The sequence below is a fragment of the Pseudoalteromonas sp. AWH4_217 genome (assembly GCF_056161105.1).
The window spans coordinates 57672-110719 of record NZ_JBSWYM010000016.1; the positions used below are offsets into that span (position 1 = coordinate 57672).

Sequence of the window (53048 nt, forward strand, 5' to 3'; positions counted from 1 at the left end):
CTTAGCCCGCAGAACATCACCAGTAAAACAGTCTGTATTAAGCTGTTTTGATGGGTCATCAAAAGCCGCCGGACTAACATGCGAACCTATGCCGGGCCGCACACAGGTTTATTTAACACTTGCATACTGTCCAGGCACGCTCAGCGCAATCGCGCATCCAGCTCGTCTATTACTTCACTCCAGTCAGCATCTTCTTGAAGTGACTCTTCAATAAAATGTTTTTGCCCTTCATTCCAAAATGGGGCTTCGGCTAGCAACATATCACTGGGTAGACTGTGTTGACTGAAAAAGGCCTCAATTTTGGCATCGCTGTTATCCAACCCGAGTTGTGCAAACAAGTTTTTCAGATTATGTACACTAGTATCCATACGCCCCTCTTTTTGTTTAAAAAGTACGCTATAACTATAGTAGATTTACGACACCGACCAAGTAAATTATCGTCGGATAATCAAAACAAAAAACAAGGACACTCCATGACTAACCCAGCATCCGTTACACAATTGACAATTAAACACTTACACCCGGAAGACAGTACTGTTGCAGCTAGTCTGTTGTATCGAGCCTACCATGATGACAAGTTGTTTAAAGGTGTTCTGGGTGGATCCGATGAGCAAAGCTATGAATCGCGCTTACGTGCATTGATCCGCGAGGAACTGTCTTGCTTTGGCCAATCAGCCCAGCCACTGATTGGACTATATCAGGGACAATCTTTGCTTGCGATTGCCTGCGTGTTTGAAGCGCAAACCGAATTGCAAGCGTCGCGGCGCTGGGACTGGCGGTTGCGACTCATGATGAGTGCCGGCTATCTTCAAACGCAGCAGCTGATTGATAAAGAGAAAACCATCCGTGAAGCACTGTCTGAACAGGGGCATTACTATTTTCTGTCTTTTATTGCGGTAGAGCCGCAATATCAGGGGCAAGGTCTGGGGCACCATTTGCTTAGCGCGCTGGACGAATTGGTGAAAGAGAACCCACTTGCCACAGGCCTTGGGGTGTTTGTCTCAGAACCTAACCAACATGCGTTTTTTCAAGAGCATGGATATGAAAAGCATCAGGTTTTAACTTTCAGATCAGTACAGGGGGAATTGCTGTTTAAAACTCGAGCGGCCATTATGGAAAAAACGCTGTGAGACTTTTCTCACATGGATGTAGGTCAAGGCGTTTTAGACCTGCTGATTTAACCCCTCACTTGACACTAAGTTAATGATTTATATTTATTTTGTTTTTATTTCAACTTGATGACTTAAAAAACTATCAGAAAAAGCGCCTTTTCTGACGGCCAGGATTGCGTAAACTTAATCGTGTTCAAGGACGGAAGGACATCAGCGCCAGGAAGAGGTGAAGTGGACAGAGCCAGGATGGTTCAGGAAACATCAGGACGATGTTGAACAAAGGATGTTAGGAGCGCTTAGGATAAGCGAAGTGGACAGAGCCAGGATGATTCAGGAAACATCAGGACGATGTTGAACAAAGGATGTTTGGAGCGCTTAGGATAAGCGAAGTGGACAGAGCCAGGATGGTTCAGGAAACATCAGGACGATGTTGAACAAAGGGTGTTAGGAGCGCTTAGGATAAGCGAAGTGGACAGAGTCAGGATGGTTCAGGAAACATCAGGACGATGTTGAACAAAGGATGTTAGGAGCGCTTAGGATAAGCGAAGTGGACAGAGTCAGGATGGCTCAGGATACATCAGGACGATGTTGAACAAAGGATGTTAGGAGCGCTTAGGATAAGCGAAGTGGACAGAGTCAGGATGGCTCAGGAAACATCAGGACGATGTTGAACAAAGGATGTTAGGAGCGCTTAGGATAAGCGAAGTGGACAGAGTCAGGATGACTCAGGAAACATCAGGACGATGTTGAACAAAGGATGTTAGGAGCGCTTAGGATAAGCGAAGTGGATAGAGTCAGGATGACTCAGGACACAACAGGATGTTGTTTATAAAAGGAATAGGGAAGAAGAGTCGAACGGTGTGAACAAAGTCATACTGTAAGACAAAGGATGTGCTTGGATGCGGTAAGGATATCTACAGGACGTAACCTATCGGATGAAGTCAGGGAAGAAGATCGGGTGTGTCAGGATGTATACCCGTTCAGGGGATGATGAAGCTTGGCGGCTTGCTAGTTTGTTGTAAGCAGAGGTATCGGATACCTCCCAGGAAATTCGTCAGATTGGGGCGTAGCGCAAGGGTTACGCCTTGGTTTTTTTATGCTTGTCTGTTAGCCTGACTGTGCAGTTAGCTAATACGTTAACCTGATACCTGATTGAACAGGTACGTTTTCCAAAATCGAAAGATCTATCTAATCAGCTACTCACCAATTCACGGTGCATCTACTACATCATGCGATGAGGTGGGATGTCCATTTTCTTCAGGCGCAGGTTTTCCAGGTACATAGTGCCGGTGTAGGCACTTTGCTGATCTGAACTGAACTCAAAAGCAAATTGACTTTTTATTCCCAGTTTTCCATTGCTCAGCACTGCGAGCCTGCGTTTAACACAGGCGACACTAAGTAGCTGTACGTTCAGTTTTTCAGCCTGACCAATTGCATGCTGCTGCGCCGCTTCTGCTATCTGGCGGCCAAACCAAAAGAACGCAATGATTGCGCCGATAAGAATAAAAAGCCAAAGAGTGATCATCGTTTAAATAGCCTGCCTATCGCTTTTGACAGTGTTTCACTGCGATTTTCTGTTCTAAGTAGAGCTAAGACATGTGGGCGCAAAACCGGAATTGCAACCAAGTCGGCGAAAATGCTTTCAAATAGCCCCTCTACATCGGTGTTGTGGGCTGCCTGGTCCATCAGCTTGATTAACCTGTGTGTCTCGGTCAATGTTTCCCAGCAACGTCCGGTTATGGTCAGTTGCAGGTCGGCGTGTGCTGCCAAAGGCGAATCCAGAATAGTATCTACGGCTTCGGCGATAAGCCCCAGGCTGTGGCTGCCGGACAAAGCTCTAAGATGGTTAACACAGGCTGTCAGATCATTTTTAGCCACAGCTGTTTTCAGGCCACTGAGTAAGTGTTCTGTCAGCTCAACACCAATGGCTACATGCTCTAACATCGCTGCTAAAGGTGATTGAACCGTTTGAGGAAGTTGTGACCAGCTGGCTTTTAAATTGTCCCGATTGCTGCCGTGATCCAGACGCATCGCAAAATCTGCCAGGCCCTGTACCGCCAGGTTTTGCCACTGATCTAACCCCAGCTTCTGAGCAAAGTAGAGCTCAGCGTACTCATAGTATTGCGATGCAGGCCGCTTTAATTCCGTTTTCAATAACGCATTAAATGCGGCGAGCTTATTTGCGTTGGGCGCATAGACATACGGATTATTATCCAGTTTACCCTGCGCATCTTCACCGGTCAGTTGAGTGCCTATTGCATCAATCACCATAGAGGCAAAGTGATCGCGGCTGGCGGCAACCAGCTTACTTTGTTCATCCAACGGAAGTTTTAAAAACCACACATAAGGGTCCTGGGTTGCCTGGTTATCCCAAAACTGGATTGCCAGCAATGCATGACCTGCAAGCGGATAGGGGTAAGGAACCTGAGTGGTTTCGATCTGCGCAAACTGCTTTTTATCGATTTTGGTTATGCGACGGCCAATATCATAGGCGCGCCATTGCGTGCCAGCTGAAGTCAGTAGTTCACCTAAAGTCGTAATTTGCGCTGTCATTATCATCTCACTTAATTGCGTTGAAGCGCGATTATAGCTTTATTCTCAGTGACTGATAAGAGCAGCCATAAAGATACAAACGTTGGGGGTTGATGAGGTATAATATCGCTTTTATATTTGTGTGAGGAAGCACTATGGATCACCCTGTATGGCGCCTGCTGGACGAATTGGAGCATACGCTGCGTCAGGCTGAACTTTGGCAGGCAACGCCTGTTCCGGTTGAGGCGTTACGCTCTACTCAACCATTTTGCTGCGATACGCTACGTTTCGAACAATGGTTACAGTTTGTCTTTGTCGTCAAGATGCGTGCGCTATTGCAAAGCGGATCAGCATTACCCGCCAATATGGCTATTGCTCCGATGGCAGAAGTCAGCCTCGCACAGCATCCTAAATTGGCAGTGTTACTGAGTGTATTGCAACGACTAGATTTGGCCGTTTCGGAGTAGTCGCAGTATGCTAGAAATCATTTATCAGGATGAGCACTATGTGGCTATCAACAAGCCTTCAGGATTGCTGGTTCACCGCTCGTTTCTCGACAAACGTGAAACCCAATTTGCAATGCAGATGCTGCGCGATCAGCTTGGGCAGCATGTGTTTCCTGTTCATAGACTCGACCGGCCTACCTCGGGCGTTCTGTTGTTTGCGTTAAGTTCCGAAGCGGCACGGGATATGAATCAGGTATTCATCGATGGCACAGTGCAAAAGCGTTATCTGGCTTTAGTACGTGGCTTTGCTCCTGAAGACGTGTATGTCGATAAACCGCTGAAAGAGCAGTTAGATAAAATTGCCGACAAGTTTGCCGATCAGGATAAAGCACCTCAGGAAGCACAGACCCAGTTCAACTGCTTACATCAGGCAACGCTGGATATTCCTCTGGGTAAATACCCCAGTATTCGCTACTCCCTGGTTGAGTGTTTTCCAAAAACGGGTCGCAAACATCAGATCCGTCGCCACCTCAACCATCTTAATCACCCCATTATTGGCGATGTAAATCATGGGGATAACAAGCAGAACCACTTTTTTCAGGATCATTTTGGCATTCGCCGCCTGATGTTATTTGCAACTGAACTGAAGTTTTTGCATCCTTATAGTCAACAACCCATCATCATTCGCGCCAGTCTGGGAGAGGAAATGTTGAATTTATGCAGGCAACTGGGCTGGCCGAGTACAGAAAAGGACTACCTATAATGGCATCCATTACACTTTTTGTCGGTTCAGTATTTGGCAATGCAGAAAATCTGGCGGTTGAGGTTAAAAATGACATTGAACAGCTAGGTCATACTGCAACAATTGCCGAAGTACCCACTTTGCAACAAGTTCAGTCAGCAGAAAACCTGCTGTTTATTTCTTCGACAACCGGACAAGGCGATATTCCGGATAACCTGTTACCTTTGATACTGCAAATGCAAAGTCAGTTTCCTATGCTGACGGGCAAGACAGTCGGAGTTATTGCCCTGGGTGACAGTAGCTATGGGGACACCTTTTGTGGCGCCGGACGTCAGATCGATGCACTAATTCAAGAGCTGAATGCGACTGTGGCTGAGCCTCGTCTGGATGTCGATGCATGTGAGCATTTTGAACCTTATGAAGCGGTTTCACCTTGGCTACAGAAGTGGCTGCAACACTTTTGATTTGACGAACCGACAAAAAGGCCGCTGTTGTCAGCGGCTTTTTACGTTATGAGCTTTTGACATCAACGGTCAGTTTCAGCTTTTGGCCAGGGTAGAGATATTTCTGACCCGCAAGCTTATTCCACTTCACGATTTCACTGACAGTCAGGTTAAACTTAGCCGCGATCCGTGCCAGAGAATCTCCTTTACGAACCTTATAGGTAATGGTGCGCTCAGTTGTGTTCGCAACGGGCTGAGTGGCTGTTTGAGTCTGATAAATGGTGAGCTTTTGGCCAAGCTTAAGGACTGCATTGGCCTTTAGTTTATTCCACTTAGCAAGCTGTGCCACAGTAACGTCATATTCGCGGCTAATGTCCCATAAGGTATCACCACTGGTGACCGTGTGGGTTTTTTTATTACGTGTTGCTTTGTTCGCAGCGCTGCGCACGGCATCTGGTAAGTGCTCACTTTGTAACTCGCCGTCGCTCAGCGGGACCAACAGTTTCTGACCAACCCGGATCATGTGTGAATCCAGCTTGTTCAGGGAGCGAATCGCACTGGTGCTGGTTGAAAACTTCTTGGCTATGACTGACAGGCTGTCACCCCGGGCGACCGTATAATATTGCCAGCGCAAGCGGTCTTTGATCGGGGTATTGGCCAGGCGAGTCTGGAAAGCTTCGATTTTATCTGCCGGCAGCAACAAGGTATGTGGCCCGTTCGGATCGGTTGCCCAGCGGTTAAACCCCGGGTTCAAACGATACAGTTCAGTGAGTGACATATCGGCCATTTCGGCAGCCAGTGCTAAATCGATTTGTGAACCCACTTCGACTGTATCAACGACCTGTGCGTTGATTATCTTGTTCCATTTAACATTGAACTCATCCTGGCGTTTTAACAAGTCAGACAGAGCAAGCAACTTAGGTACGTAGGCTGTGGTTTCGCGTGGCAGATCCAAGGACCAGAAATCGGTTGGCAGGTGCTTTTTGCGATTTTTACGGATCGCCTTGAGCAGACGGCCTTCGCCTGAGTTATAGGCCGCAATGGCATTGAGCCAGTCTCCTTCCAGGGTTTTATGCAGGTAAGTGAGATAATCCAGAGCGGCTCGTGTTGACTGGACGATGTCGCGACGACCGTCATACCACCAGTTCTGTTTAAGGTCGAAGCGCTCGCCGGTTTGTGGCATAAACTGCCAAATCCCGGATGCGCTGCGATGAGAATACCCGAATGGATCGAAGGCACTTTCCACAATTGGTAACAGTGCGATTTCAATCGGCATTTCGCGTTTTTCTACTTCCTCAACGATATAATAAAGGTACGGCTCAGCGCGTTTTGAAATACGATCCAGATAAGCCTGATGGCGCTGATAATAGTTACGCTCTGCGACTACGGGGCGATTTTGCGGCACATCAATAGACAACTGATAGCGGATCCGCTCCCAGACGTCGTCGAACACCGGTGGTGGCTCATCAGCTTCCACAGGTTCCTGGATGGCACTCATCAGAGTGTCGCTGATCTCGGCCGGACTGGCATGATCCAGTTGTTCGGCTTGTTCAATTGTCGGGCTGTCGAACGTAGTTTGACAACCGCTCAGCAGTGCTGATACTACCAGCAGCAAGAGAGGCTTTTTCATAAAACTCGGTCATTGATCCATTGTCAGGGTACGGCGCCGCAGAAAAATCCACAGCTAAAACCCGTCAATGTTAACTGTTTAGTTGTAAAAATTAAAGCAGTGGCTAAAAATTATCCTTCCATCGCCTGAGCACGGCAAACCTTTGCCAGTCTTCACTACACTCTGTCTGCATGTCAGCGGGCAAAGTATTTAGCATGTGTGGCAGGTTTGCCCTTATAAAAGGATTGATGCTCAACTCGCGCGCGATTGTGGTGGGCAATGTCGGCTGTGCTTGTGCGCGTTGCTGCTCACCCCATTGTTGCCACTGAATAATCTCTTCATTCTCTGGTTCGACCGCTGCTGCAAATGCCAGGTTAGCCTGGGTGTATTCATGTGTGCAATAAATCTTACAGTGAGGCGGAAGCTGCGCCAGGGTTTGCAATGACTGCCACATTTGCCGCGGGCTGCCCTCAAATAAACGACCACATCCTGCACTGAACAAGGTATCGCCAGTAAACGCCAGCTCTGGTGTCAGGTAGCAGATATGGTCCAGTGTGTGTCCGGGTGTGTGAGTAATGGTAAAGTTGAGTCCAGCAATTTTTATTTTATCGCCGTCATTCAAATGGTGTGTGATGCCATTAAAAGGCGTATTTTTTGGGCCATATACCGGCAGCTCACCATAGTGCGTGCGCAACGGAGCAATACCATCGGTGTGATCCCAGTGATGGTGCGTCACTAATATACCTGCCAGCTGTTTTTGTCGGGTCGTTGCAAACTCAATGACAGGTTCGCTTTGTCCGGGGTCAACAACCCACATCAGATTGCTATCAGACGGACATATTGCCCAGATATAATTATCGTTAAAGGCCTTGATGGGGTGGATCTGCACCGCGACTTGCGCCATAACTCATTGCTCTATAAAGTGAAGGTGTAACTAGTATAGCGAGTGCGAATAATGAAACCAGCTCTAAGTTTTCAGCAGGGGCCTAAACCCTACCAGTGGCAGGATTTTCCGCATGGGGATTATGTGCGTGCAGGGATCGAGCGGCGGATGGCGCACTGGCTACCTCGCATGTTTGGCTATCATATGCTTAAGCTAGGTTGCCTGAGTGGTCAGCTGGATACATCACAAAGCCCGATCAGTCATCAAATCTGTGTTGCGCCAGAAGGAGAGCACGTGGGAGTTTTTGCTGAGATTGATGAGCTGCCTTTTTATGAACACAGTGTCGACTCGTGTATTCTGAGTCAGTGTCTGGAATATCATTCCGATCCGCATCATATCTTGCGAGAGGCGCACCGAACGCTGATCCCGGGCGGGTATATTGTGATCAGTGGGTTTAACCCATTCAGCTTATGTGGTTTGGCGCACCTGTTACCTTTTAGCAAAGAAAAACTGCCCTGGTCGGGGCGCTTTTTTACGCCATCGCGGGTTAAAGACTGGCTGGATCTATTGGGGTTTGAAATCCTTGCTGATGAGCGCTTTGTCCATGCCTCATTGGCAAGAGGCTCGCGACTTTCACGTTTTGCACCCTGGCGGCGCTTTTGCCGACATTATATGAAGCCTATGGGCAGTGTGTATTTACTGGTGGCTCGCAAGCGGGTTGCTCCTTTAACGCCGATCAAACCAAAGTGGCACGCACGGCCCAAATGGACGCCAGCGGTGAAAGGCGCGCGGCTGAAACACAGCCGAAATCAAAAGCAAGGGTAGGCAGCTACTCGCTCTGGTAGCCGGTATCTTCCAACAGGTTACTCCCGCCAGCGGCTTCCCGGGCTAAATCATCTACCAGCTCGTTGTATTTATTGCCTGCATGGCCCTTAACCCAGCGCCATTCAATCGTATGGCGTTGCACAGCAGTATCCAGGCGTTGCCATAAGTCGACATTTTTAACAGGCTTTTTCGCGGCGGTTTTCCAGTTACGTTTCTTCCAGTTTGCCAGCCAGGACTCTATGCCCTGTTTCACATACTGGCTGTCTGTATACAGAATTACCTGGCAGGGACGCTTTAGCGTTTCGAGTGCAACAATGGCAGCGAGCATCTCCATACGGTTATTAGTGGTGAGCCGGTATCCGGCGTTGAGGGTTTTTTCATGACCTTGGTAACTGAGGTACACACCATAGCCACCAGGCCCGGGGTTACCTAAGCAGGAGCCGTCAGTATAGATCTCTACGGATTTTTGCACGAATTTGCCTGTTTTTATGTAAAATACTCCAATAGACGCTAACCATAGCAAAGTTAGGCAATCGACGATATGCATAAAAGACAAATAGTACTGGATACAGAAACCACGGGCATAGACCCCAAAGAAGGTCACAGGATCATTGAGATCGGCTGTGTGGAGTTAGTGAATCGTCGCCTGACCGGCAATAATTTTCATGTTTATATCAATCCACAGCGTGGTATTGAAGAAGAAGCGATAGACGTTCACGGTATCACCAATGAGTTCCTGCGAGACAAGCCATTTTTCCATCAGGTTGCTCAGGAGTTTTACGACTATATTCAGGGCGCCGAGCTGGTGATCCACAATGCCCCGTTCGACGTCGGTTTTATGGACCACGAGTTTGCCATGCTTAATCAGGGGTTCGCAAAAACCCACGATGTATGTGAAGTCTTAGATACGCTGGTTATGGCGCGGGATTTGCATCCAGGTCAGAAGAATAGCCTTGATGCCTTGTGTCGTCGTTATGATATAGACAACTCAAAACGAACACTGCACGGCGCATTGCTGGATTCCGAGATCTTATCGGATGTTTACCTGGCCATGACCGGGGGACAGAAGAAGTTGAACCTGGCTCAACATAATGAACAGGCACAACAAGGTAGTGGGGGGGGAATACGTCGTCTGAATGCTGACAGGGCCCCGCTAAAAGTGGTGCTGGCGACAGACGAAGAGCTGGATGCCCATGAAGCACGTATGGAGCTGGTTAACAAAGCCAGTGGCCAGAGTTTATGGCAGCAATAATGGCTGTCAGGTATGACATCGATAGTCAAAGAGAAAGATTAACTTTTTATGGGGTAAACGAGCATGCGGATCGGCTTAGCAGGATTGATGTTATTATGTAGCGCGTTATTCAGCGCGATGACGATGGCCGAGACACCGCAAATAACCTTGCTTGAGCGAGACGGTAAAATCAATGAAATCCCGCTGCTGGATAACCGTTTTCGCATTGACCACAATGTGAAGAAAATCACCTTGCTGTTCTTTCGTGCGCCCGGCACGCCAGCCGTGGTGTTGGTTAAACCCGACGGCAGTAAATATTACGCCACACATGCCATTGGTGACGAAAAGCTCGAATGGTATGACGAGATCAGCTATGACCTGGTGATAGTCACAGATCCCATGCCGGGACCCTGGCAGGTGTTAGGTCAGATCCGTCAGGATAGTCGAGTGATGGTGCTAGGTGACATTGAATTGCAAGTCGACCCCTTACCGCCACTGATCTTTCGTGGAGAAATGCTTAAAATTCAGGGGCAAGTCACCAATGATGGCCAGCCTGTCGACATTGGTTATTTCCGCGATGTAGTTACCCTCTATGTGGAGTTTGTCAGTACCAATAACGATCAGTACGCTAATTTTGGCGCGGGCACTCAAAGTGTGGCCGAGTTTAAAGATGATGGCCGTGAATTCGATGAGCGTCCGCTCGATGGCATCTTCACCGGCGAATTTCGACTGAACTTTCCAGCAGGTGAGTGGCAACCTGAGTTTTTTATAGAGACCCCCATTCTTAAACGCCGGGTCGTTAAAGATCCTATCATAATTGCAGAACCGCCATTTTCCTTTGATTTAATGCTGGCCGGGCCGGAAGAGTTTGAACATCAACTGACAGTTCGGCTCGCCTCTGAGGTGGTTAAGCCCGAGACCGTCATTTTTCAGGGCAAGATCTTATACCCCAATGGGGAAGAGCAAATGTTTACTCTCAATGGGGAAGAACGCCTATATCGACAGCTGGCCATCAAGAATTATGATTGGGGTCGATATAGTGTGGAATTGTCTGCCTTTGGCGAAAACATCAATGGCCGTGAATTTATGGCTCGTCTGCCGGATTACAACTTTGAGATAGAACGTCCGATAGAAAAAGTCCCTGAATTGCCTGAGTCTGAGCGGCCAACGCAGCGCGTTGTTGCCCCATCTGAGCCTGAGCCCGGACTTAGTACTGGCGTAATCGTAGCCATTGTCGTCGTGGGAAATGTGTTGATTTTACTTCTGGGCTGGCTGGCAGTGCGCATTTTTGTACAGAAAAAGCCCATCAAACTCAAAATAAGCCTGCCGTTTTTGGGAAAGAAAAAGCAGTTAGATTTAGAAGAGTTAGAGCAAGATAAAGAAAACTCGGGCAAACAGAGTTCAAAAAATGATAAATCAGCTGATATTTTGAACCTTTCGATGTCGGATGACTAAAAATCCCCGATTTTTTCAAAAAAGGTGTTGACTCTTAAGGGGGGCATTCGTATTATTCACGCCGCTGTCAGGGAGCACACCTGAACAGCGAGAGAACAAGATGCTGCGGAGTGGTAGTTCAGTTGGTTAGAATACCGGCCTGTCACGCCGGGGGTCGCGGGTTCGAGTCCCGTCCACTCCGCCACTTACTTTTTCTCTTATAAGCGCACGCTGGAGTGGTAGTTCAGTTGGTTAGAATACCGGCCTGTCACGCCGGGGGTCGCGGGTTCGAGTCCCGTCCACTCCGCCAATCGCTTATTCTGTGTAGTACTTCTTTGGAGTGGTAGTTCAGTTGGTTAGAATACCGGCCTGTCACGCCGGGGGTCGCGGGTTCGAGTCCCGTCCACTCCGCCAACATCTTTAAGAAGTGCACCGAGCTAAACCACCGTGGAGTGGTAGTTCAGTTGGTTAGAATACCGGCCTGTCACGCCGGGGGTCGCGGGTTCGAGTCCCGTCCACTCCGCCATCTAGCCAGGGTTTAGTTTGGATTTTCAGATTTAATGTAATCTGAGTTTATGACAAAACGACGTCACTAACATCGTTATTTACTCGTGGAGTGGTAGTTCAGTTGGTTAGAATACCGGCCTGTCACGCCGGGGGTCGCGGGTTCGAGTCCCGTCCACTCCGCCAACATTTTAACGAGTAAAAAAATTGCATTATATCTCTGCGGAGTGGTAGTTCAGTTGGTTAGAATACCGGCCTGTCACGCCGGGGGTCGCGGGTTCGAGTCCCGTCCACTCCGCCATTTGATATAAGCATAAAAAGTCATACCACTGCGGAGTGGTAGTTCAGTTGGTTAGAATACCGGCCTGTCACGCCGGGGGTCGCGGGTTCGAGTCCCGTCCACTCCGCCATTTCATGTAGTAATACAGTTATAACCTTGTTTAAAAGCCTTCATACCTATCTAAGTCCCGAGTCTCTTTACTAAAGCTCCCAATTAATATTAGGCTCACTACACCTATAATGCGGTTCGCTTGCCAGATTAAACCGATAACGGTGTTTGTTCCTTTTATACCAACTTGCTTAATTAAGTGTTCTATTTTGAGGCGAGAAAATATCGTCGATAACACCGCTCTCGCGTCCTGCTATCGCTGAGGCACCTACATCCATATAGGCGAGGCAAAAATTTCGCTATTTAGTTGCTCTAAATGAGAAATTTTTAACACCGTTAGCGGCATATTTGCTCCTTCAAATTGAACAGGTATTAAGTGAAATTGGTATTATGTGTTGCCCAAAGACACCAAGCCACTGCGTTGTCCTATTTACTTTATATGTATTCGATGGAATGATGGTTCGGTAAAGTATCGCCTGTATCGTCGGCTGACATTCCGACACTTTGGGCGGTAAGAATTAAGAGGCTGACTTTCGATGAGACTCAAGTTACTAATGGCATGTTTGACTTCCGTGCTTTCAGCGGGTGCGCTTGCGGAGAATTTAGATCCAAAAACGGATTTAGAATATGCGCAAGTTATGATGGAGTGCTACACAGAAAACCTCCCAGCAAATGAAAGATGGGAAGTTTTGAAGTTCACATACGTCAGAGATAAGACGGATAAAGAGGGGAAAAAGGAAGTTAACATATCGGCCAAATACAGCGCTGACAATCGATCCTGGAAAGATGCACCGTCATGCCATCCGCTCGCTCCAATCGTAATTACTGAAAGCTTCCTGAAGAGTACTGGTAAATTCGATGATAAATTTAAAAGTATTGAACTCATAGTTAAGTGGGTCGGTGACTTTAAAGTAAATATAGTTCAGAAATAAGCTTAACTGGTCCCGGTCCTTCGAGTCGGGTTCGCAGTCCTTGGCCCGACCTCGCTTTATGCTTTGAGCTTTAATGCACGCTAATAGGGTGATCATTGACCACCAATGACTGGCCATTTTTCTGAGCGCGAAGAAAACTGGATATCAAAACATCATTAGATAGAGTGTTTATATCATCGACCTCTTCAACCATGCAAAACATGACAGATTCCCAGCCTAAGTCTTTAATGAAAGTCTTGAGCTGACCGATGTTCTCTTGATAATTTTTATCGGTTGTAAGCAGACCGATAGAGTGCTTGTTGCCTAACTTGTACTTGCCCTGTTGAGTGGTCGAGCATTTGGCGTACCCACTCAACACGTAAACTGTATTAGCGCTTTTATTCATATTAGTGACGTTCTTAAATTTGCATTTAATTTTCCGATGCATTTTTCAAACCAAATTTATTAGTCGTCATGATTTTAATCTAAGTCACTGACTTTTAGTGGGTCTTTCTCATTCGCAAGGGAGGCCTTCAACAGGAGTGTCAATTTTTTACAGGCAACTGAAGGGGCGTACTCAACATTGCCTGGATTTGATATAAACGACATCCAGCGCTTTTGGCCCCTGTTATGACGTTTGAATGGGGGCGTGAAAACGTTCAAACAGGCGTCACAGCCGTAACATTCAACAGATTTGCAGTGGTCACTTAAGCAGATTTTTTGCTTGCATGATATTCATACCAAATGTGCTGCGAAAAGTACGGCTAAGGTGTGCGCTATCTGCGAATCCTGCAAGATATGCCGCTTCCGTTGCTGACCTTCCACTAATGAGTGTTTGTAGTGCACAAATCAATCTTCGCCATAACAAAAAAGGGCGCCACGCTATGCCAACCTGCTCTTTAAACAGGTGAAGAAATCGACTTTTTGACAGATTGAGTGTTTGGGCCACGTCGGCTGCGCGCCAGTGCGCTGGTTTAATACAATCAGCAATAAAACACGCATCCAGATCTCTGAGTAAGCTCTGAATACGCTCATCAGTGACAGAGCTTTGATTCAAGTTCAACAATGCTTGCGCAATAGACATTGATTCGAACAGGGGGGTAAGGCGTTTAAATGCGCTTTTTTTGTCAACGGGGCTGTACGCTTTATTGTCAGCACTAAGCTCAAAAGAAACAATGGGCTGACCCTGTAATTTTGCTTCCAGCTGCTCTCCCAGCTGGCTAGTTGGTTCGACCAATAACACCCACCCTTTGGACATCTTAAGGCAATGCCTTTGTCTGGAAGCGATCACTGTTAAACTTTGGACAGACTCTCCATTTAATTCACAGACCGAATCCCTGGATGGCCAAATCACCTGAATCGCAACATGTTCATGATGGTCGGCATCTAATTGTGAGCCGTAAATGAGCACAAGGCCTGTGTCTATCCATATATTGGGCGTTATCACTGAAATGGTCCTGAGGTTGTCTTAACCGCTTTTATCTCTAGGCGCACGGCTTAAAGCGCCTGACAATTTGTTGTGCCCCAAACGGCAAATATGAGGCAACACATTTACTCTATCTTGCCATATTTCCCCACAGACTAAATGGAGTTTCTATCGAAATCTTCATTGTGCATTATGTCTGTTGGTCATTTCATTCGACCTATTTCAAGTATTTTGCTAAATCGTCAGGTATAGGCATTGGCTTAACGGGGCTTACATTGGTTCCGCCCGTATTACCTTTTGGCACCCAAACTCGGGAGAAGATAATTGAGGCAAAGATCCGGGCAACTTGCCCTAATACTTCCCTGAGGTTACTTCTTTTGTAGCCTAATTTGAGCATCCACCAGTGCGACTGCGTGTGAGGGATCGTAAAAGATTGCCCCAGTATGTGTGCCCTTTCGAGGTGATAAAAGCTCTTGCTGTAGTCGGCTTGCTGATAAAGCTTTTTAGCGGCAGCCATTTCGTATTGAAACGCCAGCTTAAGTTCTGATTTCATGGAAAGCTCCTGTTTGATTACATGGTTAGGCCGTTACCAGCATAAATGTGTTGCTCATAATTTTAAGCGCTGAGGACTAGAATGAATTGAATAAACTGGCTACCGTGATGTGGTTTTTTAGCGTTGGATGGGTCAGTTATTTCTTTCAGCTTTTGGTCGTTCTTAATGAGCCCTTGTGATGTTGTTAGTGACGGTGTGCGTGCAGTTGATACAGCAACATTAAATATCTCAACCTGAGCAGGCTGCCTGTAATCCAGCTGTAATTGCCCCTCCATGAAACCAATAATATCCTTATAAAATAAGTGTGAAGGCGCTTACTGGCTGCGTCTTGAGCTGTGATTATGCATTCATTTTGTTAGTAGTTGAGAGGTTGGCAAATTATCTAAACATCTTTAAGGAAATAAAATGTACCAGCGTTATCAACCTCGATTAAAAGTCATACTGTTGTGTTGCTCATGTGTGTTTCTGAGTGCGTGTTTTAAAGAAAGCGTTGCTCAGGACCACACAATTGGGCCAAAAAAAGTGGGTTTGTTTAAGCAAATACTGGCAGATTACTGTGATACGTCGTTTTTTGGCACTGTCTATGTCACCTCGGGTGATGATGTTGTGTACGAGGCGAATTGTGGGCCAAGAAATCTTTCAAGCTATACGCATTTTATGAGGATTGCGAAGCAGCATAATATTGATCCAGACACCTTAGATCCAGAGTATCAAGTTGGCTTAAATACGTCAGACTCCAAATACCGTATTGGCTCAAATACCAAAGAGTTTGCAGCGGCTCTGCTGCAACAAATGCTTTCTCAGGAAGAGATTGAAACAAAGACCATCGGTGATTATTTATCTTGGTTTCCTAACAATGAATGCAAGGATATAACGCTTCACAATTTACTGACTATGTCGTCAGGCATAAATAACTATAGCAATGACCCCGAAGTATATTTGAACTGGGGGTGGCGGCCATATCTATATGAACCAGGTCTAAATTTGAATGGGCCTGAGGCGTTCAGTAATCGTTTTTGTACCTGTCAAAAACAAGAGGTAATCCCCAGCTTTACACCCGGCTCGAAGTTTGAGTATAGCAACTGCAATTATTATCTCATTGGTAATATTATTGAGCAGCTCAACGCTGGAAAGCAAGGTGACATTCCCTCCGAGTTTTACTTTGGCAACATCTTGAAACAGGACATACTAAGTGAGTTAAAAATGCATGACAGCGGCACATTTAATGCGATTGGTGTCTATGAAAACATGACGACTGGCTATGTTAATAAAGATAATCTGCTCTTGTCTGACACTACAGGTCGTTTACCGGAAACGGGCGTGTCTGATTGCCAAGCTATCACGGGTTTGCCTGATTGCGCAGATATCTTAGAAAGCCCTTATAGCAACCCAATGGTGCTGTATTCTGCGGGCAACATGTATTCCACTGTCAAGGATATGCATCTTTGGGATAAGGGCTTGTATGGCGATTCGATTCTTAATGATGAACAGAAAAAAAGGGCGTTTACGCCTTACCAAAAGGCGGGTAATGAAGCTCAGGATGACAAGGAGCCTCAGGACCAAAATTCTGATAGCGTGTCTCAGTGCGAGTATTTTGGCTATGGCTGGTTTGTTAATTACATCCCTAAAACTTACACAGAGGAACTGGACTGTCCAGATACGCCTATTTCACCTGCTGAGATGGAAAAACTGCAAGGATATGAAAAGTTTGTAAGTTACTCTGGTAATTACCCTTATTCCTGGGTGACGAGTTTTTCAAGACTGCTGGATCGCAAACAGGCCGTGATGGTATTTAGTAATTATAATAAAACGGGGTATGAGACAGATTGCATAGCCCAGGAGATCCGTAATGTTATTTTTTATAACAAGGCGTATCGCTCAAAGCATTGTCAAAACGTTTTGAATGGTGGTGTGCAAAAACAACTTTTTGAATGGTACTAAGCAATTTGCGTGCTTCTCAGTGCTTTTGGGCTGGATCCGGCCTTTATATGCGACAAAGGCTGGGTATATAGCACAACCACAATCGTTGTCTTTGATTGTGCAAAGGCTTAATGCTGAAATGCCTTGCTGAACCTGGTTCTGCAAGGCAATAGCTAAATCAGGACAGATAAACCAGAGATTTGGCTTAGTAATCCTCTGACTCATCGTCAGACGAATTATGTGCTTGTCTGACGGCTGGTTTTGCCAGAATTTCCACATAGAAAGAAGTGAGGTTTTCTTCCTGTGTCTTGTCAATCAACTTGTTCAGTTGTGATACATGTACAGGCTCAGCCTCGGCTTCTGTGTTGCCAAATTGACAGTCAAAGTCCCAATAATCCGCGCCAGCTGGCAACGTTTTGTTGCGCTCGCGCTTGAGATATTTTTTAAGCTCATGCTTTACGGCGTCAACGCGTCGTGCAAGTTTGATTTTTGGGTGAGTTAGTTCAAATGTTTTCTTCATAGTTGCCTTCAAGCAGGAATTACTCAATCGGCAAAAAGCATGCCTGAGTAGGGAGTGTGTACTTATCAAGCAAAAAGCTTATATCCGGATAAATACACAAATGTAATACGCTATTTTACGTTATATTCTGCAAGCTGGCGAGTGAGTAGATGTATGTACTTCTCAGATCCTGATACTTATAGGGGTCTGAGTACAAAGGATGAGTTTAACGCGCTGATTTTTTTGTGTCTTTTGTATTGTTTATATAATCGGTGCTTACATTTTGCTTTTGAACGCTGTTTGTCAAAATGGTACCCTGCCTGTCGAAAAAATCATAAAAGGGAACCTATGCAAGTCTCAGGAAAGCACATATTGAAATACGGTGTAGTCATATTCTCTACGCTTTTTACCACCATTTTATTATTCGTAGCCTATAGTCTGCTGGACTTTTCTGCAGAACAAAAAAATATTCCCGAGCGCGTCAATATAATAAACGACATAACTCAGCTTAACCCAATTGAAGTGTCGGAAGTCGTTGTGCCCACCTCAATTGAGGATATTCAAAAAGCGATAAGTACGACAAAAGGCAAAATATCCATTGGTGGAGGGCGGTACAGTCAGGGTGGTCAGGTCGCGCTTGATGACCATTTGCACCTTGATATGAGGCAGTTTAATCAGGTTGTTTCATTTAGTCCTGAACAAAAAGAAATTACGGTTCAAAGTGGTATGCGCTGGCGTGATATTCAAGACATTATTGACCCTGAAGATCTCTCGATAAAAATCATGCAATCATACTCAAATTTTACTGTTGGGGGCTCGCTGAGTGTGAATGTACATGGTCGTTATATGGGAGAAGGGCCCATTATACGGTCGGTTAAGTCACTCAAACTAGTGCTGGCTGACGGGCGAGTTGTGACCGCTTCTCCTGTACAAGATTCAGAACTCTTTTACGGAGTAATAGGTGGTTATGGTGGACTAGGTGTGATTGTGGAGGCGACGTTGGAGCTTGTACCAAACACTAAAGTGGCCCGGGAAACGGCTTATATGCATATTGACGAGTACAGTGCGTTTTTTCAAAACACCGTCAGGGATAATTCACATATCGTTTTTCATAATGCAGATATTTATCCACCACATTACACTCATGTGAATAGTGTGAACTGGGTCAAAACCGATAAGCCACTCACCGTGACAGAAAGACTTATTCCCAGAGGTACAGAGTACTGGTGGCAACCCAAAGCAACTCAGTTTGTCGCAGATTCAAACTTTGGTAAATGGGTGAGGCAGCATGTGTTTGAACCTATTTTGTATTCATCCGATGCTGTGCAGTGGCGAAATTATGAAGCCAGCTATAGCGTCAGAGAATTAGAACCTAAAAGCAGAACAGAGTCTACGTACGTGCTACGCGAATATTTTGTACCTGTTGAACGATTTGATCATTTTTCCAAGAAAATGGCAGATATATTTAAAAAGCATGAAGTAAATGTGCTCAATGTCTCCATTCGTCATGCACTACCTGATACCGGCTCTTTATTAGCATGGGCCAAAGAGGAAGTGTTTGCATTTGTTGTGTATTACCGCCAGGGTACGTCGGAACAAGACAAGCAAGCTGTCAGGGCGTGGAGCCGAGAAATGATTGACGCGGTTGTTTCTGAAGGTGGCACTTATTATTTGCCATATCAATTACACGCAACCAGTGAGCAATTTCATGCCGCTTACCCAAAAGCAAACGCATTTTTTGCTTTGAAAAAGAAAATAGACCCAGACAATCGCTTCAGTAATAAATTGTGGGAGCAGCACTATACTGATGAGTTATTCAGCTCTGGCTTTCACAAAGATTAGCGGTGCGCATAAAGGAACCTCAAGAGCGGGCACACAGCAACAACGTGCCCGGCCTGCCACAGCAAGTAAAGCCGCAGCCTGAGCGGCTTTAGTACTCACATTCACCACTCTCGCAGCAAAATAGAAAACGCCTGCTATATTTTCTGCCCATAATTGCGATACCAAGCGTACTCGCATGTGTCAAGTTCGTCAGAGTGATAAAATCCATGCAGACCGCTTACATCACATCTGTCAGCCGGTAAATTTATCCCACTACCAGGCGATTATTGGTGTCCCTACTGGATAGGATCTGGCCTGCATCAAATTCAGTTGCGTGTTTTGCCATACGGTCATAAAGCAGCACATTAACCGTCGCGGCGAGATTCATGCAGCCGGTCGTTGGCACATATACCACGGCATCAGCGGCATCCACAATCTCTTGTGGCAGGCTACCATCTTCGGGTCCAAAAACGTATATTGCATTATCGGGGTGAGTAAATTGCGGCAGTGGTGTTGCGCCTTCCACCAGCTCGATACAGATAAGCGAGCGGCCTGGTACTTTTAAGCTAGTTAGATCATCAACCTGTTGAATTGGAATATTATCGGCGATATTTTTGGTGTCAGTATGGTACTTGGCGGCCTTTGCGTAGCGATTACCGTTAAAATAAACTGCTTGTGCATTATAGCAACCCGCAGCTCTTAACACGCCCCCCACGTTAGTTGGCGACTTAGGGTTGACCAGGCCAATCGCGGCAAACGATTCACTCATACTTTTCACTCTCAATATACGGCAGCAAGGCTACCGGGGACGCTTAACACAGGCAGCGTAGCTACCAAAATATCTGGCAGACGATTGTATCATGTGGATGATTTTGTGCCAGCCAGTGTGGGTGGTTAATGTCGCCATTGCATTTTCAGTGACTTAAGTTATCCAGATTAAGCTCATACTTGGCTGATAGCCTATCAATTACGCCTTCTTGTCTGGCTTTATTGAGTGGCGCTTGCATCTTTTCAAAAAAGGTTGGAAGTTGCATTAACAGACTCCAAGAGACCACCATTCTCTGAGTTTAAGCCAGTTTGATGATTGGTGCATTTGGGGATTGAAAGTATATTACTTTGTCTGTATTCTGGAAACTGGTTTTATAAAAGGAAATTAAAAAAATGAAGCTCAATTTAAGCAAAAAAAACATCAAAATGCTGAGTGCGGATAATAAAAAATTGCCAACTCAGGCAACCCCCGCAGTGGCTGGTGGTTATAACAGTACTGTATGCACAAGAGATTGCATAACAGATGATCCACAGTGCAGAACATATAATCCAACACGCCTGACAGGTTGCTGCAGAACAACTATTTGCTAGTTATAAAGCTAAATACACTGTATTTCTGAAAGGCAAGTTTTACTTGCCTTTTTTGGTTTTGCTTGTCTTTTATTACTCTCTGATTCAGTCTTCTGGTCCGTCTAAAGTAAAGGTTAAGTGCTTACGCATATCTTTTAGGATCACTCCTTTTTTTAGCATTGCGGCGCTCAGGCGTTTTTGCCACTTTAATAAGTCTGGTTTGGCAGCATCCAGCGCGGCTTGCTCTTCAAACTGAAAGCACAGCAGCAGTGAACCCGGGAACAAGTGATATTCCACATCAAACCAGCACTGCACCATTCCGGGGATTTGCGCACGCGCCTGTTCTTCGATTGCATCGGCAACGCTGAGCACCAGCGCCTGCTGTTTTTGCTGGACTTTAGAGAGCTTTTTCATGGAGTTTCCAAGTATTATGAATATAAGACAGTTACGTCGAATTATACCCGGTACCTTATAGAGATAGGAAGTGGAAGTAAGCTGAGGACGGATCTACAAGGTTACAGTCTGACTTTTGAGTCATGAAAACATAATGAACTTATCGGCATCTATGCTGCCTGTATTTTTCGAGCTAGCAGCGGGGTTTGTCTATTTTGCCACATTTGGTTTGCGTTGACCGGAGTCAAGGTTTTTTGCCGGTTCCCGGACGTTTGTTGTCCGGGAATGAGTAAGGACCAGAAGGGGAGGTGACTATTATCTGGACTGTTTATCTGAGGAAGCATAACAGTTAATATGAATCATTGTGTGATAAATGTCCGATATCGGTGTGATTAATAACCGGAAGTGTTCGGAGGTATTTAGCCTGTTTCAGCCAGTTTATACACTTCTGCTCTGGTAGGGGCCTGTGCTGTACTATAGCTTGTAAGTTCAACCCCTTCACCAAATACTTCGTGCAACAGGGCTTGATAGTCTTCAGGTGAGCGTTCAGGCGAGTACCTGAATAGCTCTTTAAGTACTTCTCTTTCTATACCTCTTGTATCCGCTACGTTTAGCAGGGGTTGGCCTGCGTCGACAAAGCCTTTTTCATCTCTGCTTGCCACAACCTGGCCATCAACGCTGAACACACTGGTCTGTGGCGTTTGTTCAAACATCAGCTTTCTGCGATAGTGTTCTTCGGCTGCAATTTGGTCCGTCAGATACTGGTCACGATGGCTTTGCACCTGCTCACGCACAAAGTCTTCATAGGTTTCGCCATAGCGTAGCTCAAACACTTCGGCATTGGTTGGTCCTTTGCCCTCGGCGTAAAATTCGAAGCGGGCATCGGGGAAGTGTTGGGCAACGAGTTGTTTTATTTTTTCTGGATCTTGACCGGCCTGTTTGAAAATATCGGCCATAGGACCCTGACCGTATATGGCGCCGTCATAGTTTTGTGACGCGACCGCTTTGCCTTCCACAAAGATAATGGTACCCACATCTCGTTGCAGTCCTTTTTGGATATATTGTTGCTCCAGCTCTTGCGGAGTTTTAGAGGCGGTATGTAAATCGGCCAGAAAATTACGCTCTCCCGAAAACTCGGTAATGTCTTGCGGCTTGAGCAAGTAGACCAGATTGACTTTACCGCGTACATCAAAGCCATTTTGTGGTGTATTTACCTGCTCTGAGTGCTGCCCTGTTTGCTTTTGAACATAGTCGGTGCTTTGTGTCGCTTTAGTGGGTTTCTGATATGCGTTGTTCACCTGATACGGGTTGGATGTAACTTGCATGTTCAGCTCCTTTGATAAAGTTTGAGTTAACGACAAGTGTTCCAGCACTTGTATTATCCGTATCAAGTAACGCAAGTTGCATACCATAAATTAAAGGGGGGCTATAAAGCCGCTGTCGCGCAGTAATAAGAATCTTAGGGGAGCGGATAGAGTTAGATGAGCGTGAAAAGTGGCAATGGTTTGCCGCTAAGGGGGATGTCACCAAAGCGGCAAACTGGCTATATGACTAGTCTTTTTGCTGTTTCAACAGCGCATCTAACTTGGCTTCGACTCGCTCAATGTCTTCGCGAGTAGCCAGAACTTGATCTGGTTTACCTTCTTCTTCATGCATCACTTGCATAGCGTCAACTATGATACCGATAAAGAGGTTCAGTACTGCAAAGCTGGTAATAATGATAAAGGGCACGAAGAACAACCAGGATTGCGGAAACAGCTCCATCGTCGGACGCACTATGCCCATAGACCAGCTCTCTAAAGTCATGACCTGGAACAGGGTATACGCGGATGCGCCGATGCTGCCAAACCATTCTTGCATATTGGGATCCGGGTGCTGGCCAAATAGTTTAGTCGTTAGTACCGCAGAGACGTAAAATACGATCCCCAGAACGCCGATGACCGACGCCATACCCGGTAGTGAGTGGCCCAGTGCACCAATAACCCGACGCATTTGTGGAACAATAGAAAACAACCGCAAAACCCGTAAAATACGGAAAGCACGCAATACCGAGAGCGGACCACTTGAGGGAACCCAGGAAACGGCCACAATAATCAGGTCAAACCAGTTCCAGCCCGACTTGAAAAATTTAAGGCGATATACCACCAGCTTAAGCACAAGTTCTATGGTAAAAATCATCAGAATGACAAAATCGATTTTATGCAGGATGGTGGCGTTGTCTTTACCAAACTGAGTGGTCTCCAGACCTAAAGTCATGGCATTAAATAAAATGACTGCAATCAGAAAGTTTTGAAACCATTGGGCTTCAACGAGTGCCGTCAGTTTCGACATAAAGGGAGTAGAGGTTGTCATGGCTCTTTTTTAGGTAATTTTAAAAGTAAATTATGATGTCGGGAAAAAGCGATTTTTTCAAGGTTTCTGGTTGTGGAGAACACATAAAAATCAAACTAAATCGGTTTAGAGACGATTTTTCCCCACTTGAAACTCAGCTTGAAATCAATGTATTCACTTGTTGACTGGTGTGGTATGAATACCTAGCTATCTGTTTCTTCAACTTGCAAGACATAACAATCCATCGGTAACTCAGTTATTATAAGCCACTTGTACCGCTACGGGTAATTTAAACAGGATGGTTTATTCCATGAACTCACTACTTAAAATAGTTACGCCCATTTTCTTCTGTAGTTTGGCAATGACTTTGGTTGCCTGTGGTGGCGGCTCGGACGCTGGGGCGACACAGTTGGAGTCGCCTGCTCAACCTTTTGTACCCGGCGAGCGACTGCAACTTGAAGCGATTTCCTCGACCTATACAGGGGTGTCGTATCCATTAAAAATTTACCTGCCGCAAAATCGTACCGCGAACAAAACGTATCCTGTGATTTACTCGTTAGACGCTGAATGGCGTTTTGAAACAATTGCCGATAGCCTGGATAAAAACGAGATGGAAGTGATCCTGGTCGGTGTAGAAAATTACGTCGATGAAGGCTATCAGCATCGAGAACGCTACTCACAGTGGCCTCTGGCAGAAGATTACTTTGCTTTTATTAGTAAAGAACTCGCGCCACATATTGAAACCCAATATCCAGTCAACCAATCGGATCGGACTATTATGGGCCACTCTTATACAGGGCTATTCGTGGGTCTGGTTTTGCTGATGGATGATCCACAGCAGCCATTTTTTCAGCGCCATGTGTCATTTGATGGTAGTTTCTGGGCACATACCGAGTTGACCTCACAGCTGGTTGATGACAGGCGGGCGTTAGGTCAGGCATTAAAGAGTCGCACCATTTTGGTTGGCGCTAATGGCAGGGTAGGCAATGTCGTCTATGTGCGTAAATTCGACTACTGGCTTGAACGTGCGAACTTTTCACAACTGGATCTCATTTACCTTGAGTATGAACAAGAGCATATTCCAGTGGTTGCACATTCGGTTGATGACGTACTCACTACTTTATATCGATAATAACTACCTGCGAGGTCAAAGTTGTTGTCAATTCGATGTATCAAGTGAGAACTTGAATGTACCACGTTTTAATTTAGTGTATTGATTTAAAAAGAAATAGATATGAGTATAAGATTAGATAATGCGTTTTGTGAACAATTAATGCGCCAGGCTGATGAAAGCCCCAGAAAACGCAGTCATTATAATTTACACCAGGCTCTGGATGAACCCGTGCAACGGTTGGCAATTGCTCTGAAAAAGGGCACTTATGTCCGCCCACACCACCATCCTAAAAGTAACAAGTGGGAGCTAATGCTTGCGCTCACGGGAAGTGTGATGTTGATAGTGTTCAATGAACAGGGCGCAATATTGGAGAAGCTTGTACTGAGCCCGGGAGATGCCCTCAGTGGGATTGAGCTCCAGCCTAATACATGGCATATGGTATATCCGTTAACTGACCACGCCATCATTCTTGAAGTCAAAGAGGGCCCTTATACGCCGTCGGTAGAAAGTGATTTTGCCCAATGGGCACCTACCGAAGATAGTGAACAGGTCGAGCACTTTTTGGATTGGGTGGATGAAGCTTCTGTAGGCCAATCATACCGGATGGCTCAGTAGTAAATTGGGCTGGTATAACTATATCTGGCAATACAAATTAGTTTCTGTATTTGGTACTCTGACGGTTCAAATAGCAAATATCAGAGGCATAAAGGTAGAGGTGGGATTTCCCCATCGATACACCCAATCAGGGAGATAACTCAAGGAGATAGCATGACGTTGTGGCAGTTACTTTTCTTTATTCCTGCCTGTTTTGCCCTGAATATGGCACCAGGCCCTAACAATTTATTGAGTATGAATAATGCGCGCTGTTACGGGTTCAGAACAGCGGTTATTGCAGGTAGTGGACGGATAGTCGCTTTTACAATCATGATAGCTCTGGTGGCGTCTGGTCTGGCCGTGGTTTTGTATGCTTCTGAAACCCTGTTCTTTACCATTAAAGTGGCGGGTGCCGCTTATTTGCTCTGGCTTGCCATTGCACTTTGGCGATCAGAAGTCAGTCCGTTGGCTGAAGTGAGTCGGGAAAAGAGTCGTTTTGGACTGGCAAGACAAGAGTTCCTGCTGGCGGCGGGTAACCCAAAAGCGATTTTGATTTTTACCGCATTTTTACCTCAATTTGTTGATAATAAAGGAAATGTACGAGAGCAGCTGTTCTCTTTAGGCTGTGTTTTCCTGGTACTTGAGTTATGCGCCATTTCTATCTATGCCCTGTTTGGCTTATATCTGAGGCAATGGTTTTCTAAGCCGCACATGGTGAAACGTTTCAACCGGGCATGCGCGGCATTTCTGGCGGTATCTGGGGTGAACTTGTTGTTTAGCAGGCAAACTTAACTCATCTGAAATTCAGATACCCAAAAAGGCGTCAAGGCGCTTTGATGTGACTGAGCGTTTGGTTATGCCTATGGCCAACTCAGTGGCCCCAACAGCCAACAATGTTGCACTGAATTTAAAAATCATAAATGGGGTAAATGCGAGGATCAGCGCCATATTGATCAGGCAAAGTACGGCAACTAACCACACAATCGCAAGCAGCTGGGTTTGGCTTTTATTTATTCTTTCTGGTATTTGCATTGTTTTTTCCTGTTGATAGGTCATCTGTGATGACTGATTAGTGTTTTTTAATAAGTCGTAGCACATTCCTCACTATGGCCTTTCTGCCCTGTGCCAGAGCCAGACCCATTAATAAGGCACTCAGCCAGATAGCCGCCTCTGTCGCCAACGCAACGCTTGTCACCACTGCGAGCCTGACTGCTTGGGTATCACTGATAAACAGGACCGAAAGCATCACTATCCAGCCCAGAGCAACGCTTGTCCAAATGGTGATTAAGGCACGTTTTTTATTTGCTTTTAATATGGTCAGCATAAGTATCTCCTTAATATTATGTGAGTGAATTTGTGTTTCGTTGGGGTTAGTCGCAGCACGCGGGTCGTTTTTACAAATAATTTTATCTATTCTGCATCTTTTGTTTTATTACTATGATTTTTAAGCGGTTTTAATTTTTCTTCTCGTTTTCCAATGGCTGAGAATGAAAATAGTTCGAATTGTCTGTAATAAAGGTAAACCTGCGCCGACTAACAGAGCATAATCAATATAAGGAATCGTTATGAAAAGTCTTAAAATGCTGTTTTTTGCCTTGTATCTGACTGTGTGCTGGGAACATCTGTTCGCAATCTGGCCCTGTTCAGTAAAGTGATTGGGGTTGATGTTTGCCAGGGTACTGTTTTTAAAAACCGGCTGGTTGTAATAAATGTCAGATCATATCGACTAGTATAGGCAAGTTTATAGTGAGTGGAGCAGTATCAGTGACTGAGCACATCAAGGATCAGGACAGGTCGCACATTGTTGAGACGTTTTGGCCGCAGATCAGGCGTGCGGCGAAGGGTTATGAGCAGCGCTCGGCGTTGTGTGAGGAGTTGTCTCAGGATATGGCCTTTGCGCTTTGGCGGGCGCTGGGTAACTTTGATGGGCAATGTAAGTTAAACACTTATGTGTATCGGGTGATCCACAATGTAGCGGTTGATCATATTCGCAAGTACAGCAGACAAAAGGAAGATGAATGGGCTGAGGAGCAGGCTCACTGCGCTGATTCACCAGAAGTAAACATGCAACAACAGCAACAACAGCAGCGCCTGGAAAGGGCTATTCAGCAGCTGCCTTTGAGTCACAGGCAGGTGATGATGCTAAAACTGGAAGGAATTGATACGGCTGAGATCAGTGATGTGCTGGGGATCAGCGAAGCTAACGTCGGGATCCGGCTGCATCGTGCCAAAGCGCAACTCACAGAGCAATTAATGGAGAAAAACTAATGGATAATCATGATTTTTCGGATTTGGCGCAGCTTTGGCAGTCGACGCCTGCATCCCCACCACCAGCATTGGAAAAGTGCATTCAGCGTCATAAAAAACAGCAGCTTCGACTCTTTTTTGGTATCGCTCTTGAAACACTTATCATGTTGTTAGTGAGCGCTTGGTTTGTACAGGCACTACAGGAGAGTGCACCTTTAGTCACTCAATTTTGGCTTGGTTTTGGCTGCGTTTGGGGCGCGAGCATGTACTTACTGGTGAATAGAAGTCGCATGATCAGTTTACGCATATTAAAAAATCAGCAGCTCTCACAGTCGCTGGAAGCGCATCAGCAGCTGCTCAGACAGGAGCTCTGGCGCTGGGATCTAAGCATAAAAGCCACTTTGCTATTTGCGCTGGTACTTGTGCTTTTGATCCTGGTTCAGTACGCGATGAGCTCGATATTTTTGCCTAATAGCCTGTTAGGCTTGCTGGCAGTGGCTGTCCTGTTACCTGTTTTTAAGGCCAAAAAACGCCGGGCACGGCAGGTATTGAAAACACTGAGTGAGTAATTACTCAGTGTTTTTCTCAATTAAATTGCATGTTCTCTGTTCTAAACTCACTTACAAGCTTGGTGTGGTTACGTGTTGACTAGCCATGCCGCGACTACAAAGCAAGCCGAGGAGATTAAAATACCCGTGAAGGGTACTTTAAACCAATAATTTTTTGCCAACAGGAGGTAACTAACACCTACAACCGATGGCAGAACTGAAAACCAGATAGTGCCCGCGACAACATCAAAGTGGTTGATGCATAGAGGAATGTAAAAGGCTGCAAATAACAACGCACCAAGGCTATGGCTCGCGTTAAACCCGACCCAGGCTTGCCACATATTGGTTTGTTTTGTGATTCTGGGAGAGGTATTAAGCATGGCTTCTTTCACAGCCAGGTTGTAGGGGTCGAACTTTTTAGAGAAGAAGGTATAAACCAGGTGGATCAACCCCAGAAGGCCAAAAATGGAAGCACCTGCAATGAATAATGTTTTTTCCATAATGTGTTGTTTCCCTGTCGCATCGCGCCTCACTCTGAGGCATTCCCAGAAATTAGATTTAAAGTCATGTAATAGACATGCACGGCATTGTTTTAATTTACTGCGCTAAAAGCTAATAATATAACAACACCATGTGTGACTCTGCCATAGTACACGATGTGTTCAGAAAAAATTGTCCCTAAATTAATAGTTGTGCACTTGGGTGATTGAAATCCCCATCAGCACCAATTTAGGGTGGGTGTTTTGCAAAAAAACGTGATGCATTGCTTAAACAAACTAGCTAAGCCACAGCGCGACATCGACAGTTTACTGCCTTGGCATGTTAGCTTTTAGGCGTAGTTAGCCGCACGCTTACGGAGCGAGTGTCCTTAAGCACCTCAGATAAAACTGAAACAATATTTATGAGCTAACCAAGCCCGATCGTCTGGCTTGGCTAGCATGTGGAGACTTGTGACAATAAGTTATAAGGATCTTTGCAATACTTGCTTGAGGTATTAAGACGTTTGATTCTTTTCTAAACGTTCAGTGTCTATACTTGAAACTATTAACAAGGAAAGCACAAGGCCGCAGATTATGGCTCTCAATGGATAGATAAATAGTTCATAGTTGTAGTAAATGAAGGTCCAGTTATAAAACATATCGGCTATTTCTTTGTCTATCCCAAGCTGTGCCAAATTCCGGAGTATATTTTCGGCCAGTGCAAGCCACATTACGATGGTGATAACACGGTAGACGCCCGCGATAATACCTTCAGCATGAGTCAAGTGCACTTCATGTACTTTGTTAACATTGAATTTAGTAAGCCACTTTCTGGAAAGGTAGATTCTTAAAACTAACACTCTGATTGCTATGTAGCAGATCAAAATTTGTGTACCAAAGATAAAAGTGCCCCAGTATACCATAGGTATACCCCCTTTCATTGGGGCGATAAAAACGAGCGCATATTCCAGTAGAGCGGTTGCAAAAACTATCCCACAAACATGCGTCACATTGACGTTATCTTTCTTAATAATCATTACGCCTGCCGTTAAGCAAAGCATAGACAAGACATAGGTGCTTGCACCCAAATACTGTATAGCGGTGAATGCGACAGCTGCTACAATGACAACGAGCAAGTTAAATGCGTTCATTTCTTTACCTTAAAGACTGCATTGTGTAGTTAAAGGCGGAGGGCTTATCTTTGCATAGTGCGGTCCACCTGGCTTAGCTGTTCCGGTACCACCAGCAATAGACTTAGATTGCTCATCAGTTAATTTTTTTAGGCTACGTTTTCTGAGAGTAAGGTTAGGATTTTTCTTCATTATCAATTCCCTTAGTGCGCTGTCTCGCTCTTAAAATACCCTTTGCTTCTACACTAAATTTGCAATCGGTTAACTGTCTAAAAATAGACGTAAAATCAATCTTACATGCCTTGCTCCAGACAATAAAGTACTCAAGTGGGATTTTACTGACTTCTTTCTCATAGTTGATATATGTGTCCCTAGAAATACCCACTAAGTCAGCCATTTGTTGTTGTGTTTTTCCTGCCAGAAGACGCATGTTCTTCAAGTCGTCCCCGGTTATCATGTGCGGCCTGTCCCTCACAGTCACGGTTCCTTATTCCTGTTCAAACGAGTACTTGTCCAGTACCTTTAATTGAGATTGAAAGATACTAACCATTTAATAACTCATTTGCAACATTGGGCCAGCAAGGCGGGAGAGTTCAAAAGTACCTAACACGCAGGCCATAGCACGCACTCGCAGACCAGACATCCACACCAAAACTTGTGTGCTTTGCTCGTGCAGGTTCAACTGGAGTGACATAGAAGTGAGTGTCTATTTTTGTTGTTAGTTAGTCGCTTTTTCGTAAGTTGTAACCACACTAGCAGACATAGAAAGGAGTTTTAGTAAAAGCTTATAGACACAAAGTAAAACAAAGGCTGCAACTGTCATAAAATCCAATACCATAGGCATCACCTCCACAAACATTTTAACGACATCAACATTCAACTCGCATCGGTCCGTAGACAAATTTCTGTCAGTTTATTTCAGTATTTTCTATGCTGTAGTGGGCCGGGTTATGCAACATTAGCATCACATCTTATTCGTTTCAACATCAAAGAAATGTAACTAAGAGTATAGAAATCTGTAGATATTTCTTTCTCTAGTTTTGGTAGTTTATTAAGCAGTTCATCTTCACTAAATTCTTTAAGCAATATTTTGATTGCTACTGTATTTAGTTTTCCTTTTTTGCGATGCAAAACTGACGAACGATTGATGAAAGGGTTATTTCTAAGAGATTCAAATTGTTCTAAAATTGAAGCGCTAAATTCCGTGTCTGGGTAGTAATTATCTATAATATCACAGCCACGAAACCTGTCTTGAGGTAGGCTTTTGATTTTTGGGTTGCCAAGAATAACAGAGGATTCAAAGAAAGTATGCTTTAAAGATGTGCAATCAAAATTTGTTGCTGTGATAATACAATTTACAAATTTAACGTTATCCATCTGACATTTTCTGAAAAGTGCGCCTTGCACTAAGCAATTTTCAAAGGTTACTTCGTTCAAGTTACAAAACTTGAATTTAGCCCCAATTAAAGAGGTATTTCGAAATAGAGCTCCTGTAAAATTAGTCTTACAGCTTTCAGTTTTATTAAAATTTTTATTGAAAAATTTGGCACCACTCGCATCTTTGCAATTATAGCTATAACGCAAAGACTTTTTGTTTCTTGGCATATAATTTCTCCGATGCTTCAGACCTATTTTTGACGGCTAACAATTTATCCGCCCCCCAAATGTCGAACATGAACCGACAAAACGCGCTGTATTACATTACCCTATAGTTCCATGGAATAAACGCATAGTACACAATATGTTGCAACTTAAAAGGCGGGGCTGTGCGAAACTTGGACAAACTGGGTCGCAATAACGTGATTAAACAACTAAGAGGGTACTGTCAAGGTCCGGTGTTGTGTGACTTGGAAAACCTGATTTGGATACGCTCCTAAGTTAGCGAAGCCCTGGGTTGCTCGATAAAACAAGCGGGCAGAGCCTGCCTTGTTACTGTTTTTCTGAGGTGTGGGTTTGCTGTTCTACTAGCTGGTAAATGCGGCTCAGTTCATTGATTAATTGGCTAATTTTGTCACCATCCGTAGAGGCTAAAAGCACATTTTATAATTCAGATAGTAAGGCTCTTGCGTCTGACATCAGCTGCTCCCCTCGCTCAGTAAACAGGATTTCTTTTTGTCGTCCTGTACCCTGAACTTGTTCCAAGTATCCTAGCGGGCATAGCTCTTTGACTGTTTTAGCTACCATCTGTCTTGTAACCCCCAGTTTCCTGGCTATCTCTGAGCCAAAGTTCACGCCACATTCAAGCGTACTCAAAAAAGACAGTAAAGACGGGGTGAGTGAAGTATGCCCTTTAGCGTAGCCGTTCAGAAGACATGCAAGCAGGCCTACTCGGTTTGACATCGCTGGAGCGTCCATCTCATCACCCACCTTCGTTAGTGCCAGTGTAACTCCCACTTAACCTTCCCATGCTGTAATACCTAGCGCCTCGCTTAATTGGTGGAATAAAAGTTCCTTTTCTGGTGGATTGTGACGCGATTTTTATTTCTTCCGTGTTTACAGGTTTGTTAGGTTATTGTCGAGTAGCGCATGTACAGTAACTGTTTTATTTATTGCCTTTCTTACTTTTATTATTTGTCGCATCGAACTTTCGGCCCACACTGAGTGCGCTGTTTCCTCTGACATCTTGTTTTTTGCTAACTCAAGAACTGCACGAGCACGATCCAGCGATCCCTGTTTTGACTCCCGCAGAATGGCTTCCGCTTGTATGGCATAGGCATAAGATGGTATGAACTCTCCTTTTTTAATTAAGTCATCTATTGCTTCAATTAAAGCTGGATATTGTCGCTCGTCCTCTGTAGCGTTCCAAGCTTCTGAAAGAACTATGTTTGGGCTATCTAGCGTTAAATTTCTGACCATATCCATTAACTGTCCATACGCTTGATCAATTTCTTCTTCACTGCCAATATCTATTGCTCCAGACAGCATTCCCGCCTTAATTGCTGCAGAATTTGGCCTTTTCTTATTAGCAGCTTTCATCAATCTATAAGCAAGCTCATCAAGCTGTAACTGATCTGCGGATTGAGCTGCATTAAAGATAAAATCTGAATCGAAATTCTTTTTTTCTTGCAAGGACGACAGTAACTCAAGAAGAGAAATTGCGTTACTACGCCATGGTTCTTCATATATTTTTTCCCATTTTCCACTCTCTTGATCAGCGCGATATCTATCTGTGCTGTCTGAGATAACTTGACCGATTTTTCCTTCAATATCGAAATCAGCTGTCACCTTGTCTAAATTGGAAAAGTTACTTAGTGCTACACTATATTTTCCACTTATTTTTTCGAAGTTTTTATATAGTTCTAGCGTGTCATCTATAAGAGTCTTGTAGTCCAAATATTTTTGTTGTCCCTTAGGGTACTGGCGTGCGACTTCTTCCTGAATAATCGTCCCAATATCAGAAAATTGTTTTAGACCAAACAATCCAAGTACAACTGATATTCCAATGAGGAAGTACATGAGCAGTTTTATTAACTCCGAAACCGGTTTTCGTTCTGCGTTCTCATGCTCCAAAATTCTCAATCTTTCATCGATACCAATTAGTGTTTCTTCATTCATAGCTCACATCCCTAATAGATTCATTGAAATCCAAACAATTTATTCACCCCAAAAGGTCGGAATATAAACCGACAAAACGGGCTGTATTACACCCCCTTATGGTCACACGGAGCAAACTGGAAGTAAACTAGATGTTTGGATTTTGTTATGGGTTGTGTGGGGTTTGGACAAACTGGGGCGCAATAACGTGATTAAACAACTAAGAGGGTACTGTCAAGGTCCGGTGTTGTGTGACTTGGAAAACCTGATTTGGATACGCTCCTAAGTTAGCGAAGCCCTGGGTTGCTCGATAAAACAAGCGGGCAGAGCCTGCCTTGTTACTGTTTTTCTGAGGTGTGGGTTTGCTGTTCTACTAGCTGGTAAATGCAGCTCAGTTCATTGATTAATCGGCTAATTTTGTCACCATCCGTAGAGGCTAAAAGCACATTATCTAATTCAGATAGTAAGGCTCTTGCGTCTGACATCAGCTGCTCCCCTCGCTCAGTAAACAGGATTTCTTTTTGTCGTCCTGTACCCTGAACTTGTTCCAAGTATCCTAGCCGGCATAGCTCTTTGACTGTTTTAGCTACCATCTGTCTTGTAACCCTCAGTTTCCTGGCTATCTCTGAGCCAAAGTTCACGCCACATTCAAGCGTACTCAAAAAAGACAATAAAGAAGGGGTGAGTGAAGTATGTCCTTTAGCAATGAGTCGCTGAGAAATATGCTGTGTCATCGCATCATTGAGTTGCGCTGCATGCTGAATGAGTTGTAAAGATTGAGATTCCACCATAGGAACCTCATTTTTTGTAAACTGAGTTGACATAAATGAATTCTACACATAACCTATGTCAACCAAGTATACATGCGAGTCGTTGCAATGTTAACCCTCACTAAAGTAATGCGAGCAAATGCTACCAGCTGTTTAATGTTTGGCCTTGTGTTTGTCATTAGTCCGGAATTGGCTGCCACCTTTTTGGGCGGAACTGCGCCACCGCCATCATGGGTTGTGCTCGGTTTAGGTATACTGCTTATTTTCAATGGTCTCCATCTGTTATGGGCATCCACCCTCCGACCACCGTCAAATAACCTGATTTACTACTTTTCTGCCGGCGATGTTTTATGGGTGATTGCTTCCATGTCGCTTGTATTTGCAAAGGTCTGGATCACAACAAAAGAGGGTATCATTGCCACAGTGTTGGTTGCTGGGTTAGTGGCTGCATTTGCAATACTGCAATTCTTTCATAGAAGGTCAGCGCGCATGATGAAAGAGAGGCAGACTTTATAAGACACCCAGCCCTGCGCAGATAAGTTGCGGCTTGGCACTTTTAAATTTGTCCGCCCTGTTCACAGGGCCCCTGGCTAAAGAGCCGAGTGCAGAGATTATCGAAAGGCCAAGTGAATTATCACTCGGCGCCTCTTATCTGAAATACAAATTCGCTGCCCTGACCAAGTTGGCTGTTTACCTTGATTTCTGACTTGAGCAGTTTTAATAGTCTGGCGGTTATGGCCAGGCCAAGGCCTGCATGGGTTTTTTTGCAGCCTTTACTGTTACTGGCCTGATAGCGCGCTTCAAAAATATAGGGTAGCTCTTTGGGACTGATCCCAACTCCTGTGTCCTGAACTGCAATATCGTAACCGCCATCCTTGGGATTTATGGCGATAGAGATAATGCCACCAGCCGGGGTGTGACGCAGTGCATTCTCTATTAAGTTACTCAGTACGCGTTCTAGTTTGGCGATGTCTGAGTACACTACATAGTCACATTCTGTGGGGGTGACGCGCAGGGTGATCTCAGCCTGCTGGGCTTTGAGGGCAAACTTGGCGAGCACATCGTATATGAGTTCACCCATATTAAAGACCTCAAAATGCACCTGAGTATGTCCGGATTCCAGATGTGCCAGCTCGAAGATCTGGTCGATGAGGTTTTTCAGTTGCGCACAGTTTTTCAGGGCTATCTCCATGTAACGCTGCATGTCGCCGGTTGCTGCAGATCCTCGCTCAACCAGTTCGAGATAGCCCTGTAAAGAGGCTAATGGCGTGCGCAAGTCATGTGACAGATGCGCCAGCAGCTGACGGCGTTGCTCATCTACCGCTGTTAGCTGGGACATCTGCTTATTGATGGTGTGCAGCATGGTGTTGATACCGTTGCCCAGCTGATGGATTTCGTTATCCTGTTGCTGCCACTCAAGCAGGGGGGCTTGTTTGATATCAAATTTATGCGCCTCAACGGTGCGAATATATTGATTCAAACGCTTCAAAGGTTTGGTCATAAAACGGAACAGCAACAGCAGGGTAATAAATAAAAGCAGCAAAAAGACACCCAGCCATACGGCTTGCTTTACCAGCTGATCAGAGCTGTTGAGCTGCGCCACAATCGAGTCATAAATCGACGAACCTATAATAACGTACAGATATCCCTGCAGCTTTTGTTCGTTATACACAGGTGCAACAGAAAAGATCTTTTGCCCTGTTAATGCGCGTGGATCATCGCCATACACCGGGAGTCTGGCGGGGGCATTGATCAGCTGTACCAGCGGACTTAAATTAATCGATTCGCGTTTTACCTCACCTGGTTTGGCAGAGTAGGTGAGCAGCTTGCCGCTGGGGTCAACAAAATAGAATTCAAATGCCGGGCCCAACACCATCAGGGTATGAAACAGGTTCTCCAGCGCCTTATAGTCGTAGACTCCTTGCTGGAGTAACGGGTTATCTTGTGCCAGATGCTCAGCTAGCCCAATATGCAGTTGTTGCTCTGCCTGTGCACGTGAAACCGATGACAGATTCTGGGTCCACCAGACAAACACCGACACGATAAGCATAAAAACGGCCGTGATTATCAGTGCGAGGCGGTGATAAAGAGAGAGAGTCATTGCATTTCCTGCTGTAGCGGTTTGGCATTAAGTTTGTAGCCCACACCCCACACGGTTTCTATGATCGTATGATCGGTAATTTGCTCAAACTTGTTGCGAATGCGGTTAATATGGGAATTGACAGTGTGTTCATAGCCCAGATGATCATAGCCCCACACCGATTCCAAAAGCTGAGCCCGGGAAAACACCTGGTTGGGGTGGCGGGCAAAAAACAACACTAAATCAAACTCTGTGGCGGTAAGGTCTACGGGGGTTTGCTGCAAAGTCAGTTCATGAAAATGCGGGTCGATATGTAGTTGGCCAATCACCACCGGGCTGGGGCTGGGGGTTGTTGCCGTTTGTTGCTGTGGTTCGCACAGCAGCTTAATGTGTCTGAGCTGAGCCTTAACTCTGGCCTGAAATTCCCTGTAGCTAAAGGGCTTGCAGATATAGTCGTCGGCCCCCATTTCAAGGCCAATAATGCGGTCCATTTCACTGCTTTTCGACGTCATCATGATAACACTGACTTTGGGATAGCGTGTTTTGATCTCCCTGCACAAAGTCAGGCCATCGACTTCGGGCAGCATGATGTCGAGTATGACGATGGCATAATGATGATTGCTCAGATGTGGCATAACCCGATCTCCACTGGCAAGATGTTCTACGTCGAGATCCAACTCGTTCAGGTGAACGCGCAATAGATCGGCAATGTCGGCATCGTCTTCAACGATAAGCACTTTTTGCTGCATAGCAGGTCTCCGCACCGGTGGCTGACACCGGTTGTTCGTGCTCCGCAACCGCAACGGTCACGGAGCGGTTCGGAGACTACTTGGTTCTTGTAATGGTAACCGTCATCAGCGGGTTGTCGAATTTATGACTGCTCGTCAATACAGATGTTGTCAGCCCATCATCCATTCCAACCACACCAGGGTGCATAGCCACCTTGTTTAACGCTTCTCTGTCGGCACTAAATCCAGTGCCACCATCCGCCGGGCCGGGTATGGTGCCCTGAGCTTCTGTGTTGGCCTCTGTGCCCGCGTCGTAGGCATGTGTCGTGAACGTCATGGCTTGACCCACTGTCATTGCAGACACATCCAAAGCATTAAGACCGGTAAAGCCATCATTTGTATTCACCATCATGGAGATCAGAGATAACTTTTGTCCGTCAAGCGAGTCATGGGTCAGAGTCAGCTGGGTTTTTTGTCCTGGTGGTAAGGGGGCAGTTGCGCTCGCTTTACTTTGCACAACACCGAGTGCAAGCAGGTCGCTGTTATCGCCTCCCTCTGCCAGCACTTCCAGTGCATTGCTGGCTGGCTCGCCCACTTGCCAGAATTGTCCTTCCTGGTGCAGTGCAACTGCGATGGGAGACAAGGGCTGTGCATAGGTCAGGTTTGTTGCCGTGATCATTAACTCGACGGTCGTCGGAGTTGGGTCAACCGGGTCAACTGGGTCAACCGGATCTACTGGGTCAACGGGGGCAGGGTCATCGACCATTTGCATATCTTCATCCGGCATCGTAGTCGGCATAGGGTCGTCATTGTCACTGCCACACGCCGCCAATACTAAGCAGGCTGCGGGCAGGGTAAGTCTGAATAGTTTCATAATGGACCCCTTACTTAACTGTTACAGTCACTTTAGCAACTGGGTTTAACCAGCGGTGAACCGTATTGTGCAAATCGCTTTTACCGCCTGTTGTGTCGTCGTCACCTATATTGCCGCGATGAATATGAACAAGCGTGTTACTTTCAGTTTCCGTCACACCGCTGCCCTGAGTACCTGGAGCAGCGCCCGGAGATGCGGGGATCCCTGGGGTGTTAGGTGCGCCAGAGCCATCCACCACCAACTCATTGTTTGCCTCTGTTCCGGCATCATAGGCATTCAGGTAGATATGATATGTGCCAGGTGTGGTTGGAATGGGCCAGCTATTGAGACCAACGAAACCGTCGTTAGTAGGCAGCATCATGGCGACGATAGACAGGCGGTCGTTTCCGGCATCGGTTTCCAGACTGGTCATTGTTGAAGCAACCGGTCCGAGCAGACCTCCAGCCGGGTTTTCCATGGTGTTGGCATTGACACCTGTCAGTATCTCGCTCAGACCGGTTAGTGAACCACCTTCGGCCATCGCCTGAAGTGCTTCAGACGCTTGCTCTCCAGCTTGGAATAACATGGCGTTGCTGGTATGGGCACTCACCAGTAAGGGAGTAAAGTAAATCCCTTGTGTCAGGTTAGTGATCTTAACGTCCAGAGAAGCTGCGCTGGCTGTGCCAGATGCCAGTAAAATACCTGTGATGAGGGGGATGATGCGTGTTTTCATAATTTACTCTTGTTGTTTGGATTTGACCCTGACAAGCATGCAGGCAAATTATGGAGAATCGCTCCCGGAATTATCACAAAACCATCACAATGTTGTGACTTTTCTGTCTGGCCTGGTTTTTCGGCTGATTTTCTAGTGAAATTTGAGCCTTGGTCGGTGGATAAGTAAAAACGGTAAATTAGTGGTATGTATAAGAAACTATGTCAGGCAGATGCACTCAAGCCTGCTGGGTGCATATTCTTACATTAAGTAGAATAAAGTTTGTGGACAGAGGGGAGTGTTTGAATAGGTGCTGGATAAAAAATGTTTAAAATCAACCTGTCTGATAAGCCCGCCTGATAGGTAATTCGTTCAGCGGGCTTAAACTTCACTGGGTGATTAGCACAACCAAGAAGTTTGTGTGCCTGGGCAGCGATGATCTGACCAGCAGTAGTAAGTTTGCTCTACACCACCAGCAACTTGTGGTGTCATGTTTGCAGGTACGCCCGCTTTGTCGTTAGATAGGGCTTTCATTGGTTTCTTTTTTAGTTTTAGTAACATAGTTATCTCCTTTGTTTGTTACGGTAATCAAACTAACATAGGACAAGTGTGAAAACAAAGTAAAATATTTATTTAATTAATCTGTGATAGGCTGTGGTTGGTATTACCTAAAACAACAACAAGGAAACTGTGATGAAACTTAATCTAAATAAAAAACAGCTCAAACGTTTAACCTTCTCCGGCAAAACGCTGGAAGGTCAAACACCGAATGTCGCTGGTGGCGCGGGTTCTTACTACGCTTGCTGGACAGAGCAAAAGTACTATTGCATGACGTGGGACGCAGATTGTCTGACACAACGTCGTTGCCAGACCTGGGAAGGGTGTAACTAACAGGTTTATATAAGAAGGGGTGGCTACTCACCCCTTCTTTGCTGGTTTATACCGCCTGTGCGACTTCGGTCAGTGTCGGGTAATCCGTGTAACCCCTGGCACCACCGCCGTACAGGGTGCTGTCATCCATGTCATTTAAAGGCGCATTCAACCTGGCTCTTTTTACGAGATCCGGATTTGCGACAAATAAAGCGCCCAGACTCACCCCATCGCACAGATCTTGTTGCAGTACTTTGTCAGCAATTGCTGGCGTGACAGGCCCGTCTTCCCAGTGGTTATGTGGGTTCAGGATCAATGCCCCTTTCCATAATCGACGTATTGCATCACTGGTTGCACGGCATGCAGCTTCCATAATGTGTAGATAAGCCAGCTCGGTGGGCAGTGCTTGAATCAGCAGGTTGTATAACTGTTCGCTGTCCGTTTCGGCGATATCGTTGAAGGTATTGTGAGGCGAAATACGCAAGCCGACGCGACCGGCGCCAATGGCGTCTGATACTGCCGCGACTATTTCCAGCGTAAAACGTGTTCGATTTTCAATGCTGCCACCATAGCAGTCTTGTCGCTGATTGGTATTGCTGGCCAGAAACTGGTGCGGCAGAAACCCGTTGCCAGCGTGGATTTCAACCCCATCAAAGCCGCCCTCAATGGCGTATCTGGCCGCTTGTACGTAGTCTGAAATTGTACTTTGGATTTCATCCATTGTGAGCGCCCGGGGTGGGGCAAAGTCTTTCATACCATCCGGCGTATACGTCTTACCTTGCGCTGTAATGGCACTGGGGGCGACAGACTGGTGTGCACTGGGATACAGGCTGGGGTGACCTATGCGACCACAGTGCATGAGCTGTGCAACAATTTTGCCGCCTTGTGCGTGTACCGAATCGGTTACTTGTTGCCAGCTTTTTGCCTGCGGCAGTGTGTGCAGTCCAGGCGAATTCATATAACCCTGGCCAACCTGGCTGGGTTGTATGCCTTCAGAGATGATCAATCCGGCACTCGCGCGCTGACCGTAATAGGTTGCCATCAGCGCCGTTGCATGGCCGTGTTCTGTGGCCCGGTTACGGCTCATTGGTGCCATTACAAATCGGTTAGACGTAGCGATGCTGCCGTACTGAACAGGTTCAAATAAAGTGTGCATAGTATTTTCCTTAAATTTTCCGAAAAGTATTAAGATGGTTTGGTACTTAGTTGACTGTGAACTTTGGCGTGTGAGCACTCAGCCTTCGAGTGTGTAAAAGTGTGTCGCTGAGAGATAACGATGGCCACTACAATGGCGCCGGCGCCGAGCAATTGGCTGGGTGTCAGGGTTTCATCAAGAATGAAATACCCGAGTAATGCCGCACTCAGCGGGCTGGCAAACGACACAAAAGACACGCTGACCACGGGCAATTGTTCAATGGCTTTGAACCATACCAGATAAGCCAGCAGCGCGCCGACCAGGCTCAGATACCCATATCCCAGCAGGTTATTAATGGTGAGTGCGGCAGGTAAGCCTTCCTGAATGAGTCCAAACGGCAGTAAAAAGAGTCCCCCAACAGTCAGTTGCCAGCCTGTGAATGCAGCAATAGACACACCCTCAGGTTTCCCCCATTTTTTGGTCAGCACCAGGCCAGTAGCCATCGACGCTGCACCACCCAGCCCGGCCAATAAGCCCTTTGTAGGTAACACCATACTGGGTTCGAGAACCAAAATTGACAGGCCAGCCATGCCTGTCAGGCAAGCAATAAACTGATGGAGCTTAAGAGATTCTTTGAGAAACAGCACACCCAATATCATAACCAGGATAGGTTGACTCGACATCACCAGTGCTGCCACCCCTCCCGGGAGCAGGTAAGCCGCTACAAACAGGCAATAAAAAAATCCGCCAATGTTTAATATTCCAAGGGTGAGTGTGCGCAGCCACCAGCGCCCCTGAGGTAAGGCACGGGTAAATAACAGCAGTAGCAGGCCCGCGGGTAGTGCCCTGAATACCGCCGCCATTAAAGGTTTATCAGCAGGCAACATCTCTGTGGTGACGACGTACGTACTCCCCCAAATTGCAGGGGCAATCATTGCCACGAGCAACCACCCTATGGTGTGTCCTTCACACCTGTGCTGCCGTGGTATCGCTGATCTGATCAATTCAATGAGTCTGTTCATCGCTTTCTCCGTCTGGAAACTATCTTGCTACAAACAATCTTTATATAAAGATTATTAGCAACGTATCTTCTTGTCAAGTATCTTTGTATGAAGTTACTTGTGTAATATAAGTTCAGTCCAGTAATTTTAAAACTATCAATTATTTAAGCTATGAAGGGTTGCTGATCGATCGTGCCAGCCAAGGACCACAGAGGGGCTGTGTGCGACTATATAAAGGTACGGAACATTGAGGAAACGGCGCTGTGGGGAATGGCAAAATGCTGAGCCCTGTCCAGCTCAGTGACAGGGCTGATGTACAGGCAGTGAAGCCTTAGTCGTGCAGGATAAGCTGTTCTAAATCTCGGTGTAATACATCATCATCACCCAGATTCAGCTCAATCAGTCGCTTCAAATGGGTCACACTGTCGAGATCAATCTGGCTGCAATGTACGCCAAGGTGGCCTTCTTCGATGTGACGGATCTGCACTTCCATTGCAATCTGTATGTCACTTTGTGGTAAGGCAAAGCGCAAGCTGGCTGGTTCGTCTTTGAGGGGCACATACCCCACCGGTAAAGTCAGCAGGGCGCCATTCAGTGACAGGTCGATCACTTCGCACTTATAGTCTCCGCTGGCAGTCATGAGTACGGCCGGGTTAGAAAACAGTACGCGTGAAAATCGTCTACGTTCTTTCATTAGTCTTCTCTTAGCTTGTTTATCTATAGCTTAGCCAGTTTTTTGCCGAGTCTCCACTTCACGGGCTAATTTCTGGTTTAAATCAAATATAAAAAAGCCCTGAAAATCAGGGCTTTTATCTGGTATTACTGGTGATTAACCAATTTTCTTGTACTTGATGCGCTTAGGCTCCGCGGCTTCTGCACCATAGGTCTTTTTCAGCCACTCTTCATATTCGGTGTAGTTACCGTCGAAGAAGTTCACCTGACCTTCGTCGCGGTAATCCAGAATATGTGTCGCAATACGGTCAAGGAACCAACGGTCGTGCGAAATACACATAACGCAGCCCGGGAATTCCAAAATGGCGTTTTCCAGTGCACGCAGCGTTTCTACGTCGAGGTCGTTGGTAGGCTCATCCAGCAGGATCACGTTACCACCGGCTTTGAGTAGCTTAGCCAGGTGTAGTCTGTTGCGCTCACCACCAGAGAGCTCTTTTACGAACTTCTGCTGGTCGTTGCCCTTAAAGTTAAAGCGGCCCACGTAGGCACGGCTGGGTACTTCAAAGTTACCAATTTTCAGGATGTCCTGACCGTCTGACACCTCCTGGAATACGGTGTTATTGCCATCCATATCATCACGGAACTGCTCAACGGTGGCCAGTTCCACGGTTTCACCCAGTACAATTTCACCACTGTCTGGTTGGTGTTGTCCGCTTAACATTCTGAACAGAGTCGACTTACCTGCACCGTTGGCACCAATGATCCCAACGATTGCGCCTTTTGGCACCGAAAAACTTAAGTTGTCTATCAGTACGCGATCGCCAAAGCTCTTGGTGAGGTTGTTCACTTCAATGACCTGATCGCCCAGACGCGGTCCTGGTGGAATAAACAGCTCGTTGGTTTCGTTACGCTTCTGGTAATCCGACTGCTGTAGCTCGCTAAACTGTGCCATACGGGCTTTAGATTTAGCCTGACGACCTTTGGGGTTTGAGCGAACCCACTCAAGTTCTTTCTCAATCGACTTTTGGCGTGCTTTTTCAGACTTTTCTTCTTGCTTCAGACGGGCATCTTTTTGCTCCAGCCATGAAGAGTAGTTACCTTCCCACGGAATACCATGGCCACGGTCCAGCTCGAGGATCCAACCTGCAACGTTATCAAGGAAGTAACGGTCGTGGGTAATGGCAACCACGGTACCTTCGTAATCGTGTAAGAAGCGTTCTAACCAGGCAACCGACTCTGCATCCAGGTGGTTGGTCGGTTCGTCCAGTAGCAGCATGTCTGGCTTTTCAAGTAACAGACGACAAATCGCAACCCGGCGACGCTCACCCCCAGACAGATGCTCAATTTTGGCATCCCACTCAGGCAGGCGCAGTGCATCGGCTGCACGCTCTAATGCGTTGTCCAGATTGTGGCCATCATGTGCCTGGATAATTGCTTCCAGCTCACCTTGTTCTTTGGCCAGTGCATCAAAGTCAGCGTCTTCCATTGCATACTCAGCGTATACCTCATCCAGACGGCTCAGTGCGCGTTTTACTTCACCCACTGCTTCTTCAATGGTTTCACGGACCGTTTTGCTTTCATCCAGTACCGGCTCCTGTGGCAGGTAACCGATTTTTGTACCTGGCTGTGGACGTGCTTCCCCTTCAAACTCGGTATCTACCCCAGCCATAATGCGCAGCAGGGTCGATTTACCTGCACCGTTCAGACCAAGCACACCGATTTTGGCACCCGGAAAAAAGCACAGAGAAATATCTTTTAGGATTGTGCGTTTGGGTGGCACTACTTTGCTCACCCGCGACATTGTATAGATATATTGAGCCATGAATTTTGCTTCTCTTTGTTTAGATGTGGTTATTTTAGTGAATGCCGTGCATTGGGGCAATGTTTGTCTGGTGTACTGCATTAAAGAAGCAATTCATTGTTGTTATATTTACTTTTGTTACTTTGTGTTTCAGCTTGTTTTCGTCTGGTAGCTTTTTTACTCAATCTTGAGTTCAACTCGCTTGAATTGTTTAACTTTCTAATTGTTAGGGCATTATTGACCTGTTTTGAATCGGGGAAATCGGTATTATGTGCCTAAGCTTGATAAAGGTACGACATGGAGTTGTAAACATGTGATGCGATATTTGCACCAGTGCATATCACGTCCAGTGGGTGTACCACTCAATGAATTGGGACAGCAAACCGCCCATTTTTAGCGCACTAACACCTGGTCCGCTCTCGCATCAACCCAATAACCAAAAACAATGATAGTGACGAAAGACGTCTGTGATGACACGGCATGCTGGTGGCTGTCTGTCAGGGATCGTTCTGTTTAACAAATGACTTCACAGTATAAGGAAAACGATGAAGCAATTTATGCACGCACAGTCGCGGCTTACGCCGCAACGAAAAACGCCTTTGGGTGCCGATATTCTTCGCTTTGCCCGGCGTCTTCGAGGTTATACGCAGGCCGAATCGGCTGCGCACTATGGTGTTGAGGAGCGTACATTAAGGCGTTGGGAAAACAAAGAGTACAGCCCCAGATGGAACGATGTAGTCGGTCTGGTGGAAGATGTTTACTCGCTCGATATTTTAGAAGTAATAGGAAAGATCAATGATGATGACACAACCAACCATTAAGCAGCTGCGCACCGCCTTAAAACGCTGGGGTCGATTCTGGCGTGCCAAAGAGCTGGGCAAAGGGTTTAGCCGTCAGGCTGTGACTGAGCGGATAGGGGATTCTGGCGCAGGCTATATTAGCAGTGACATGATGACGGTGCCTGAAGAAATTGAAACGCTGACACAATGTATAGCCAGGCTGCGACCTGAGTGTATTCGGGCGCTGCGGGGCAAATACCTGGTCGAGGGGGATATTGCCCTGGTTGCCAAAACACTGGGGTTTGACTCCAAGCGGTCGATGGAGTTTTGGCTGGTGAAAGCAGAAAGAAGCCTGCTCCAGAGTTTATGTCATCCATAAGGAGCGAATATGACCATTATGAACACGGTTGAACAGTTAAAAAAGCATGAAGGGTTTCGCCGTTTCCCCTATTACTGCACAGCGGGCAAGCTGACTATCGGCTATGGCAGAAACCTGGAACAGAATGGCATTGCTGAGGAAGAAGCGGAACAGTTGCTGGCACAGGATGTGGCCAATGCACAGGCCGGCGTGCGACGCCGCATAGATATTGTGCACTGCAACGAGGCCAGGCAGGCCGTACTGACCAATATGGCGTTTAATTTGGGGATGCAGGGGTTGCTGGGCTTCAAAAAGATGCTGGAAGCTGTGCAAAGTGGCGACTTTGAACGTGCGGCACTGGAAATGCTGGACAGCCGCTGGGCTCGCCAGGTGCCTGAGCGGGCGCAGGAGCTGGCTCAGCAAATGCTCAGTGGCCAGTGGCAGTCCTAAATTGCTGGGGGTAACTATGAATGAGGAGGTGGCCAAACCATGCAAGCCGATCAATGGCAAATGAAAAAGGAGCTGAATCTGGCTCATATCCTGACCACCATTGCACTAGTGGTGTCGGGCATTTTATATCTAAACGATCTGGATAAACGGATCACCACAAACTCACAGGAGCTGGCACATCTAAAGCAGATCCGCAAAGAGGACCAGAAGCGCATCGAAAAGCGTCTGGATTCTATCGATAAAAAACTCGACGCCCTGTTGAGTGCAAAACGCAATAACGGCTAGCTGAAGGCACAGTCGATGCAGCACATCTGCATCAGGTTGCACCGCCGAAGCATTCTGCCTCGTCCTTTAAATGACTGAATTGACCTGAACAATATTGTCCGGGCGGGACGATTTTGCCTGAGGAATTGATCTATGAATACCGCGATTGATCTATCACGCCTGGCCCCCCCGGCGGTGATAGAAACACTGAATTACGACGAAATCCGCCAAGCGCTCATAAGCGCTATCACCGAACGCCTGCCTGAACACACGCTATTGGCGTCTGATCCGGCAGTTAAAGTGCTGGAGGTTGCCGCTTATCGGGAATTACTGTTAAGGCAAAGAGTCAACGACGCTGCCCAGGCAGTGATGCTGGCCTTTGCAGCAGGAAGCAACCTGGATCACCTGGGTGCCCTGTTTGGTGTTGCCCGCTCACAAGGGGAGAGCGATGAACGTTACCGCGCCCGCATTCCACTGTCATTAGAAAGCCACAGCATGGCTGGCACCAATGGGGCTTATCAGTTTCAGGCGATGTCGGCTGACCCGCGAGTGCGGGATGTGCATGTGGCCTCACATACGCCGGGTGTGGTGGAGGTCACGGTGCTCACGGATCTGGGGGCAGATCAGGCGGCGGTGCAGGCGGCGGTGTCTGCACACCTGAACCATGAAGATGTTCGGCCACTGACAGATCAGGTGCAGGTAACGGTTACACGACCAACCAGTGTGGTGGTTGACGCACATATTTACCTCAATTCGGGTGTGAATGAGACTCAGGTCAGGCTGGCAATTGATACGGCTATGGACGATTTCAACCACTCACATACCCGTCTGGGCAAAGAGATCCCGCATTCGGCCATTATCGATATGTTACACCAGGGTGGGGTGCGCAAAATCAAGCTGTTGTCGCCGTCGGATGACATAACGCCTGAGGCAACACAGGCTATGAGTTTGTCACTGCAACTGTCATTTTTATAGGAGGGGGGAATGACTGCGACACCAGAATTACTGCCGCCAGGCGCAAGCGCACTGGAACGTGGCTTGAGCGAAGTAACACAGTGCACCGAGCGTGGGGTTGTGCCAGAGCAGATAGCCAAACTGTGGGATCCACAGACCTGCCCGGAACCTTTGTTGCCCTGGCTGGCCTGGGCACTGTCGGTCGATGAGTGGGATGAAAGCTGGCCGAGTGAGACCAAGCGGGCGTTGATCGCCCGCTCTGTGCCAATTCACAAACACAAAGGAACGGTGGGCTCGGTTAAGCGGGCACTGTCCTCACTCGGTCTGGAGCTGGAATTTTTCGAGTGGTTTGAGGATACCGATGATGTCTATCTGGCTCCTTACCTAAGCAAGGAGCCGCATACCTTTGTATTTATTGCGTGGGCCAATGCGCTGCCTTACACAAGCCGGGCTATCAAGCTGGACCAGGCGCTGTACGACGCCATTTACCGGGTGACTAACCAAACCAAGCCGCAAAAGGCCCATTTTGATTTTCTGGTTGGGATGAAAATGGCCAGTGGTGCGGCGGCAGGCGCAATCGTTCACCCGATCACACACAAGCGGATGTATGCGGCGGTGGAGCCCTGTATTGGCGACAAAGCCAAACATCGAGACAGCCAGGCAGGTTTGTCTGTGGCGGCCAATCTGTCGCGCAGCCGCTATCAGGTGCTCAGGCATCATGCTGAGGTGGACAAAGCGCGCCACCGTGGCGCACATGGTGAGTTGCCTATGGCCGCCAATTTATCGCGCACGCGTTATCAGGTGCTCAGACAGGTTATCGAGAGCGCCAAAGTGCGCCGCTGTCACTGGCGCGGTGCGCTGGGTCAGACACTGAGCATTACCCGCAAGCCGCTTCAGGTGGTTCGTTTCAGGGGACTTACGGATCAGCGTATTCCCGATCATTTTATTAATAGTACCAGTTGCGCTGCGCCGTTGCTGCACATCAGCCGCCGTCGGGTGAGTGCTGTGCGTTGCTATGGCACGCTTGGCGCACCTGCATAAAGGAGTTAGGACTAATGAGTATTTTGTTACAGCCCGTGATCACCTCGGCGGGCTTATCGGCGCTTTTCAGGGCGCAACAAGGTGGCTTTAAGGCCAAAATCAGTAAGGTCGGCCTGGGCAGCGGCAGCTACCAGCCACATGAAGGGATCACCCGCTTGCAGGATGAAAAGTACAGGCTGGACCTGGCCAGTGCCAAAACCCTGGCTGATGACAAACAGCTTCATCTGACCGTGCGTGATGCCGAGCAGGTTGAGGGAGACGGGTTTTTCGTCAACGAAATTGGCTTTTACACCGAAGAGGAAGTGAATGGGGAGATCCAGTATGTGTTGTTTGCTGTGTACTCTTCCAATGAACCCATTGCCTATAAATCCAATGATATTGAGCTATTGCTGGCGTTCGATTTAACCCTGACTGGGGTGCCTGCCGACTCGATCACTGTGATCGATCAGGGTGTAGAGTTCAACATTTTGGTGGCCCCGGAGCTGGCCAAGATGGGCGCAGCGCAAATTGGCAACATGAACCGCCATCTTAAACTGAAATTTGCACTGATGGACAACGGGGTGCTGTAAGCATCCGTTCAGTACACCAAAGGAAGCAAGACAATGACAGAACATAACCCGTTCGCAAAAAATGCGCCGCAGCGCGCTCAACAGCTGGCCGAGGAGGCAATGAAACTGCTCAAACAGGCCAAAGCGCTGCAGCATCAGGCACAGGTGGATGCCGCCCGGATACAGGGATATCAGCAACACAGCGATGGCCTGGCTTTTCAGTTTCTGGCTGCCTGCGCAGAATACGGCGAGCACAGCCCACAAGCCGGCAAAGCCCGTGAGCGCTGGCTCGGTGCTCGCAATGCGGTTAAGGCGCAGTTCCCAAGAACTTAATTTTACTTAACTTTTTAATTCCAATTTTAAACGGAGAAAACTATGGCATTAGAACAGGATATTGCCAATCTGGTTGCAGCCTCTGAGACGCTGACCAGTACGGTCGATAATAAAATTCAGAGTATTGATAGCGCCTTGAATGCCGCGATCAGTACTTCAAAAAGCAAAACGGATCAGCATCTGGCAAAGGTAGATACGCAGCTGAGTCAATATATGGAATCTCAGTCGCATTTTCGGGTAACTAAAAACCAGGTGTTGCTTCCCAACGAAGACGGTTCATTTCCCAAAGACTGGGGTGCGGGGTTTTTAAAGCAAGCCAGGCTGGTTGAGACAGTCGAAACCGGCGTTGATCCAGAAGACAGAAGCGCTCTCGCGCGCGAATTCTTACGCGCAATTGGCTCAGATGCCAAGCATTTTGCCAAAAACTTTAATATCTGGGAAATGGAGTTTCTGCCTTACCGCAACGTGACCAATACGGACGGAGAGACGGTTAAAGTCTCGTCATACATGATGTATCAGTATGCGCGCCGCCCCACTTACCTGACCTGTGCGGCCATTGTAAAGCACATTCGTGGTGTAGTGCCAACCGGATACTGGTGTACTGGCTTAGAAGCAAATGCGCCAGCTAAGGTATGCGGTGATGGTATAGGCCATAGTAATCGTAACTTTTACACACATTGTCACCCTTATGTCAATGGTACACACCTTGACCTGTCTGAAACAACGGTGATCCAGGTCGCACTGCCTGCGGTGGTTACTGGCAAGGTGCCAATTTCAACGGCCTGGGGCCAGTTCCCTTATCTGGGAGACAGTACAGTGTCTGCCTATGAGCATCAACCAACCCCAACTTTACCCTAGGAGTGAAACATGGCACAACTTATCGTGAATAATCAGGTCGTAGAGCAATTCTTTGACCCCTTTACACCACCGGCTGTGGTTGCGCAGTTTGTGGAAGAAAACTACGGTCAGCACAGCGAGTATGCAATTGAGCTAAGCGACTCAGAACAGCAATTGAAAGACCGTCTTCAGATCCGCAGCGAGCTGGAAAAGCAAGTAGCCGATACCCAGTCTTTGCTTGGCACAACGTCGGACACCACTCATCTGTTACTCAACGAACTCAGTGGGTTTGTGAATAAACTGGTTGCGGCAAGTTCGCTGGAGGACGTTATCAACTCGGCGAAGGATATCCAAACTGCCATTGGTGATATTGAAGGCCAGGTGGCAACGGGTGAGCTGACCTTCCCGTATCAAACCAAAGGTCTGGCGTCGGTTAAGCAAGAGATACTGGAACGCGCCAACGGTGTTAACAACCTGCTTAGTGACTAATCACCTTTCCACCTTCAGGGCTTCAAACCTGAGTACCTGATTTCCAGGTATCCCTTTTTTAAACGTATTGATTAAAAATCAAACCCTATCGGAGAGAACGATGGCATTAGAACATGATATTGCCAGCCTGGTTGAAGCGTCTGAAGCGCTGGCCAGCACAGTAGATAATCAAATTGAGAGTATTAATAACACCGTCAGCAGCAAAATGACGGAAGTGAATAACTTTGTAGCACAGCAAAAGGCCCGAGTGGATAGCTCGCTGGATGATTTAACGGTCATCGGTGACGGTGGCTTAGGCACTTTGTCAATGGGCATAGCGCATTTCTTTACAAGTGGCGCAGGACCTACGAAAGTGCATTTGCGTTTGCCGCTGAACGTTAAAACACATGATGAGATGTTTCACCTCAAAGTGCGCGGTTATGCTTACCATGAAGGCAAGGTTGTGGATGCAACCTTTGTTGGCTATTCCTACGCGCGCATTGGCGAGTTAATAAAAAAGCAAGCAATAGGAAGCCACTTACCAACTTTGTATGTCGGTAGTGATGACCATGTTTATTGTCGTTTGTCATTTACACACAAACATTTCTTAACCTTCAGTGTTGACGCAATGAGAGTGGGTAACGGCCGGTTGCTCAAAGCGGGTGATATTGAAGTGATTGAGTCTGATGCTGAGCAAGTACAAGGAGGACATGATGCTGAATGAAAATATAACTGAAAAGCCACAGCTGGTGGATCATGATGGAGTAGAGCAGGCAAAGAATACCTTGCGCAATAAAATTAACTATTACGTTGCGGATAGTGCCTCACTGACCGGCACGGCTACCGATATTGCCCATGTTTTACTGTATGAACTAAGTGGCTTTGTCAATAAACTGTCAGCAGCCCGGGATATGGACGAGGTTAACGCGTCGGTTGTATCTATGAAACAAGCCATTGGTGATATCGAATCCAAAGTTGACAACAACGAGCTACGTTTTCCTTATCAGGTCAAAGGGCTGGATACCGTGAAACAAGAGGTGATTGAGCGCGCCAACGGTGTTAGCGAGCTGCTGTAAGTTGCCTGCATTTTAGCGTTTTCTTTCCTTTTACCCTGCTTGTTTTCATCTATTTTATCGGAGCAGCTATGTCTCTGACCAACTTTAGTGCCTTCGACCTGGCACGATTGCCAACCCCGTCGTTAATTGAACCTTTAAGCTTCGACGACATTAAATCTGCCATACTGGTGGATTTTAAGCAGCGCTATGGTGAGGCGATGCTGGATTATGCCAGCGACCCGGCTGTTAAGCTGATAGAAGCCTTTGCCTATCGTGAGATGTTACTGCGCCAGCGCATTAACGAGGCGGCAGAGTCGGTGTTGCTGGCCAAAGCCAGCAGCGCTGAGCTGGACTATCTCGGCGCGCGCTTTGGTGTTGAGCGCGTGGTGATTTCGCCGAGCGATGTCACTGCGACACCGGCTGTACCGCCGAGTTACGAAGCGGATGAACGTTACCGTGAGCGAATTCGTCTGGCACTGGAGGGGTTCAGTACCGCCGGTCCTCCCGGCGCCTATGTGTTTCATGCAATGAAGGCATCGCCACTGGTGCGGGATGTTTATGTGTCAGCCCCAGAGTTTGAACGAGCCGATATAGCTGACTCGACAGAAGCGTTTGTGCTGAATTGCCGGTATAACGCCGGGCTGGTTGACCCTATGCCCGGCGATGTTGCCGTGACTATTCTTAGCAGCGAAAGATCCGGGCTGGCATCGACCGCTTTACTGAACACAGTTCAGGCCTATCTCAATCAGGATGAGATCCGCCCGTTAACTGACCGGGTGCGGGTGAAGCCTGCAACAATCAAGCCCTTCACCATTGACGCACGTTTGTATCTGTATCCGGGTATGGATGGTGATGCCATTATGCAGCAAGCTAAAGAAGTGACTGCGCAATGGCTGGATGAACACCGTCAGCTTGGCCATGATATTTCTCTGTCTGCCTTGTATGCAGTGTTGCATCGCGAGGGCGTGCAGCGGGTCGAGTTGCTGGAACCCCAGTGGGATATCACCGTTGGCCAGGATGAAGCGGCTTATTGTTCAGCGATTGAGGTCGGCATTGGAGGCGAGCATGTCTGAGTCCTTGCTACCTAATCAGGCAACAACACTGGAGCAGACCCTGGATAGTGTGGCAGCACGCATCGAGCAGGTCCCGGTGCCGCTTGCCACCTTGTGGGATCCCTGGCAGTGCCCGGCACATTTTCTGCCCTGGCTGGCCGACGGCCTGAGCGTGGATACCTGGGATAGCCGCTGGCCTGAACAAGTTCAGCGTCAGGTCATCGCGGACAGTGTGCCAAATCACAGGATCAAAGGTACGGTCGGGGCCATCAAGCAGTCACTCAGCAGTCTAAATGTCAGTGTTGAGCTACACGAGTGGTGGCAAACTGGCGGTGTGCCTCACAGTGCCGAGTTGCTGGCGCTGGCCCATGACAACCTGGACCCGCAAGGCAGCACCTTACTTACACCAAAACTTCAGGCTCAGCTGTGGCAAAACGTGGCTGCGACTAAACCTTGTCGTAGTCAGATCCGGTTTAGTGTTGGAGTGAGGCAACAAAGCACACTGAGCCTGGCTGCGGGCGCAAACTCACTGAGCGCTCAGACGGGGCAATGGTCTGAGCACTACGATTTTTCTTTTTCACCTTCATCAACACACCTGTCAGCGGCTGGTCAGTCTCTTTCGGTATCGACCCCTTGCTTTCGTCAGACTGCGTACATGCAACTGAACAGCGGGGTGTGGGTGGCCGACGGGATGGCGATTACACAGTTGCAACAGGTCATGATGACAACCGTTTAGGCGACCTATGAGTATTTATACACCCATTATTACCCAGGCGGGGATCAATGCCGCCGTGAATGCCCAGACCCATGGTATTCAGCTTGAGGTTGGGCGCATCGGAGTGGGCGACAAAGGCTATGTACCGACCCGCACCCAGACCCGTCTGCAAAATGAACGTAACAATGTGCCTGTCACCGATGGCCGGGTGGTTGGCGACGGCCAGTTTCATCTGTCTGGCGTATTTACTGACGATAAGGAATATGCCGTTCGTGAAGTGGGCTTTTATCTCAACGACCACTCCGACGATGAACGCAAAACTCTGTTTGCAATCTGGTCTCACCCTGAAAACGTCTTGTTTTATCAAACGCCGGTTGCCCGGGTGGTGCAGGGCTTTGATCTGACAGTCACGGCGGTGCCTTATGAGCATTTAACCGTAAATACCAGCGGTGATCTGAATCTCTTCTATGCACCAGAATTCTTGGCGATGACCCAGGCGCAAACCAATATGGCGATTGCACAGGTACAGTCAAACCACCGACAAATTCAATTCAACGATCGTTTATTGAAACTGGGAGTTTAAAA

General features: G+C 46.9%; 66 protein-coding genes and 7 tRNA genes (1 of these 73 only partly in view). 40 read left to right on the forward strand and 33 right to left on the reverse strand.

Annotated elements, in window-relative coordinates; translation table 11 throughout:
• Nucleotides 1–140: 140 nt before the first annotated feature.
• Nucleotides 141–368 (reverse strand): DUF2789 domain-containing protein, encoded by a 228-nt coding sequence (locus tag ACXAH1_RS18435; protein ID WP_253048415.1) that lies wholly within the window; start codon nucleotides 366–368, stop codon nucleotides 141–143.
• Between the two features lie 105 nt (nucleotides 369–473).
• Between ACXAH1_RS18435 and ACXAH1_RS18440 the strand changes: the two genes are divergently transcribed.
• On the forward strand, nucleotides 474–1130 hold the full coding sequence (locus tag ACXAH1_RS18440) for a GNAT family N-acetyltransferase (protein ID WP_475198656.1): 657 nt from the start codon (nucleotides 474–476) through the stop codon (nucleotides 1128–1130).
• A gap of 1204 nt (nucleotides 1131–2334) precedes the next feature.
• Here ACXAH1_RS18440 and ACXAH1_RS18445 read toward each other — a convergent pair.
• Nucleotides 2335–2637, reverse strand: coding sequence for a DUF3301 domain-containing protein (locus ACXAH1_RS18445; protein WP_054015437.1), 303 nt, complete (start codon nucleotides 2635–2637; stop codon nucleotides 2335–2337).
• Entirely contained in the window at nucleotides 2634–3665 is a 1032-nt protein-coding gene (locus tag ACXAH1_RS18450) for a DUF3549 family protein (RefSeq protein WP_475198657.1), read from the reverse strand. The genes ACXAH1_RS18445 and ACXAH1_RS18450 overlap by 4 nt, the downstream gene beginning before the upstream one ends.
• Nucleotides 3666–3799: 134 nt before the next feature.
• Between ACXAH1_RS18450 and ACXAH1_RS18455 the strand changes: the two genes are divergently transcribed.
• From ACXAH1_RS18455 to ACXAH1_RS18465, 3 genes are read left to right on the forward strand one after another with little or no spacing between them, the layout of a single operon-like run.
• The gene (locus ACXAH1_RS18455) at nucleotides 3800–4111 is read left to right on the forward strand and encodes a YqcC family protein (RefSeq protein WP_475198659.1); all 312 of its coding nucleotides are present in this window, start codon (nucleotides 3800–3802) and stop codon (nucleotides 4109–4111) included.
• Nucleotides 4112–4118: 7 nt separating this feature from the next.
• Nucleotides 4119–4853, forward strand: coding sequence for a tRNA pseudouridine(65) synthase TruC (truC, locus tag ACXAH1_RS18460; protein ID WP_475198660.1), 735 nt, complete (start codon nucleotides 4119–4121; stop codon nucleotides 4851–4853).
• Nucleotides 4853–5296 (forward strand): flavodoxin domain-containing protein, encoded by a 444-nt coding sequence (locus ACXAH1_RS18465; protein ID WP_475198661.1) that lies wholly within the window; start codon nucleotides 4853–4855, stop codon nucleotides 5294–5296. Before truC ends, ACXAH1_RS18465 begins: the two co-directional genes overlap by 1 nt.
• Nucleotides 5297–5342: 46 nt before the next feature.
• Here ACXAH1_RS18465 and ACXAH1_RS18470 read toward each other — a convergent pair whose 3' ends face one another.
• On the reverse strand, nucleotides 5343–6905 hold the full coding sequence (locus ACXAH1_RS18470) for a lytic transglycosylase (RefSeq protein ID WP_253048409.1): 1563 nt from the start codon (nucleotides 6903–6905) through the stop codon (nucleotides 5343–5345).
• A gap of 103 nt (nucleotides 6906–7008) precedes the next feature.
• Nucleotides 7009–7788 carry a hydroxyacylglutathione hydrolase gene (gene gloB, locus ACXAH1_RS18475; RefSeq protein WP_475198662.1) on the reverse strand — a complete coding sequence of 260 codons (780 nt, stop codon included), beginning with the start codon at nucleotides 7786–7788 and terminating at the stop codon, nucleotides 7009–7011.
• Nucleotides 7789–7839: 51 nt separating this feature from the next.
• Here gloB and ACXAH1_RS18480 point away from each other — a divergent pair, with 51 nt between their 5' ends.
• Nucleotides 7840–8592 carry a class I SAM-dependent methyltransferase gene (locus tag ACXAH1_RS18480; protein WP_138553535.1) on the forward strand — a complete coding sequence of 251 codons (753 nt, stop codon included), beginning with the start codon at nucleotides 7840–7842 and terminating at the stop codon, nucleotides 8590–8592.
• Nucleotides 8593–8596: 4 nt separating this feature from the next.
• Here ACXAH1_RS18480 and rnhA read toward each other — a convergent pair whose 3' ends face one another.
• Nucleotides 8597–9064, reverse strand: a complete 468-nt coding sequence (rnhA, locus tag ACXAH1_RS18485; protein WP_475198663.1) for a ribonuclease HI — start codon at nucleotides 9062–9064, stop codon at nucleotides 8597–8599.
• Between the two features lie 69 nt (nucleotides 9065–9133).
• Between rnhA and dnaQ the strand changes: the two genes are divergently transcribed.
• The 10 genes from dnaQ (at nucleotide 9134) to ACXAH1_RS18535 (ending at nucleotide 13081) form a co-directional block, all read left to right on the forward strand.
• Nucleotides 9134–9844, forward strand: coding sequence for a DNA polymerase III subunit epsilon (gene dnaQ / locus ACXAH1_RS18490; RefSeq protein ID WP_475198664.1), 711 nt, complete (start codon nucleotides 9134–9136; stop codon nucleotides 9842–9844).
• An 87-nt stretch (nucleotides 9845–9931) separates the two neighbouring features.
• Nucleotides 9932–11278: a TIGR03503 family protein gene (locus tag ACXAH1_RS18495; protein WP_475198665.1), complete on the forward strand. Its 1347-nt coding sequence runs from the start codon at nucleotides 9932–9934 to the stop codon at nucleotides 11276–11278.
• A gap of 107 nt (nucleotides 11279–11385) precedes the next feature.
• Nucleotides 11386–11462, forward strand: a tRNA-Asp gene (locus ACXAH1_RS18500).
• A gap of 28 nt (nucleotides 11463–11490) precedes the next feature.
• Nucleotides 11491–11567 (forward strand) — tRNA-Asp (locus ACXAH1_RS18505).
• A 27-nt stretch (nucleotides 11568–11594) separates the two neighbouring features.
• Nucleotides 11595–11671, forward strand: a tRNA-Asp gene (locus tag ACXAH1_RS18510).
• A 35-nt stretch (nucleotides 11672–11706) separates the two neighbouring features.
• A tRNA-Asp gene (locus ACXAH1_RS18515) sits at nucleotides 11707–11783 on the forward strand.
• A gap of 87 nt (nucleotides 11784–11870) precedes the next feature.
• Nucleotides 11871–11947 (forward strand) — tRNA-Asp (locus ACXAH1_RS18520).
• A 38-nt stretch (nucleotides 11948–11985) separates the two neighbouring features.
• Nucleotides 11986–12062 (forward strand) — tRNA-Asp (locus tag ACXAH1_RS18525).
• A gap of 32 nt (nucleotides 12063–12094) precedes the next feature.
• A tRNA-Asp gene (locus tag ACXAH1_RS18530) sits at nucleotides 12095–12171 on the forward strand.
• Between the two features lie 514 nt (nucleotides 12172–12685).
• A complete protein-coding gene (locus ACXAH1_RS18535; RefSeq protein WP_475198666.1) occupies nucleotides 12686–13081 on the forward strand; it encodes a hypothetical protein in 396 nt (131 codons plus the stop codon).
• Between the two features lie 70 nt (nucleotides 13082–13151).
• Here ACXAH1_RS18535 and ACXAH1_RS18540 read toward each other — a convergent pair whose 3' ends face one another.
• From ACXAH1_RS18540 to ACXAH1_RS18550, 3 genes are all read right to left on the reverse strand, one after another.
• Nucleotides 13152–13466 (reverse strand): BAR domain-containing protein, encoded by a 315-nt coding sequence (locus tag ACXAH1_RS18540; protein WP_253048403.1) that lies wholly within the window; start codon nucleotides 13464–13466, stop codon nucleotides 13152–13154.
• Between the two features lie 297 nt (nucleotides 13467–13763).
• Entirely contained in the window at nucleotides 13764–14318 is a 555-nt protein-coding gene (locus ACXAH1_RS18545) for a helix-turn-helix transcriptional regulator (RefSeq protein ID WP_475198667.1), read from the reverse strand.
• Between the two features lie 385 nt (nucleotides 14319–14703).
• A complete protein-coding gene (locus ACXAH1_RS18550) occupies nucleotides 14704–15039 on the reverse strand; it encodes a DUF3703 domain-containing protein (RefSeq protein WP_475198668.1) in 336 nt (111 codons plus the stop codon).
• A 405-nt stretch (nucleotides 15040–15444) separates the two neighbouring features.
• Here ACXAH1_RS18550 and ACXAH1_RS18555 point away from each other — a divergent pair, with 405 nt between their 5' ends.
• Nucleotides 15445–16980 (forward strand): serine hydrolase domain-containing protein, encoded by a 1536-nt coding sequence (locus ACXAH1_RS18555; protein WP_475198669.1) that lies wholly within the window; start codon nucleotides 15445–15447, stop codon nucleotides 16978–16980.
• A 184-nt stretch (nucleotides 16981–17164) separates the two neighbouring features.
• Here the strand turns inward: ACXAH1_RS18555 and ACXAH1_RS18560 are convergent, their stop codons facing one another.
• Nucleotides 17165–17479 (reverse strand): DUF6172 family protein, encoded by a 315-nt coding sequence (locus ACXAH1_RS18560; RefSeq protein ID WP_054015421.1) that lies wholly within the window; start codon nucleotides 17477–17479, stop codon nucleotides 17165–17167.
• Between the two features lie 351 nt (nucleotides 17480–17830).
• Here ACXAH1_RS18560 and ACXAH1_RS18565 point away from each other — a divergent pair, with 351 nt between their 5' ends.
• Nucleotides 17831–19300 carry an FAD-binding oxidoreductase gene (locus ACXAH1_RS18565; protein WP_475198672.1) on the forward strand — a complete coding sequence of 490 codons (1470 nt, stop codon included), beginning with the start codon at nucleotides 17831–17833 and terminating at the stop codon, nucleotides 19298–19300.
• 244 nt (nucleotides 19301–19544) lie between these two features.
• Here ACXAH1_RS18565 and ACXAH1_RS18570 read toward each other — a convergent pair whose 3' ends face one another.
• From ACXAH1_RS18570 to ACXAH1_RS18585, 4 genes are all read right to left on the reverse strand, one after another.
• Nucleotides 19545–20048, reverse strand: a complete 504-nt coding sequence (locus tag ACXAH1_RS18570; RefSeq protein WP_475198673.1) for an RNA methyltransferase — start codon at nucleotides 20046–20048, stop codon at nucleotides 19545–19547.
• Between the two features lie 674 nt (nucleotides 20049–20722).
• On the reverse strand, nucleotides 20723–21031 hold the full coding sequence (locus ACXAH1_RS18575) for a hypothetical protein (protein WP_054015418.1): 309 nt from the start codon (nucleotides 21029–21031) through the stop codon (nucleotides 20723–20725).
• Between the two features lie 398 nt (nucleotides 21032–21429).
• Nucleotides 21430–22335 (reverse strand): hypothetical protein, encoded by a 906-nt coding sequence (locus ACXAH1_RS18580; RefSeq protein ID WP_475198674.1) that lies wholly within the window; start codon nucleotides 22333–22335, stop codon nucleotides 21430–21432.
• A 226-nt stretch (nucleotides 22336–22561) separates the two neighbouring features.
• Entirely contained in the window at nucleotides 22562–23362 is an 801-nt protein-coding gene (locus ACXAH1_RS18585; RefSeq protein ID WP_253048393.1) for an ion transporter, read from the reverse strand.
• A 289-nt stretch (nucleotides 23363–23651) separates the two neighbouring features.
• Here ACXAH1_RS18585 and ACXAH1_RS18590 point away from each other — a divergent pair, with 289 nt between their 5' ends.
• The 3 genes from ACXAH1_RS18590 (at nucleotide 23652) to ACXAH1_RS18600 (ending at nucleotide 25841) form a co-directional block, all read left to right on the forward strand.
• Nucleotides 23652–24473 carry an alpha/beta hydrolase gene (locus tag ACXAH1_RS18590; RefSeq protein WP_475198675.1) on the forward strand — a complete coding sequence of 274 codons (822 nt, stop codon included), beginning with the start codon at nucleotides 23652–23654 and terminating at the stop codon, nucleotides 24471–24473.
• 102 nt (nucleotides 24474–24575) lie between these two features.
• Nucleotides 24576–25070: a WbuC family cupin fold metalloprotein gene (locus ACXAH1_RS18595; protein ID WP_475198677.1), complete on the forward strand. Its 495-nt coding sequence runs from the start codon at nucleotides 24576–24578 to the stop codon at nucleotides 25068–25070.
• A gap of 153 nt (nucleotides 25071–25223) precedes the next feature.
• A complete protein-coding gene (locus ACXAH1_RS18600; protein ID WP_475198679.1) occupies nucleotides 25224–25841 on the forward strand; it encodes a LysE family translocator in 618 nt (205 codons plus the stop codon).
• A 12-nt stretch (nucleotides 25842–25853) separates the two neighbouring features.
• Here ACXAH1_RS18600 and ACXAH1_RS18605 read toward each other — a convergent pair whose 3' ends face one another.
• Together ACXAH1_RS18605 and ACXAH1_RS18610 are read right to left on the reverse strand one after the other, a co-directional pair.
• Entirely contained in the window at nucleotides 25854–26081 is a 228-nt protein-coding gene (locus ACXAH1_RS18605; RefSeq protein ID WP_475198681.1) for a hypothetical protein, read from the reverse strand.
• A 37-nt stretch (nucleotides 26082–26118) separates the two neighbouring features.
• Nucleotides 26119–26373, reverse strand: coding sequence for a hypothetical protein (locus ACXAH1_RS18610; protein ID WP_475198683.1), 255 nt, complete (start codon nucleotides 26371–26373; stop codon nucleotides 26119–26121).
• A 440-nt stretch (nucleotides 26374–26813) separates the two neighbouring features.
• On the opposite strand from ACXAH1_RS18610, the gene ACXAH1_RS18615 reads away from it, so the two are divergent.
• Together ACXAH1_RS18615 and ACXAH1_RS18620 are read left to right on the forward strand one after the other, a co-directional pair.
• Nucleotides 26814–27317 carry an RNA polymerase sigma factor gene (locus tag ACXAH1_RS18615; RefSeq protein WP_475198685.1) on the forward strand — a complete coding sequence of 168 codons (504 nt, stop codon included), beginning with the start codon at nucleotides 26814–26816 and terminating at the stop codon, nucleotides 27315–27317.
• Nucleotides 27317–27865 (forward strand): hypothetical protein, encoded by a 549-nt coding sequence (locus ACXAH1_RS18620; RefSeq protein ID WP_475198687.1) that lies wholly within the window; start codon nucleotides 27317–27319, stop codon nucleotides 27863–27865. The genes ACXAH1_RS18615 and ACXAH1_RS18620 overlap by 1 nt, the downstream gene beginning before the upstream one ends.
• A 68-nt stretch (nucleotides 27866–27933) precedes the next feature.
• Here ACXAH1_RS18620 and ACXAH1_RS18625 read toward each other — a convergent pair whose 3' ends face one another.
• The 8 genes from ACXAH1_RS18625 to ACXAH1_RS18660 form a co-directional block, all read right to left on the reverse strand.
• Nucleotides 27934–28344, reverse strand: a complete 411-nt coding sequence (locus ACXAH1_RS18625; protein ID WP_475198688.1) for an LIC_13387 family protein — start codon at nucleotides 28342–28344, stop codon at nucleotides 27934–27936.
• A gap of 494 nt (nucleotides 28345–28838) precedes the next feature.
• Nucleotides 28839–29474, reverse strand: coding sequence for a hypothetical protein (locus ACXAH1_RS18630; RefSeq protein WP_475198689.1), 636 nt, complete (start codon nucleotides 29472–29474; stop codon nucleotides 28839–28841).
• Nucleotides 29475–29483: 9 nt separating this feature from the next.
• Nucleotides 29484–29645 (reverse strand): class I lanthipeptide, encoded by a 162-nt coding sequence (locus ACXAH1_RS18635; protein WP_366041403.1) that lies wholly within the window; start codon nucleotides 29643–29645, stop codon nucleotides 29484–29486.
• A complete protein-coding gene (locus ACXAH1_RS18640) occupies nucleotides 29629–29883 on the reverse strand; it encodes a helix-turn-helix transcriptional regulator (RefSeq protein WP_253048612.1) in 255 nt (84 codons plus the stop codon). The genes ACXAH1_RS18635 and ACXAH1_RS18640 overlap by 17 nt, the downstream gene beginning before the upstream one ends.
• Nucleotides 29884–30401: 518 nt before the next feature.
• Nucleotides 30402–31058 (reverse strand): pentapeptide repeat-containing protein, encoded by a 657-nt coding sequence (locus tag ACXAH1_RS18645; protein ID WP_475198692.1) that lies wholly within the window; start codon nucleotides 31056–31058, stop codon nucleotides 30402–30404.
• 435 nt (nucleotides 31059–31493) lie between these two features.
• Complete coding sequence (locus ACXAH1_RS18650; RefSeq protein ID WP_475198693.1) at nucleotides 31494–31847, reverse strand: hypothetical protein; 354 nt, start codon at nucleotides 31845–31847, stop codon at nucleotides 31494–31496.
• Between the two features lie 99 nt (nucleotides 31848–31946).
• Nucleotides 31947–33008, reverse strand: coding sequence for a hypothetical protein (locus ACXAH1_RS18655; RefSeq protein WP_475198695.1), 1062 nt, complete (start codon nucleotides 33006–33008; stop codon nucleotides 31947–31949).
• Nucleotides 33009–33325: 317 nt separating this feature from the next.
• Nucleotides 33326–33778: a MarR family winged helix-turn-helix transcriptional regulator gene (locus ACXAH1_RS18660; protein ID WP_475198696.1), complete on the reverse strand. Its 453-nt coding sequence runs from the start codon at nucleotides 33776–33778 to the stop codon at nucleotides 33326–33328.
• 87 nt (nucleotides 33779–33865) lie between these two features.
• Between ACXAH1_RS18660 and ACXAH1_RS18665 the strand changes: the two genes are divergently transcribed.
• Entirely contained in the window at nucleotides 33866–34273 is a 408-nt protein-coding gene (locus ACXAH1_RS18665) for a hypothetical protein (protein WP_475198698.1), read from the forward strand.
• Between the two features lie 118 nt (nucleotides 34274–34391).
• Here the strand turns inward: ACXAH1_RS18665 and ACXAH1_RS18670 are convergent, their stop codons facing one another.
• The 5 genes from ACXAH1_RS18670 to ACXAH1_RS18690 form a co-directional block, all read right to left on the reverse strand.
• Nucleotides 34392–35858 (reverse strand): sensor histidine kinase, encoded by a 1467-nt coding sequence (locus ACXAH1_RS18670; RefSeq protein ID WP_475198701.1) that lies wholly within the window; start codon nucleotides 35856–35858, stop codon nucleotides 34392–34394.
• Nucleotides 35855–36586 (reverse strand): response regulator transcription factor, encoded by a 732-nt coding sequence (locus tag ACXAH1_RS18675; protein ID WP_475198704.1) that lies wholly within the window; start codon nucleotides 36584–36586, stop codon nucleotides 35855–35857. Before ACXAH1_RS18675 ends, ACXAH1_RS18670 begins: the two co-directional genes overlap by 4 nt.
• Nucleotides 36587–36662: 76 nt before the next feature.
• Entirely contained in the window at nucleotides 36663–37439 is a 777-nt protein-coding gene (locus tag ACXAH1_RS18680; RefSeq protein ID WP_475198706.1) for a spondin domain-containing protein, read from the reverse strand.
• Between the two features lie 10 nt (nucleotides 37440–37449).
• Nucleotides 37450–38151, reverse strand: a complete 702-nt coding sequence (locus tag ACXAH1_RS18685; protein ID WP_475198709.1) for a spondin domain-containing protein — start codon at nucleotides 38149–38151, stop codon at nucleotides 37450–37452.
• A gap of 378 nt (nucleotides 38152–38529) precedes the next feature.
• The gene (locus ACXAH1_RS18690; RefSeq protein ID WP_171045273.1) at nucleotides 38530–38691 is read right to left on the reverse strand and encodes a hypothetical protein; all 162 of its coding nucleotides are present in this window, start codon (nucleotides 38689–38691) and stop codon (nucleotides 38530–38532) included.
• Between the two features lie 132 nt (nucleotides 38692–38823).
• Here ACXAH1_RS18690 and ACXAH1_RS18695 point away from each other — a divergent pair, with 132 nt between their 5' ends.
• Nucleotides 38824–39021 (forward strand): hypothetical protein, encoded by a 198-nt coding sequence (locus tag ACXAH1_RS18695; RefSeq protein ID WP_475198710.1) that lies wholly within the window; start codon nucleotides 38824–38826, stop codon nucleotides 39019–39021.
• A gap of 46 nt (nucleotides 39022–39067) precedes the next feature.
• Here ACXAH1_RS18695 and ACXAH1_RS18700 read toward each other — a convergent pair whose 3' ends face one another.
• The 4 genes from ACXAH1_RS18700 to ettA all read right to left on the reverse strand — a co-directional run bounded on the left by ACXAH1_RS18700 (nucleotide 39068) and on the right by ettA (nucleotide 43630).
• Nucleotides 39068–40156, reverse strand: a complete 1089-nt coding sequence (locus ACXAH1_RS18700) for an alkene reductase (RefSeq protein WP_475198712.1) — start codon at nucleotides 40154–40156, stop codon at nucleotides 39068–39070.
• A gap of 29 nt (nucleotides 40157–40185) precedes the next feature.
• Nucleotides 40186–41157 carry an EamA family transporter gene (locus ACXAH1_RS18705; RefSeq protein ID WP_475198713.1) on the reverse strand — a complete coding sequence of 324 codons (972 nt, stop codon included), beginning with the start codon at nucleotides 41155–41157 and terminating at the stop codon, nucleotides 40186–40188.
• A 310-nt stretch (nucleotides 41158–41467) separates the two neighbouring features.
• Complete coding sequence (locus ACXAH1_RS18710) at nucleotides 41468–41830, reverse strand: PilZ domain-containing protein (protein WP_138550322.1); 363 nt, start codon at nucleotides 41828–41830, stop codon at nucleotides 41468–41470.
• 135 nt (nucleotides 41831–41965) lie between these two features.
• On the reverse strand, nucleotides 41966–43630 hold the full coding sequence (ettA, locus tag ACXAH1_RS18715) for an energy-dependent translational throttle protein EttA (RefSeq protein ID WP_138550321.1): 1665 nt from the start codon (nucleotides 43628–43630) through the stop codon (nucleotides 41966–41968).
• A gap of 524 nt (nucleotides 43631–44154) precedes the next feature.
• Between ettA and ACXAH1_RS18720 the strand changes: the two genes are divergently transcribed.
• The 16 genes from ACXAH1_RS18720 to ACXAH1_RS18795 form a co-directional block, all read left to right on the forward strand.
• Nucleotides 44155–44430, forward strand: a complete 276-nt coding sequence (locus ACXAH1_RS18720) for a helix-turn-helix domain-containing protein (RefSeq protein ID WP_046005594.1) — start codon at nucleotides 44155–44157, stop codon at nucleotides 44428–44430.
• Entirely contained in the window at nucleotides 44405–44767 is a 363-nt protein-coding gene (locus ACXAH1_RS18725; protein WP_125720081.1) for a hypothetical protein, read from the forward strand. Before ACXAH1_RS18720 ends, ACXAH1_RS18725 begins: the two co-directional genes overlap by 26 nt.
• A 9-nt stretch (nucleotides 44768–44776) precedes the next feature.
• Nucleotides 44777–45196 carry a glycoside hydrolase family protein gene (locus ACXAH1_RS18730; protein WP_209051263.1) on the forward strand — a complete coding sequence of 140 codons (420 nt, stop codon included), beginning with the start codon at nucleotides 44777–44779 and terminating at the stop codon, nucleotides 45194–45196.
• A gap of 39 nt (nucleotides 45197–45235) precedes the next feature.
• Nucleotides 45236–45481 (forward strand): hypothetical protein, encoded by a 246-nt coding sequence (locus tag ACXAH1_RS18735; protein ID WP_046005597.1) that lies wholly within the window; start codon nucleotides 45236–45238, stop codon nucleotides 45479–45481.
• Between the two features lie 132 nt (nucleotides 45482–45613).
• Nucleotides 45614–46435, forward strand: coding sequence for a baseplate assembly protein (locus ACXAH1_RS18740; protein ID WP_475198715.1), 822 nt, complete (start codon nucleotides 45614–45616; stop codon nucleotides 46433–46435).
• Between the two features lie 9 nt (nucleotides 46436–46444).
• Nucleotides 46445–47455 (forward strand): phage tail protein I, encoded by a 1011-nt coding sequence (locus tag ACXAH1_RS18745; RefSeq protein ID WP_475198716.1) that lies wholly within the window; start codon nucleotides 46445–46447, stop codon nucleotides 47453–47455.
• 14 nt (nucleotides 47456–47469) lie between these two features.
• Nucleotides 47470–48024 carry a phage tail-collar fiber domain-containing protein gene (locus ACXAH1_RS18750; protein ID WP_475198717.1) on the forward strand — a complete coding sequence of 185 codons (555 nt, stop codon included), beginning with the start codon at nucleotides 47470–47472 and terminating at the stop codon, nucleotides 48022–48024.
• A 33-nt stretch (nucleotides 48025–48057) separates the two neighbouring features.
• Nucleotides 48058–48336 carry a hypothetical protein gene (locus tag ACXAH1_RS18755; RefSeq protein WP_475198718.1) on the forward strand — a complete coding sequence of 93 codons (279 nt, stop codon included), beginning with the start codon at nucleotides 48058–48060 and terminating at the stop codon, nucleotides 48334–48336.
• Nucleotides 48337–48378: 42 nt separating this feature from the next.
• Nucleotides 48379–49194: a hypothetical protein gene (locus ACXAH1_RS18760; RefSeq protein WP_475198720.1), complete on the forward strand. Its 816-nt coding sequence runs from the start codon at nucleotides 48379–48381 to the stop codon at nucleotides 49192–49194.
• A 9-nt stretch (nucleotides 49195–49203) separates the two neighbouring features.
• The gene (locus tag ACXAH1_RS18765; protein ID WP_475198722.1) at nucleotides 49204–49662 is read left to right on the forward strand and encodes a hypothetical protein; all 459 of its coding nucleotides are present in this window, start codon (nucleotides 49204–49206) and stop codon (nucleotides 49660–49662) included.
• 100 nt (nucleotides 49663–49762) lie between these two features.
• Nucleotides 49763–50365: a hypothetical protein gene (locus tag ACXAH1_RS18770; protein ID WP_475198723.1), complete on the forward strand. Its 603-nt coding sequence runs from the start codon at nucleotides 49763–49765 to the stop codon at nucleotides 50363–50365.
• The gene (locus ACXAH1_RS18775) at nucleotides 50355–50717 is read left to right on the forward strand and encodes a hypothetical protein (RefSeq protein WP_475198725.1); all 363 of its coding nucleotides are present in this window, start codon (nucleotides 50355–50357) and stop codon (nucleotides 50715–50717) included. The genes ACXAH1_RS18770 and ACXAH1_RS18775 overlap by 11 nt, the downstream gene beginning before the upstream one ends.
• 68 nt (nucleotides 50718–50785) lie before the next feature.
• A complete protein-coding gene (locus tag ACXAH1_RS18780; protein ID WP_475198726.1) occupies nucleotides 50786–51769 on the forward strand; it encodes a baseplate assembly protein in 984 nt (327 codons plus the stop codon).
• The gene (locus tag ACXAH1_RS18785; RefSeq protein WP_475198728.1) at nucleotides 51762–52484 is read left to right on the forward strand and encodes a phage tail protein I; all 723 of its coding nucleotides are present in this window, start codon (nucleotides 51762–51764) and stop codon (nucleotides 52482–52484) included. Before ACXAH1_RS18780 ends, ACXAH1_RS18785 begins: the two co-directional genes overlap by 8 nt.
• Nucleotides 52485–52491: 7 nt before the next feature.
• Nucleotides 52492–53046, forward strand: a complete 555-nt coding sequence (locus ACXAH1_RS18790; protein WP_475198730.1) for a phage tail-collar fiber domain-containing protein — start codon at nucleotides 52492–52494, stop codon at nucleotides 53044–53046.
• Nucleotide 53047: 1 nt separating this feature from the next.
• Nucleotide 53048 carries a 1-nt sliver of a hypothetical protein gene (locus ACXAH1_RS18795; protein ID WP_475198732.1) on the forward strand. The gene runs 803 nt beyond the window's last position, so only 1 of the gene's 804 nt is visible here; only part of the start codon is in view: it crosses the right edge, with 1 base visible at nucleotide 53048; the stop codon falls past the right edge of the window.

What these genes read in the sequence shown, in the direction of transcription:
- ACXAH1_RS18465 (WP_475198661.1), top strand. Translation starts at nt 4,853, where the DNA reads ATGGCATCCATTACACTTTTTGTCGGTTCAGTATTTGGCAATGCAGAA.
- ACXAH1_RS18570 (WP_475198673.1), bottom strand. Translation starts at nt 20,048, where the DNA reads ATGAGTGAATCGTTTGCCGCGATTGGCCTGGTCAACCCTAAGTCGCCA.
- ACXAH1_RS18770 (WP_475198723.1), top strand. Translation starts at nt 49,763, where the DNA reads ATGGCATTAGAACATGATATTGCCAGCCTGGTTGAAGCGTCTGAAGCG.
- ACXAH1_RS18780 (WP_475198726.1), top strand. Translation starts at nt 50,786, where the DNA reads ATGTCTCTGACCAACTTTAGTGCCTTCGACCTGGCACGATTGCCAACC.
- ACXAH1_RS18725 (WP_125720081.1), top strand. Translation starts at nt 44,405, where the DNA reads ATGATGATGACACAACCAACCATTAAGCAGCTGCGCACCGCCTTAAAA.
- ACXAH1_RS18785 (WP_475198728.1), top strand. Translation starts at nt 51,762, where the DNA reads ATGTCTGAGTCCTTGCTACCTAATCAGGCAACAACACTGGAGCAGACC.
- ACXAH1_RS18550 (WP_475198668.1), bottom strand. Translation starts at nt 15,039, where the DNA reads ATGAAATCAGAACTTAAGCTGGCGTTTCAATACGAAATGGCTGCCGCT.
- ACXAH1_RS18710 (WP_138550322.1), bottom strand. Translation starts at nt 41,830, where the DNA reads ATGAAAGAACGTAGACGATTTTCACGCGTACTGTTTTCTAACCCGGCC.
- ACXAH1_RS18450 (WP_475198657.1), bottom strand. Translation starts at nt 3,665, where the DNA reads ATGACAGCGCAAATTACGACTTTAGGTGAACTACTGACTTCAGCTGGC.
- truC (WP_475198660.1), top strand. Translation starts at nt 4,119, where the DNA reads ATGCTAGAAATCATTTATCAGGATGAGCACTATGTGGCTATCAACAAG.
- ACXAH1_RS18640 (WP_253048612.1), bottom strand. Translation starts at nt 29,883, where the DNA reads ATGCGTCTTCTGGCAGGAAAAACACAACAACAAATGGCTGACTTAGTG.
- dnaQ (WP_475198664.1), top strand. Translation starts at nt 9,134, where the DNA reads ATGCATAAAAGACAAATAGTACTGGATACAGAAACCACGGGCATAGAC.
- ACXAH1_RS18540 (WP_253048403.1), bottom strand. Translation starts at nt 13,466, where the DNA reads ATGAATAAAAGCGCTAATACAGTTTACGTGTTGAGTGGGTACGCCAAA.
- ACXAH1_RS18750 (WP_475198717.1), top strand. Translation starts at nt 47,470, where the DNA reads ATGAGTATTTTGTTACAGCCCGTGATCACCTCGGCGGGCTTATCGGCG.
- ACXAH1_RS18695 (WP_475198710.1), top strand. Translation starts at nt 38,824, where the DNA reads ATGAAACTTAATCTAAATAAAAAACAGCTCAAACGTTTAACCTTCTCC.
- ACXAH1_RS18760 (WP_475198720.1), top strand. Translation starts at nt 48,379, where the DNA reads ATGGCATTAGAACAGGATATTGCCAATCTGGTTGCAGCCTCTGAGACG.
- ACXAH1_RS18745 (WP_475198716.1), top strand. Translation starts at nt 46,445, where the DNA reads ATGACTGCGACACCAGAATTACTGCCGCCAGGCGCAAGCGCACTGGAA.
- ACXAH1_RS18685 (WP_475198709.1), bottom strand. Translation starts at nt 38,151, where the DNA reads ATGAAAACACGCATCATCCCCCTCATCACAGGTATTTTACTGGCATCT.
- ACXAH1_RS18775 (WP_475198725.1), top strand. Translation starts at nt 50,355, where the DNA reads ATGCTGAATGAAAATATAACTGAAAAGCCACAGCTGGTGGATCATGAT.
- ettA (WP_138550321.1), bottom strand. Translation starts at nt 43,630, where the DNA reads ATGGCTCAATATATCTATACAATGTCGCGGGTGAGCAAAGTAGTGCCA.
- ACXAH1_RS18665 (WP_475198698.1), top strand. Translation starts at nt 33,866, where the DNA reads ATGTTAACCCTCACTAAAGTAATGCGAGCAAATGCTACCAGCTGTTTA.
- ACXAH1_RS18580 (WP_475198674.1), bottom strand. Translation starts at nt 22,335, where the DNA reads ATGCAAGTTACATCCAACCCGTATCAGGTGAACAACGCATATCAGAAA.
- ACXAH1_RS18575 (WP_054015418.1), bottom strand. Translation starts at nt 21,031, where the DNA reads ATGAAAAAGCTCTCTAAAGTCCAGCAAAAACAGCAGGCGCTGGTGCTC.
- ACXAH1_RS18545 (WP_475198667.1), bottom strand. Translation starts at nt 14,318, where the DNA reads ATGTCCAAAGGGTGGGTGTTATTGGTCGAACCAACTAGCCAGCTGGGA.
- ACXAH1_RS18630 (WP_475198689.1), bottom strand. Translation starts at nt 29,474, where the DNA reads ATGAACGCATTTAACTTGCTCGTTGTCATTGTAGCAGCTGTCGCATTC.
- gloB (WP_475198662.1), bottom strand. Translation starts at nt 7,788, where the DNA reads ATGGCGCAAGTCGCGGTGCAGATCCACCCCATCAAGGCCTTTAACGAT.
- ACXAH1_RS18755 (WP_475198718.1), top strand. Translation starts at nt 48,058, where the DNA reads ATGACAGAACATAACCCGTTCGCAAAAAATGCGCCGCAGCGCGCTCAA.
- ACXAH1_RS18590 (WP_475198675.1), top strand. Translation starts at nt 23,652, where the DNA reads ATGAACTCACTACTTAAAATAGTTACGCCCATTTTCTTCTGTAGTTTG.
- ACXAH1_RS18535 (WP_475198666.1), top strand. Translation starts at nt 12,686, where the DNA reads ATGAGACTCAAGTTACTAATGGCATGTTTGACTTCCGTGCTTTCAGCG.
- ACXAH1_RS18600 (WP_475198679.1), top strand. Translation starts at nt 25,224, where the DNA reads ATGACGTTGTGGCAGTTACTTTTCTTTATTCCTGCCTGTTTTGCCCTG.
- ACXAH1_RS18560 (WP_054015421.1), bottom strand. Translation starts at nt 17,479, where the DNA reads ATGAAGAAAACATTTGAACTAACTCACCCAAAAATCAAACTTGCACGA.
- ACXAH1_RS18705 (WP_475198713.1), bottom strand. Translation starts at nt 41,157, where the DNA reads ATGAACAGACTCATTGAATTGATCAGATCAGCGATACCACGGCAGCAC.
- ACXAH1_RS18655 (WP_475198695.1), bottom strand. Translation starts at nt 33,008, where the DNA reads ATGAATGAAGAAACACTAATTGGTATCGATGAAAGATTGAGAATTTTG.
- ACXAH1_RS18765 (WP_475198722.1), top strand. Translation starts at nt 49,204, where the DNA reads ATGGCACAACTTATCGTGAATAATCAGGTCGTAGAGCAATTCTTTGAC.
- ACXAH1_RS18730 (WP_209051263.1), top strand. Translation starts at nt 44,777, where the DNA reads ATGACCATTATGAACACGGTTGAACAGTTAAAAAAGCATGAAGGGTTT.
- ACXAH1_RS18670 (WP_475198701.1), bottom strand. Translation starts at nt 35,858, where the DNA reads ATGACTCTCTCTCTTTATCACCGCCTCGCACTGATAATCACGGCCGTT.
- ACXAH1_RS18735 (WP_046005597.1), top strand. Translation starts at nt 45,236, where the DNA reads ATGCAAGCCGATCAATGGCAAATGAAAAAGGAGCTGAATCTGGCTCAT.
- ACXAH1_RS18740 (WP_475198715.1), top strand. Translation starts at nt 45,614, where the DNA reads ATGAATACCGCGATTGATCTATCACGCCTGGCCCCCCCGGCGGTGATA.
- ACXAH1_RS18610 (WP_475198683.1), bottom strand. Translation starts at nt 26,373, where the DNA reads ATGCTGACCATATTAAAAGCAAATAAAAAACGTGCCTTAATCACCATT.
- ACXAH1_RS18435 (WP_253048415.1), bottom strand. Translation starts at nt 368, where the DNA reads ATGGATACTAGTGTACATAATCTGAAAAACTTGTTTGCACAACTCGGG.
- ACXAH1_RS18790 (WP_475198730.1), top strand. Translation starts at nt 52,492, where the DNA reads ATGAGTATTTATACACCCATTATTACCCAGGCGGGGATCAATGCCGCC.
- ACXAH1_RS18660 (WP_475198696.1), bottom strand. Translation starts at nt 33,778, where the DNA reads ATGGTGGAATCTCAATCTTTACAACTCATTCAGCATGCAGCGCAACTC.
- ACXAH1_RS18680 (WP_475198706.1), bottom strand. Translation starts at nt 37,439, where the DNA reads ATGAAACTATTCAGACTTACCCTGCCCGCAGCCTGCTTAGTATTGGCG.
- ACXAH1_RS18635 (WP_366041403.1), bottom strand. Translation starts at nt 29,645, where the DNA reads ATGAAGAAAAATCCTAACCTTACTCTCAGAAAACGTAGCCTAAAAAAA.
- ACXAH1_RS18480 (WP_138553535.1), top strand. Translation starts at nt 7,840, where the DNA reads ATGAAACCAGCTCTAAGTTTTCAGCAGGGGCCTAAACCCTACCAGTGG.
- ACXAH1_RS18440 (WP_475198656.1), top strand. Translation starts at nt 474, where the DNA reads ATGACTAACCCAGCATCCGTTACACAATTGACAATTAAACACTTACAC.
- ACXAH1_RS18700 (WP_475198712.1), bottom strand. Translation starts at nt 40,156, where the DNA reads ATGCACACTTTATTTGAACCTGTTCAGTACGGCAGCATCGCTACGTCT.
- ACXAH1_RS18445 (WP_054015437.1), bottom strand. Translation starts at nt 2,637, where the DNA reads ATGATCACTCTTTGGCTTTTTATTCTTATCGGCGCAATCATTGCGTTC.
- ACXAH1_RS18470 (WP_253048409.1), bottom strand. Translation starts at nt 6,905, where the DNA reads ATGAAAAAGCCTCTCTTGCTGCTGGTAGTATCAGCACTGCTGAGCGGT.
- ACXAH1_RS18690 (WP_171045273.1), bottom strand. Translation starts at nt 38,691, where the DNA reads ATGTTACTAAAACTAAAAAAGAAACCAATGAAAGCCCTATCTAACGAC.
- ACXAH1_RS18555 (WP_475198669.1), top strand. Translation starts at nt 15,445, where the DNA reads ATGTACCAGCGTTATCAACCTCGATTAAAAGTCATACTGTTGTGTTGC.
- ACXAH1_RS18645 (WP_475198692.1), bottom strand. Translation starts at nt 31,058, where the DNA reads ATGCCAAGAAACAAAAAGTCTTTGCGTTATAGCTATAATTGCAAAGAT.
- ACXAH1_RS18595 (WP_475198677.1), top strand. Translation starts at nt 24,576, where the DNA reads ATGAGTATAAGATTAGATAATGCGTTTTGTGAACAATTAATGCGCCAG.
- ACXAH1_RS18455 (WP_475198659.1), top strand. Translation starts at nt 3,800, where the DNA reads ATGGATCACCCTGTATGGCGCCTGCTGGACGAATTGGAGCATACGCTG.
- ACXAH1_RS18720 (WP_046005594.1), top strand. Translation starts at nt 44,155, where the DNA reads ATGAAGCAATTTATGCACGCACAGTCGCGGCTTACGCCGCAACGAAAA.
- ACXAH1_RS18620 (WP_475198687.1), top strand. Translation starts at nt 27,317, where the DNA reads ATGGATAATCATGATTTTTCGGATTTGGCGCAGCTTTGGCAGTCGACG.
- ACXAH1_RS18585 (WP_253048393.1), bottom strand. Translation starts at nt 23,362, where the DNA reads ATGACAACCTCTACTCCCTTTATGTCGAAACTGACGGCACTCGTTGAA.
- ACXAH1_RS18675 (WP_475198704.1), bottom strand. Translation starts at nt 36,586, where the DNA reads ATGCAGCAAAAAGTGCTTATCGTTGAAGACGATGCCGACATTGCCGAT.
- ACXAH1_RS18625 (WP_475198688.1), bottom strand. Translation starts at nt 28,344, where the DNA reads ATGGAAAAAACATTATTCATTGCAGGTGCTTCCATTTTTGGCCTTCTG.
- ACXAH1_RS18495 (WP_475198665.1), top strand. Translation starts at nt 9,932, where the DNA reads ATGTTATTATGTAGCGCGTTATTCAGCGCGATGACGATGGCCGAGACA.
- ACXAH1_RS18605 (WP_475198681.1), bottom strand. Translation starts at nt 26,081, where the DNA reads ATGCAAATACCAGAAAGAATAAATAAAAGCCAAACCCAGCTGCTTGCG.